Below are 57,671 nucleotides of genomic sequence, written 5' to 3' on the forward strand. Positions count from 1 at the left end.
CAGCTCGCTGGTGGCCATTGCACGCAGCAATGTCGAGCAGATGAGCCACTACGCCCTGCACCGCAACTGCGCCGGCCTGGCCGGGCACTTTGCCCTGCTGCGCGCCCGCCATGCACAGCCCCACATCGCACGCGGCCAGTGGGTCGGGCTCGGTTTTCCGGCATCACGCAATGCCCTGCGCTTTGCCGTACAGCAAGGCGCCAGCCACATTTTCACCAATCAGGCGCTGACGCTGCAGTCGCTGCTGGCGCAGGAAAACAACGCCAGCAAGGCGTGATTGACCGCATCCGGCATCAGCATGGGCAGGCCATGAGTCGCACCGGCGATCACATCAAGGCGTGCCTGAGGCAAGCCCTGCATGCTCTCTTGGATATCCTGCAGACGAAAATAATCGAACTCACCGGCCAGGATATGCACCGGACATTGAATCTCGCCCAGACGCGGACGCACATCCCAGCTGGCCAGCGCTTCAAGCATGCGCGCGTAGACCCAGGGGTCATTCTCGGCATAGCGTGGACGCATTTTTTCCATCAGCTCCGGATGCCCCGGAAACAGCCCCTCCACCACCTTGCCAGCCAGACGCTGCATACCCAGCACCCGACTGACCACATGACGCAGCCAGAACTGCCAGTGATCCTGCAGGCGCTGCGGCACGAAGCACGGCACGCTGCTGATAATCCCCAGCGTGAGCACGCGCGGCGCCTGATCGATCGCAAACTGATAGGCCACGGCTCCGCCCATGGAATACCCCACCATGTGGCAGCGCTCAATCGACAGCGTATCCAGCAAAGCCACCACATCATGCGCCATGGGGACCGGCCCCAACCTCTCGGCCGGCACCGCACGGCCATCCCCTCCGGGGCGTGAAGCGCCAAAGCCGGGCAGGTCGGGGCAGATCACGCGGTAGCCGGCGGCCAGCAGCGCCGGCCACTGGAACTCCCAGTCCAGCCCGCTGTTGCCCAGGCCGTGCAGCAGCACCACGCTTTCCCCGTTGGGCTCATCCGGTCTCAGATCACGGTAGTGCAGACTCAGGCCGAGCCGCTCGAATTGCGGCATGAGCTAGGGCACACACAGGCAATCGGCATACACACCGCGCGGATCAGACCAGCGCTGCATCACGCCGTTGACCGTCCGCATCCAGCCGCCCAGCCACTGGGACAGCGGATCCGGCATCCAGCTGCGCAGCTGCGAGAACTTCTGCAGGAACTGGAAGCGGATATCCAGCGGCGGCGTGACCGGCACCACCTCGAAGTCCTTGAGCCCGGCCAGTGCAGCCGCCTGCTCCACCGCCACATCAAAATCTCCCAGCGCATCGATCAGCCCCAGATCCAGCGCATCCTGACCGCTCCAGACCTGCCCCTGGGCAATGCTGTCGACCGTCTCCAGCGGCAACTCACGCGCCTCGGCCACGCGGCTGATGAAATTGCGGTAATCCTTCTCCACCACCATCTGCAGGCCCTGACGGGCCGCCGGCGAAAGCGGCCGCACCGGGCTCAGACCGCCGGACCAGTTGGTCGTGCCCACCCCATCGGTGGCGATGCCAAGCTTGTCGAGACTGTTCTCAAAAGTCGGCACCAGTCCGAACACCCCGATGGAACCGGTGATGGTCGTCGCGTGCGCCAGAATGCGGTCCGCGTTCATCGAGATCCAGTAGCCGCCCGAAGCCGCCACGCTGGCCATCGACACCACCACCGGGCGCCCGCTGGCCTGGTAACGCACGATGGCGCGACGCATTTGCTCGGACGCGAACACGCTGCCGCCGGGTGAGTCCACGCGCAGCACCAGAGCCTTGGAATACTCGTCATCGCGTGCCTGATCGATCAGCCGACGCAAGGTCTCGCCACCGGCAAAGCCCATGCTGCTCTCGCCCGGCACGATCTGTCCCTGAACCACGATCAGGGAGATATCACCGGCATCCTCAGGCAATGGCTGCTCCGGTTTTGTCTGCGTTGCCACATGCCGCCGCTCTCGATCGATGGCGCGCAGATAACGGGTGTGTGGAATCTGCCGGAAGCTGCCGTGCTCTTCATCCATGCCGACCAGCTCACCGGCCATGGCCCGAATCTCGTGCAAGCCCAGCACATGGTCGACCAGCCCCGCAGCCTTGGCCAGCGCCGCGGTGTCGCCCTGATGCTCGGCCAGACGCGCAGCAAACTCGTCGCTGTAGCGCTGCAAATCCTCAACGCTAAGCCCGCGCGCCCCGGCCACCTGCTCACGCCAGCCCAGCCACAGATCATCCAGCCAGCCCTGGGCGTTCTCACGCGCCTGTGGCGACATGGACTCACGCGTAAACGGCTCCACCGCCGACTTGAATTCGCCGACACGGAAAACGTTGACGGTTACACCCAGCTTGTCCAGCGCTTCCTTGAAATACAGCGGGTAGTTCTCGTAACCCTGCAGAAACACCATACCCAGCGGATCGATGAACACCTCATCGGCCGCCGCAGCGAGGAAATAGGATTGTTGACCCATGTCCGGTGCATAGGCGTAAACCGGCTTGCCGCTGGTCTTGCGAAAACGCGTGACTGCAGCAGCCAGCTCCTCCAACTGCGCCTGCCCGGCGTAAAAACCGGTATCCAGTTTGAGGAACAGCAGCTTGATGCGCTCATCCTGGGCGGCGCTGTCGATGGCGTCGAGCAGGTCACCCAGCACCGTGTACGACGGATCTTCGCCGAGGAAATCATCGGCCAGCTGGGTCCGCGGGTCGGTGTCATCCTGATCGACGATCTGCCCGAACGGGACCACAACCAGGGCAATCCCGTCGTCGACCTTGACCGGCGGCCCGCCGCTGTAGACGAAATAAATCATCGCCGCGCTGATCAGCAGAAAGACGATGAACACGGCGCGCCGGAAAAAGTCGAAGATGGCGCCCAGGGCCCCGAAAAAGCGACGAAACAAGGATTTGCGTTCGGACATGGCTTGAATTGCTGGTGTTGATCGATCAGTGTACGGCGCTCGCCGCGTCAATGCCCACGCGCGTTTTCACGCGACTGTGCAAGGCGCGACGCGCCGCCACCCTCTTGCTCAAAATACAGGAGTCTTTCATGAGTGTACTCGTCGGACGTTCCGCTCCGGATTTCACCGCCGCCGCCGTGCTTGGCGATGGCAGCATCGTCGAAGACTTCAAACTGTCCGATTACAAGGGCAAATATGTGGTCCTGTTCTTCTACCCGCTGGACTTCACCTTTGTCTGCCCGTCGGAAATCATCGCCCACGATCACCGCGTGGCGGCGTTTGAGGAACGCGGCGCTCAGGTCATCGGCGTGTCGATTGACTCGCAGTTTTCTCACTATGCCTGGCGCAACACACCGGTCGACAAGGGCGGTATTGGACCGGTGAAATTCCCCTTGGTTGCCGACATCAACCATGACATCGTGACCGCCTACGGCATTGCCCACCCGGAGGCCGGCGTGGCTCTGCGCGCCTCGTTCCTGATAGACAAGGACGGCGTGGTGCAGCATCAGGTGGTCAACAACCTGCCACTGGGACGCGAAGTCGACGAGATGCTGCGCCTGCTCGATGCGCTACAGTTCACCGAAGTGCACGGTGAGGTCTGCCCCGCAGGCTGGAACAAGGGCCAGGCCGGCATGAAGCCGACCGCCCAGGGTGTGGCCGAGTACCTGGCCGACAACGCAGCCGACCTTTAATCCCCGGGCGGCGTCCCCATATGGGTGACGCGCAGCCCGCGCCCTTCTCCAACGATACGAATGTCATGAGCGAAACCCAACACCACCGTCTGATCATTCTCGGCTCCGGACCGGCCGGCTACTCCGCTGCGGTGTATGCCGCCCGCGCCAACCTCAATCCGGTGCTGATCACCGGCCTCGAGCAAGGCGGCCAGCTGACCACCACCACGGACGTGGACAACTGGCCGGGTGATGCCGATGGCGTGCAGGGTCCCGACCTCATGATTCGCATGCAAAAGCATGCAGAACGCTTTGATACGAAAATCATTTTCGACCATATCAACACCACCGACCTGAACCAGAAACCGTATCGTTTGATCGGCGACAGTGGCGAATACACCTGCGATGCGCTGATCATCGCCACCGGTGCATCTGCGCAGTACCTGGGCCTGGAATCGGAAGAAGCCTTCAAGGGCAAGGGTGTTTCGGCCTGCGCCACCTGCGATGGCTTCTTCTATCGCAACAAACCGGTCGCGGTCATTGGCGGCGGCAACACCGCGGTCGAGGAAGCCCTGTATCTGGCCAACATCGCATCGCACGTGGATCTGGTTCACCGCCGCGATCAGTTCCGCGCCGAGAAGATCCTGGTCGACAAGCTCATGCAGCGGGTCGAGGAAGGCAAAATCACTCTGCGCGTGTTCCACGAACTCGACGAGGTTCTGGGCGACAACATGGGCGTGACCGGTGCGCGCATCCGCGACAATCGCAGCGGTGAAACCACCGATCTGGACGTGCATGGCGTGTTCATCGCCATCGGCCACAAACCGAACACCGCGATCTTCCAGGATCAGCTGGACATGCTTGGCGGCTATATCAAGGTCAAAAGCGGCCTCGAAGGCGACGCCACCGCGACCTCCAAGCCCGGCGTATTCGCCGCCGGCGACGTGATGGACCACGTCTACCGCCAGGCCATCACCTCAGCCGGCACCGGCTGCATGGCCGCGCTGGACGCAGAGCGCTACCTGGACGCGCTGGAAAGCTGAAACAGCGAACAACGAAAAAGCCGCGGACAGGCCGCGGCTTTTTTGTGCCCAGCGCTGCTCAATCGAGAATTTCGCGGGCGATGATTTCCTTCATGATCTCCGAGGATCCGGCCAGGATGCGGTGAATGCGCTCGTCCTGGTACATGCGGCAGATCGGGTACTCATCCATGTAACCGGCCCCGCCGTGCAGCTGCACCCCAAGATCCACCATGCGGCCATTCAACTCGCTGGACAGCAATTTGGCACGCGAGGCGTCCACCGGGCTGAGTTTGCCCTGGTTGTGCACCTCCACCATGCGGTCGACATAGACCTGCATCATGTCCATTTCGGCATCGATTTCTGCCAGCTTGAAGCGGGTGTTCTGGAACTTTGACAGCGGCTTGCCGAAGGCCTTGCGTTCGCGCACGAACTCACGCGTGACATCGAAAGCCGCGCGACAGCCGATCAGGTTGCCCACCGCCGCGATCAGGCGTTCTTCAGCCAGCCCCTGCATCAGATGATAGAAACCGGCATGCGGCTGACCCAGCAGGTTTTCCTTGGGCACCTTGCAATCACGGAAAAACAGCTCGGCGGTGTCCTGCGATTTCATCCCCATCTTCTTGAGATTGCGCCCGCGCTCAAAACCTTCCATCCCGCGCTCGACGATGAACAGGCTCACCGCATGCGGCTGATCCGGCTTGGTCTTGGCCGCAACGATGAACACATCCCCGTTGATGCCGTTGGAAATGTAGGTTTTGGAACCGTTCAGCACCCAGTGGTCGCCCTTGTCCTCGGCACGTGACTTCATGCCGGCCAGGTCAGAGCCGGCATCCGGTTCCGTCATGGCAATGCCGAGAATTTTCTTGCCACTGATGAAGTCAGGCAGAAAACGCTGCTTCTGTTCCTCGCTGCCGAAATGCTCGAAATATGGCCCGACCAGGCGACTGTGCAAGGTCATGAAAAACCCCGGATCGCCATACAGACCGTTTTCCTCGATCAGAATTTGTTCGTAGCGAAAATCCTTGAGCCCGAGGCCGCCGTATTGCTCATCCGCCCACATGCACAGATAACCCATCTCGCCAGCCTTGAGAAAGGCCTCCCGGTCAACCATGCCGGCCTCACGCCAGCGCTCGCTGTGGGGACGAATTTCCTTCTGAAAGAACTGGCGGGCGGAATCCCGAAACAGTTCCAGGTCCGATTCCATCGGCGCTCGTTTCACGCTGCACTCCTGTGTAATCTTTATTACCAATATAGGCCTTCGAAAGACCAAGCACTGCAATATAGCAGCGCATTATAGGTAATAGTGTTTACCCTTTCGACCAGACCAGACTGATCAGCAGGCGCAAGTGCTCATATTCCCGATTGCTGTCGGCACTGCGGTTGTGCTCGTACTGCACATCCACCCGCGACTCCCAGCTCGGACTGATCGGACTGCCGCCGCGCAGCATCACACGGACGCGCCGCTCACGCGGAAGCACGCCGTCGGGAAAGCGTGAATCACGCCATTGCAGACCGGGCGCCCAGTACCACGGACCCATTTGCGGGCTACGCCAGAGCATCTCCGCGGCAAATCGCCAGGGCGAGTTTTCATCGCGGCGACGCTGGTTGTACTGGCCCGACACACGCAGCAGGCCAACGCCGGAACCAAGCCGCCTCAGCCACGACGATGACAAATCCGCTCGCAGGCCTTCGATCGCGTTGGAACCGGCGTATTGAGAGTTCAACCACTCCACTTCAAGCTGGTGATGTAAACGCGACACGCCCACAGCGTGACTCCAGGCCAACGCCAGCGATTGACGCAGCTGATAGGCCTGCCCATCCAGCCACTCGTGGGCCGTGCCTGCGGACAGCGTGCTGCGATGACGCGCTGACCAGTCACGCTGCCAACGCAAACGCCCGCCCAACGACTGCACATTGGCCTGGTGCACGCTGTCATACCCCAGGTGATAGGCCTGCATGCGGGCCGACCACTCCCCCCAGTCACGGGTCGCGTCGTGATAATCAGCCACAACCTGCACTTCGTGCAGCAGATCGGCCTCATCAGTCGGCTGACTGGTGACCTGATCGACCAAGCCGACCACAGCCGAGTCAAAACCACCGCCAAGACGGGCTTCCAAGGTCCACGCCTGAGCCGGCTGAGTCTGCAATGCAGATGCGGCACGCCGCGCCAGATCCGCAATCCGCGGATCCCCGCCCCGCCCGGCCCGCTCATACCATGCAGCCGCTTTGAGCGCGTCACCCAAGGCCTGAGCGCAACGCCCGAGGTTGTACTGTGCAATTTGACGCGTTGCGGGGAATTCGGCTGCGCGCTCGAAGTAGATCACGGCAGCGGCCGGATCATCCAGACGATAATGCACGACGCCAAGGTTGTAATACAGACGCGGACTTTGCAGGCCCGCAGAGGCCGCCCGCTGAAACAACAATCGAGCTTGTTCCAGATTTTGTGCGCGAAAAGCCTGAATGCCAGCCCGCAAATCGGCTGCAGCATCGGCCGCGGCGGCGTGTGCCGGCCATACCCAACACGCGCTGAGCAGAGCGGCCACCAGCGCGGCGCAACTCAGTTTCGAAAACGGATAAATAAGCTGGTTTCGGCCAGCAAGGAACCGGGGCATAGCCCCAGTGTAACGTCACTCAGGCCTGATTCGGCAGAGACGCCGATGCGGCAGAGCAATTTCAGTCAGCGGGGATTGCCAATCAGGTCGCCAATCGCACTATCCACAGACGGTCTCAGGCTGTCGGCATCAATCATGCTGTCCAACTCGCCCAAAGAGCCGGTACCCGGCTCTTCATTCCCCAACGAACCACCCAGCGAATCACTCAAGCTGTCGAGCAAGCTGTCCGGGCTCTCGTTCTGCGTGGCTTGCGGATCAACGTGCGAGCCCTCGCGTTCAGCGAACGGCAGCGATATCCGGTTGACGATGACTTCGTCGAATGACTCATCGGCACCGACCACATCCATCGTGATATCAAACTCGTCAGCCCAGGCAACCATGGGGGACAACGCGATCAGCGCAACCTGCAAGATCCGATGTTTCATGAACTCCCTCCTACCCTTTGCCAACCGCAACACTCAGCGGTATACGCAAGGATTTTCTTGTATTGCCATAGGTGACGGTCGCGATCAGTTGTCCTCCCGCCGCATCAACACCCACCAATGGCAAACTCAACACATTGACACCGGCGCGCAGTTGTCCGCTCCAGGCAAACTCGCGCAACTCCGGCTGTCCTTCCAGCACCACATTGGATGGCAGTGCAACTTCAAACTCAACATGATCAAAGGCTTGCGGCGCATCTATCTTAAGCGCCACCATCTGCGTCTGGCCCAGCGGCAAGCTGACAACATCCAGCTTTGAGGCCGGCGTCAAACCCCGCCCAAGCATGAACGCAACGCTGCACACCATCACGATCGACGCCGCCAATGCCAGGGGGTGATCTAACACCCGCCGCAATGCCGGCCGGTCCGCAACACTGGCCTCACGCAACGCACGCGCTGCGAAGTCTGACCGCATCGGCGGCACCGGGATAGCCTTGAGCGACGTTTGCAGCTGCTGCTCACGCGCCAATGCGCCGGTGCAGACGCGACAGTCTTCAATATGGCCCTGCAACATCGCCTCAGCCGCGGGGTTCAAATCCCCCCGCACCAGCTCCGGCAATAAATTGCGGACATCTTGGCAACGCATGATTGATCCTGTATCGAGTTATTTCACGCTCACACGTTCAGGCTCGTCGAAAGGTTCCGCGACGGACTGATCATCAAGCAAAAGTTTTTTCAAACGGGCGCGCGCCCGGTGCACCCTGGATTTCAGGGTACCCAGTGGGACTTCCAGAACCTCTTCAAGTTCGACCAGCGTGTAGCCTTCAACATCGTGCATCAGGATCAGCGTGCGATGAGCTTCGCTCAGCTTGTCGAGCGCCATCTGCACCGCGCCAAGATCTGTCCGCAGTTGCAGATAGTCCTCGGCACTGAGCTGCGTGTCTTCCTGATCGAGTTGCTGCTCTTCCGGCAACTCTGATTCCTTCAGAGGTTCAAGCTTACGGCGGCGCCATTTGTCGATGAACATGCGATACAGGACACGACTGGCCCATGGACGAATCTGTTCAATCTTGGCCAATTCCTCGCGACGCGGATACAGCTTAACCAAGACCTCCTGGACCAGCTCTTCAGCGTCCAGAGGATCATTGGTCAGGCGGCATGCCAAACGAAACAGGGGTTCGATATGCGGCGCCAGGCGCTTCTCGAAATCCGATTTCGGCCGTGCATTCGCCCAGAAACTGAGAATTGCGGCCATGATTCAACCTACGTCATACATTCGCGACGTTAAGCAAATGACATACCAGTCGCCACGTCGTACGCCACCACTTGGCGCACGCGGCAACCGGGAGGTCAGAATGCTGGCCATCAGGTGAAAAAAAGGTATGCGCGCACTTACAGCTGATCAAGAACGGACTCAGCCGACGACACCGTAATCCCACCGGCCGGCTCAACCGCGAGATGCGTGACCACGCCATCCTCGGCAATCAAAGCGAAGCGCTGGCTGCGCGTACCCATGCCATAAGCCTGAGCATCCAGGGTTAAACCCAAGGCCCGGGTCAACTCAGCATTGCCGTCACCGACCATGGTGATCTCCTGGGCGTTTTGCGATTTTCCCCAGGCGTCCATCACAAAAGCGTCATTGACAGCCATGCAGATGATGCGATCAACACCACGCGCCTTGATGACATCCGCCTTGACCACATATCCCGGCAAATGAGTCAACGAACAGCCCGGCGTGAATGCACCGGGCACAGCGAAAAGCACCACTTTTTGCCCGGCAAACAAGGTCGCGCTGCTGATGGCTTCAGGCCCTTTGTCTCCCATGACATGCACGCTGACATCCGGAATCGCCTGCCCTACCTCGATCATACTGGTCTCCTTTATGCCGCCCACTGCTGCATCAACGATGCAACCATCGGTTCCATACGGGTCAAACCTGCGTCCCGCCCGAGCTGCAAAGCCTGCTCACCGCTCGCGCCCTGCAAGAACGCGCCAAGCGCCAGCAAAGCCCCCACCCGATTGCTGCTGGCACAATGCACCAGCACCGGCTTGCCCGCGTACTGCTCAAGCCAAGCATTGAGCTGACGGGCATTGTCCTGACTCAGATCCGCCGGACTGGACACAGGGATTTGCAGATAATCCAGGCCCAACTCCTTGATCAGCGCCGCTTCGTCCCAGTCCATTTCCTCATCGGGCCGCAAGTTCATGACCGCGACCACACCAGCCTGCGCGGCAGCCTGGAAACCCGCCGCATCCGGCTGCCCGGCGCATATCAAATTGGGACGAGGATCAAACTGGTAAGGCGTATTGAGTTGCGGCGACATACTGGCTCCAAAGATTGCGGCCTGACGACCTTTAATTTTCGTTCTCGTGTTCGGGCTCATGCTCAGCGCCCGGCATTTGGCGATACCACGCCACGCCGTTGGCGTCGAGCTCACGGGAAATCATGCGCCGGCTGATCAGACAGTTGAGATGGGCCAGCGTCTCACCCACCGCAAGCATGACATGAGCACCGCGGATACTGCGCTTGAACAGCACCGAAAAGCAATCCATGGCACGGCGCGGCTCAGCCAGATGGTCGAACAGGCGCTCCAGCGCGCGTTCATGCGAGCGCAACAGCTGAGTCAGGCGCGCATGCAGGCCGTAAAAAGGCTCCTGATGCGCCGGCAGAACCAGCACATCGTTGGGTATGCGATTGCGGATACGGTGACACGATTCCAGCCATTCACCCAATGGATCTCCGCCTGGCTCGGTGGGAAAAAGACTGACATTGGAGGAGATGCGCGGAATCACCTGATCGCCAGAAATCAGAATCTTCAAGGCCGGACAATACAGGCACGCATGCTCAGGTGAATGCCCCATACCCACCACTATTTGCCAGTAACGCCCGCCGATTTCGATGGTTTGCCCGTCGCTTAAGCGACGGAACTGATCGGGCAGCTCTCCAATGGCTTGGCCAAATTCACCGAAGCGCTCACGGTAGATTGTCAGCGCGGCCTCATCAAAGCCCGCTTCGCGATAAAACTTCACCGCAGGCTCAGGTGCTGCGCGGCCGGTATCAGCAACCAGATTGCGGCACATCAGAAACTCGGTGCGCGACATCCACAACTCGCAGTCAAAGCGCTCGGTCAACCAGCCCGCCAAACCGACATGGTCAGGATGCATGTGCGTAACGATCACACGCTTGATCGGACGCCCCTGCAAGTCGCGCTGGAAAACCTGCTCCCAGACCTCACGCGAGGCCTGATCGCCAATCCCGGTATCAACCACGGTCCAGCCGTCACCATCTTCCAGCAGCCACAGATTGATACGCGCCAGCGAAAACGGCAGCGGCATGTGCAACCACCAGACACCTTCGGCCACCGGATGTACACCACCGGGCTGTGGGGCCACATCGCAGCCCCAAGGGTAGGTCAGGGCTTTCACGGTTTGCGGCGCATGGTCGAGCGCCGCGACAGGGGGATTTTGCGTCATGCCCCGACGTTAACCCGCCGGCCACAAATTTCCAAGACTCAAACGATGCACCCCTCAAGTCGCGAGCAGGCTGGCCGATACCCCTATCGCCAGCCCTCAAATCACGAATACATCATGGATCTCGCCACGCTCGTCGGACTCATCGTTGGAACCATTGTCGTTGTCGTCGCGATCCTGATTGGCGGCTCTGGCCTGGCGCCCTTCATCAACATACCCAGCATCCTGATTGTCATCGGCGGCTCATTCAGCGCGACCTTGATGCGCTTTCCGATTCGCGAGTGCTTCACCGCCATGAAAACCGGATTCGGACGGGCATTCCGCGAGCAGATGGACGACCCGATGGCGCTGATCGAGACCGCCAAGGAGCTGGCTGACGTGGCCCGCAAGAAGGGCCTGATCGCACTGGAAAATGTCAGCGTGGCCAACCCTTTGATGGCCAAAGGCGTGCAGTACTGCAGTGACGGGCGTGACGCCGAGTTCATCCGTGAAATGATGACTAAAGAGATCAACGCCTCGATAGCCCGCAACGAAATGGGCGAGAAGATCTTTCGCGCGCTCGGCGATGCCGCGCCCGCATTCGGCATGATCGGCACCCTCGTGGGCCTGGTTCAGATGCTGCTGGAGTTGTCCGATCCGACCAAGATCGGCCCGGCCATGGCCGTTGCACTGCTGACCACGCTGTACGGCGCCCTGCTCGCCAATCTGTTGTTCCTGCCCCTGGCCGACAAACTCGACACCCGAGCCCAGCAGGACCGTAACAGCAGGCAACTGATACTCGACAGCGTGCTTGGCATCAATGCCGGGGTGTCGCCGCGTGTGCTGGAGGAAACTTTGCTGGTAGGCCTGCCGCAGAACGCCCAGAAGGCTGATAACGGCAACACCGAAGACAGCATCGCCGCCGAACCGGCATGAGCGCCCCACAAGCCAAGAAACTGCCAGGCGGACTGCCGCCATGGATGGCCACATTCGCCGATTTAATGGCCTTGATGATGACCTTCTTTGTGCTCTTGTTCGCCTACTCCAAAGTCGAAGAAGAGAAGTTCAAACAGATGGCCGGCTCAATGGCTGAAGCCTTCGGCGGGGTGCAATACATCAAGAGCAACAGCGAAGATTCGGTGCCCGGCATGGAGGCCGGGGTTATGTCGCGCACCGGCTTTACGCCGCTGCAGTTTGACCCCAAATCCGGGCGCATCATTTCACAGCCCCTGCAGGGTGCACAGCAAGGTCAGGATCGCCACGACCGGGAAGCCGAGGAGCTGCTCAAGGAACTTCAGGATGCCTTGAACGAAGACATCGAAGCCGGCGCCGTAGCCCTGGAGAAAAAAGAGCACGACATCGTCATCCGTTTCCCCGAGCATGTGTCTTTCGCATCCGGCCGCGCCGATCTGGTCGACAGAGCAATTCCGCTGATCAGCCGCATCGTCGGCCTGATCAGCAGCGACAGGATGCTGATTGTTGCCGGACACACTGACGACCGCCCGGTCGCCAGTGGCATGTTCAAATCCAATTGGGGCCTGTCGGCAGCGCGCGCAGCCTCAGTCGCCGAGCAAATCCTGAGCAAACGGCATATCGACCCAAGCCGACTGGTTGTCGCAGGCTACGCCGACACCCGCCCGATCGTCGCCAATGACACCGCCGGCCATCGCGCGCGCAATCGCCGGGTCGAGATCATCGTGCGTCAGGGCACCGAAGAAAGCACCGACAGCAATCAGAACGAAGGCTTTCTGAATTGAGCGCGCTCAGGCTTGCCGGTAGTAGTCCGGCCGCCCGTTGGTCCACAGCTCACCCCACAGGTGACCGCCACCATCCACGGTGAGCACCTCACCGGTGACAAAGCTGCCCGACGGGCCGGCAAGGTAAATGCAGGCCTCGGCAATCTCCATCGCGGTACCCGGCCGGCGCATCGCGTTGGCGTTGGGAAACTCGCGCACGGCCTCTTCCGGATAAACCTCCAGACCACGGGTCGCCGTCAGCCCTGGCGCCACACAGTTGACCCGCACATTCATCGGCGCCCACTCCACCGCCACGGTGCGTGTCGCCCCGATCACCCCGGAACGCGCCGCCACTGTGTGCGCCACGCCCGGCATGCCGCGATTGGTCACCACCACCACATTCACGATGGCACCCGGCGTTTCGTGCTCACGCCAGAAACGGGCCGCCCGCTGCATCATGAACCAGGTGCCATTGAGGTTGTTGTTGATGACCGCATTCCAGCCTTTGTCGGCGAAATCGATTGCATCCTGAGGAAACTGCCCACCGGCATTGTTGACCAGAAAATCCAGCCGACCGAAGGTTTCGCCGATGCGCGCATAGAGTGCATCCACCTGCTCCGGCTCACGCACGTTGCAAGCCACAGGCAGGATCTGCGCGCCGTGCTGCTCGGCAAACTGCGCCACCGCATCAAGCTTCTCCTGAGTCCGCCCGCACACCACAACCTGGGCGCCCAGGCGCGCGAACAGCAGAGCGGTGGCCGCGCCGATGCCGCTGCCGCCTCCGGACACCAGCGCCACCTTGCCGGCAAACAGATCGGATCGGTACACCGTCGGGGTGGACCAGTACTCGGCGAGAAAATTGGTGTCTGTCATGTTTTTTCCTGAAGCATGGCCGATCAACTGTGGCTGCGCACTTTGTGATCGGCACGATTGGGAGACCAGCCGGACAAATCCACTGCGTCTCGGGGCCATCGCCCACGGACGGGCGATGGAGGTTTGCCACGACACGATGTCGTGTCAAACCGACCCGACAAAAGCGGGGGATTTTTCCGGGAACCGCGCAGCGGCTGGTCGGCAGAGCCGGTCGCAAAGCGCGCAGCCGCAGCGTCGACTATGCGCGCCCGAGCAAATCGTCGGAAATGATCATCTTGCGCACTTCCGTGGTGCCCGCACCGATTTCCAGCAGCTTGATCGAGCGGTACAGACGGTTGATTTCTGATTCCCAGATGTAGCCGTAACCACCATGAATCTGCACCGCCTCGTTGAGCACCTTGTTGAGGGTCTCCGCCACGTACATCACCCCCGCTGCGGTGATCTTGTGGATATCGCCACGCCCGCCGTCTTCCTCACCAATCACGTTCGCGGCGCGCAGCGTCTGGTAGGTGAACAGGCGCATCGATTCCACCCACACATACATGTCGGCGATCTTGGACCGAATCATCTGGAAACTGGCGATGGGCTTGCCAAACTGCTCGCGCTGGGTCGCATATTCCACCGAAAGCTGCAGCGCACGCTCGGCAATCCCCAGACAGATCGGCGAAATCATCGCCCGCTCCAGATCCAGGCCACTCATGACCACCTTGACGCCCCGGTTCTCCTCGCCCACCAGGTTCTCCGCCGGCACACGACAGTTGTCGAACACCAGTTCGGCGGTCTGACTGCCACGGAAGCCCATTTTGATGAGCTTCTGCGCCACCTTGAAGCCGGGGAAGTCTTTCTCAATCAGGAAGGCCGAGATGCCCTGTGAACGTTTCTCCGGATCGGTCTTGGCGTAGACCAGCAGCACATCGGCCACCGGACCATTGGTAATGAAAATCTTGCGCCCGTTGAGGATGTATTCGTTGCCTTCGCGGCGCGCCGTGGTGCGCATGGAACCCAGCGCATCCGAGCCTGCCCCGGGCTCGGTCAGGCCCAGCGCACCGATCTTGGTGCCATTGACCAGACCCGGCACATATTTCTGCTTCTGCGCGTCGTTGGCGTTACGCAGGATGTTGTGCAGACACAGGTTTTCATGCGCCACCCAGGACAGCGCCAGCGCGTAGTTCCAGCGCGACATGGCTTGCAGCACCAGGCCGCTGGTCATGATGTCCATACCCGCGCCGCCGAATTCGGGCGGCGCGGTCACGCCCATGAAGCCGTTCTCACCAATCTTGGGGAACGCCTCGTCCGGCCACCACTCCTCGTCGTCCATACGCTGGGCCAGCGGATACAGCTCTTTCTCCGCAAAGCGGTTGGCCTGATGAAGAATTTCAGCTTCGTCGTTGGACAGGCCGGTGAAGGCCTGCATGACGCTTTGTCCACTCATAACTCGTACTCAGTTGTCTCTTAATTCAAAGTTGCGAAGTCGGCGCGCTGCGGATTTCATCCACCAGCCCCCACTCCAGCGCCCGTTCGGCGCGAATTTTTTTGCCCGACAGCCCCCACCAGGCCAGCCTTTGCCGCCCGATGCGACGCGCGATGCTGACACAACCGCCAGCGCCGGGAATCAGCCCCATGCCCACTTCAGGCAACTGGAACCAGGCCTTGGGATCGGCACTCAGATGCCCGGCAAAAGCCGGAAACTCAATCCCCGATCCGATGCAGCCGCCGTGCACATGCACCTCGACCCGATCAGCCACATGGGCCAGAAAGCGCCCCGGCACAGCCAGCAAGCGAATCAGATGACCGCTGGCACTGTCCGGCACGCGGCCGAATTCGCTCAGATCACCACCGGTGCTGAAACAGCTGCCGCGCGCCTGCAATGAAACACGCGCAATGCTGCTGTCCGCCTCGACCAAACGCAGCACTTCGATCAGGGCATCACGCATTGCCATCGACATGGCGTTGCGATTGCCCGGCCGGTTAAGCATCAGACGCAGCATGTCGCCATCGCGCTCGGCCTGCACCGCAGGCCCGGCCTCAGCCTCAACCGGCTTCTGCTCGGGCAAGCCCGCCAGCCAGGCCGCGTATTCGGCGCCCCCCTGCAAGGTCGCATAAACCGCCGACTCCACATTCAGCGCGGGCTCGATGGGCATGTGCTCGGTCACCCGCAGCAAATCAACGAAACTGGTGGCAGCCACCGGATTGCGCTCGATCTGGCGGAGCAGACGATCAGCCGCTTCCGGCTCGTCCACCACCACATCACAGGCCGCACTGATCAGCGCCTCCTCAGTTTGTGCGCAGTGGCTGCGCGCGCTATCGCGCACACCGATCACCGGACACACCAGGGTTTTCATCCAGCGGGTGATATGCGCCGCATCGGCCAGCCCCTGGGTGCTCGCCAGATCCAGCACAAGCGCCGCGTGATCCCCCCACGGCGAGAACGCCTGTGGTGCAGAACCTGCCCGGCACCAGGCGCTGAGCGCCGCACCGTCAAGCATGTCGGCAGGCCTCAGAATGCAAAAATGAGTCTGGCTCACGTTTCATCCAATCATTCTGACACGAATCAAAACAAATATCCCATTGATCCAATTTTTTTGATACTTTGATAGAAATGAGCCTGACTCACGAATAGAGGAAACCATGTCCGAAGACGTCCTGATCGAGCGCCGCGGTGCGGTCCAGTGGATCACCATCAACCGCGAAGCACGCCGCAACGCCATGAACGCCGAGGTTATCGGCCTGATCTCCCAGGGCATCGCCGATGCCGTGGATTCCGAAGCACGCGCCATCGTCCTGACCGGCGTGGGCGACAAGGCTTTCTGTGCCGGCGCCGACCTGACCAAAGGGGTTAAGGGCTTTGCCTTCGACGTCGACTTCTCACGCCCTCGCCATTACATCGTGCAGCTGTTCAAACAGTTGCAGGACTGCCCGCTGCCGGTGATCGCGCGGGTGAATGGCGCAGCCATGGCCGGCGGCTTCGGTCTGGTCTGCGCCTGCGACATGGCAATTGCTGCCGATGACATCAAGATCGGCACGTCGGAATCCAAGATCGGGCTGACCCCGATGATGATTCTGCCCTACATGATTCGCGTGCTGCCGCCGCGCAAGCTGCAGGAAATGTGCATCACCGGTGAGGTTTTCAGCGCCGCCGAAGGCCTGGAATGGGGGTTGTTCAATTACGTGGTACCGCGCGCTCAGCTGGATGAAAAGCTCGACTGGCTGCTGGAGCACATCGTGCCGCGCTCCCCGACAGCCATTCGCCTGGGCAAACAAGCCTACTCGGCGACCCGCGACATGGACCTGCGCAGCGCCCTGGAATACGCCCAGGCCATGGTCCCGATCATGTCCTCCACCGAAGATGCAGCCGAAGGTCTGGCGGCGTTTCAGGAGAAGCGCGCACCGCAGTGGACGGGCAACTGATTTATCCAAAACCCGCGCCAAGCGGGGCTGCACTTTGGACCTGTCTCTCAGCACCACCGTCGACAGAGAAACAAACATGAGCGAAAAAACCATACGCATCGGCTGCGGCGCCGGTTTCTGGGGTGACTCCGCCGAGGGCCCCAGACAGCTGGTGGCATCAGGCGAAATCGACTATCTGGTTCTCGATTATCTGGCCGAGATCACCATGTCACTGCTGGCCAAGGCGCGCAGCAAGAAGCCCGAACTGGGCTACGCCACCGACTTCCCCATGGTTGTCGGCAAGCTCGCCCCGCACCTCAAAAAGCAGGGCATCAAAGTGGTGACCAATGCCGGCGGGGTTAATCCGCAGGCCTGCAAAGCCGCGATCGAAGCGCAGCTGGCCGAGGCCGGCATCGACCTCACCGTGGGCATCGTCACCGGCGATGACCTCAGCCCCCATCTGGATGCGCTGCGCGACACCAAAGAAATGTTCAACGGGGCCAGCTTCCCGGTCAAACCCTGGAGCGCCAACGCCTACCTCGGCGCCTTCCCCGTGGCCGCGGCACTGGATGCCGGCGCCGACATCGTGATCACCGGTCGCTGCGTCGACAGCGCCGTGGTGCTCGGCCCGCTGATTCACGAGTTCGGCTGGCAAGCCGATGACTACGACAAGCTTGCTGCCGGCAGCCTGTGCGGACACGTGCTGGAATGTGGTGCCCAGGCCACCGGTGGCATCACCACGGACTGGCAGCTGGTCGCGGATGACTGGGACAACATGGGTTTCCCGATCGCCAGTTGCGTGGCCGATGGCAGCTTCGTGCTGAGCAAACCCGCCGGCACCGGCGGGCGCATCGTGCCACACACCACCGCCGAGCAGATCGTCTATGAAATCGGCGATCCGGGCAGCTATCTGCTGCCGGACGTAACCTGCGATTTTCGTGACATCCAGCTCGAAAGCGTGGGCGAGCAGCAGGTCCGCGTCAGCGGCGCACGCGGCCGCGCACCCAGTGATCAGTACAAAGCCTCGGTGACCTATCAGGACGGCTTTCGCGCCACGGCCATGATGATGATCGGCGGCCGCGACGCCGCCACGCGCGCGGAAAAGGTCGCCGAAGCCATACTCAAACGTTGCCGCCGACTGTTCGGCGAACGCGGCCTCAGTGATTTTGATCGCAGCAGCATCGAAGTGCTGGGCACCGAGACCAACTGGGGCGCCCAGGCACGCGCCCGCGGCACCCGCGAAGTGGTGCTGAAACTGGCCGTGCAACATCAGGACAAAGCCGCGCTGGAGCTGTTCGGCCGCGAATGCATTCCGCCTGCCACGGCCATGGCCCAGAGCATCACCGGTTTTGCCGGTGGCCGCCCCGCCCCCACCCCGCTGGTGCGCCTGTTTTCCTGCCTGGTGCCCAAAACCCTGCTCAGCGTGGGCGTTGAGGTCGGCGACAAGACCATCGACTACCGTGCCCCCGCGCTCGGCGGCACGGTTGCCGCAGCGCCACCAAGCTCAGCCGCCAAGGACAGCCTCAGCGATGGCGAGATCGAGGTCCCGCTGATCAAGCTGGCCTACGGCCGCAGCGGCGACAAAGGCAACGCTGCCAACATCGGGGTCATGGCGCGACGCCCGGAATTCATTCCGGTGCTGCGCGGCCAGCTCACGGCAGATGCGGTGAAAACCTATTTCGCCCATTTCAGCGAGGGCCCGGTCGAACGCTTCGAATGGCCTGGTCTGGACGGCTTCAACTTCCTGCTGCACGAGGTCCTTGGTGGCGGCGGCATCGCCTCCCTGCGCCACGATCCGCAAGGCAAAATGCTGGCTCAGATCCTGATGGATTTCCCGCTCAAGGTGCCGCAGCGCTGGGTCAACGAAGGCCTGCTCAGTCTGGATCCCGCATAAGCGCATGAGCCAGCCCCGCCCGGACCGAGAGCAACGTCGTCGCGCCATACTGGACGCGGCGCGCGAAGCCTTTTGCGCACACGGCTACGACCAGGCTGCGGTGTCCGAAATCGCCGCCCGCGTGGGCGTGGTGGAAGGCACGGTCTATCGCTATTTCGACAGCAAGCACGACCTGCTGATGCAGGTGCTGAGCGACTGGTATCAGACCATGTTCGGCGACTATGCCGATGCCCTGGCCGGCGTCAGCGGTGCGCGCACACGCCTACGCCTGCTGATCTGGCGACATCTGCGCACCATTCACGATGCGCCCGAGTTGTGCCGCCTGATGTTTCGCGAGGCCCGCGACGATATCGGCGATGCCAATGCCGAACTGCGCAAGCTCAACCGCCGCTACACCCGCTTTTTGGTCGATGTGCTGGAGGAAGGCGTGGCCCAGGGCGAGTTTCGTGACGGCGTCGCCCCCACGCTGTTCCGCGATCTTGTCTACGGCGGCATCGAGCACTACTGCTGGCGCTATCTCACCGGCCAGGGTGAGCTTGATATCGATCAGGCGGCGGAACAGATCAGCGACATTTTCTGCCACGGCATCGCCCTGCCCGGCGATGCACTGAGCCGCGAAACCCGACGCCTGTCAGAGCTGGTGGCGCGCCTCGAACATCTGCTGCCCGACAACCCACGGGCACCTCAATCACACGCAAAGATGCAATCGTCATGAACACACAAGACTGGCCCTTTGACACCGTACTGGTGGCCAACCGCGGTGAAATCGCGGTGCGCATACTGCGCAGCATCCACGCTGCCGGACTGCGCGGCGTCGTGGTCTACCACGCCGCCGACCGTTTAAGCCCGGCTGTTGCCGCGGCTGATGTGGCGGTGGAGATCAGCGGCGAAACGCCGGTGGCGGCTTATCTGGATGGCGCCCAGATCATCCAGGCCGCCTGCGAATCCGGCGCCGGCGCGATCCATCCGGGCTATGGCTTTCTGTCGGAAAATGCCCCGTTTGCGCGTGCCGTGGCCGAAGCCGGGCTGATTTTCGTCGGCCCGACGCCGGAGCAGATCGAGCTGATGGGCGACAAGGTGCGCGCCCGCGCCTTTGTCGAAAAAGCCGGCTTTCCGGTGGCGCCCTCAGCCATCGAGGATGACGACCCGGCCACGTTTGTAGAACGGGCCCGCGAGGTGCCGTTTCCGATCCTGATCAAACCGGCCGCCGGCGGCGGCGGCAAAGGCATGCGCGTGGTCCGCGATCCGGCTGATCTGGAGGGCGAAATCGAGCGTGCCCGCAGCGAAGGCCAGCGCTACTTTGGCGACGGGCGCCTCTACGTCGAGCGCTACATCGAAAACCCGCGTCACATCGAAGTGCAGATTCTGGGCGACAGCCACGGCAATGTGGTCCATCTGTTCGAGCGTGAATGTTCGGTTCAGCGTCGCTTCCAGAAGATCATCGAGGAAACACCCTCCCCGGCGCTGACGCCTGAAATTCGCAGCAAGATCTGCGAAACCGCGGCCGGCATCGCCCGCTCGGCCGGTTACGTCAACGCCGGCACGGTGGAGTTCATCTACGGCGAGGGTGGCGAGTTCTATTTCCTGGAAACCAACACCCGCCTGCAGGTCGAGCACCCGGTCACCGAACAGATAACCGGTGTGGATCTGGCCCTGCAGCAGCTGTGCATCGCCGCAGGCGAGCCTCTGCCCTTCAGCCAGGACGACATCACCAGCCAGGGCCACAGCATCGAATTTCGCATCTACGCCGAGGACGCTGCAGCCGGTTTCACGCCGACCACCGGCCCTGTGCTGCAGTGGACGCCCGCACAGGGCGAAGGCGTGCGCATGGACAGTGGCATCGCCCAGGGCCAGGCGGTCACCGCCGCTTTCGACCCCATGCTGGCGAAGCTGATCGTGACCGGAGCCGACCGCGAGGAGGCCCGCGCCCGGGCCGACAAGGCCTTGCGCGAACTGGTGCTGCTCGGCTGCAAAACCAACACCAGCTTCCTGCGTCAGGTGCTCAATCACCCGGCCTTCGTGCGCGGCGATGTGCACACCGGTTTTCTTGACGCTCATCCGGAACTGGCCCAGGAGCCTGAACTGGACACGTTGAGCCTGAACAAATTGCTCGCCGTTGCCGCGGCCATGACCCGCCCGATGCGTGATGTTGCCGATGCCGTGCCCACCATGCACGCCGCCATGGGCGAGTGGAGAAACTGATGAGACACGGATTCAAATTCCAGGACAGCGAATACGATGTCGGCCTGTCACGCAGCGCCGATGGCTACCGCCTGCACCGCGACGGCGAGCAATGGCCCTTCACCCTGCAGCCCAGTGAAGATGGCGGCTGGATTCTGGGCAACCGCGCGGCTGGCGCACAGGTGCTTGATCACCTGTCGGTGGCCGTGGACGGCGACGATGTGCATATCCATCTGGATGGCCAGACCTACACCCTGCGTTTCGAGCATGCGCTGGAGCGTCTGGCTCAACTCAACGAAGCCGGCGCCGCGGATGCGATCCGCGCAACCATGCCCGGCAGCCTCATCTCGCTTGCCGTCGCCAGCGGCGACAGCGTCAAGAAAGGCCAGACTCTGCTGGTCATGGAATCTATGAAGATGGAAACCACCATCGTCGCACCGCGCGACGGCATCATCGCCGAAGTCCTGGTGGACGCCGGCCAGACCTTCGACAAGGACGCAGTGCTGCTGGCGCTGGAACCTCAGGACAGCGACGCGGAGGCCTCGGCATGAAACGCATCAACAGCGCCATCAACACCAATTCAGCCGAGTTCAAGGCCAACGCCGAACACAATCGCCGGCTGGCCGCCGAGTTCCGCGAAAAACAGCGCGCCGCTCGCCACGACCGCCCCCAGCGCGACATCGATCGCCTGCGCAAGCAGAACAAACTGACCGTACGCGAGCGCATCGAGCGCCTGCTCGATCCGGGCACGCCGTTCATGGAACTGTCCTCGCTGGCAGCCAACGAGATGTATGACGGCAGCGTTCCCGGGGCCGGTTGCGTGACCGGCATCGGTATCGTGTCCGGGCGCGAAGTGGTGATCAACGCCGGCGACCCCAGCGTCAAAGGCGGGGCCTGGTATCCGATCACGATCAAGAAAACCGTGCGCGCGCTGGACATCGCCATCGAAAACCGTTTGCCGGTTGTTCATCTGTGCGACTCCGCAGGCGGCTTTCTGCCCGAACAGGCCGAGTTGTTTGCCGACAAGTACTACGCCGGACGCATCTTCCGCAATCAATGCACGCTGTCGAAAATGGGTGTGCAGCAGGTCTCGGTGGTGCTTGGCCATTGCACCGCCGGCGGGGCCTATGTGCCGGGGCTTTCGGATTACAACGTCATCGTGCGCGGCACCGGAGCCATCTTTCTGGCCGGCCCGCCGCTGGTCAAGGCAGCCACCGGCGAGGAAGTCAGTGTCGATGAACTGGGCGGCTGCGACATGCACACCTCGGTGTCCGGCACCGCCGACTATCCGGCCTCCAGCGAAGACGAGGCCATCGCCATCGCACGCGACATCGTGGCTCAGTTCAAAACCCCGGACAAAACCCGCATCGAATGGCAGGAACCGGAAGCGCCCTACTACGACCCCAACGAGCTGTACGGCATCATCCCGCGTGACATCAAACAGCAGTTCGATATCCGCGAAGTCATCGCACGCATCGTCGACGGCTCACGCTTTCATGAGTACCAGCCCAAATACGGCACCACCTTGGTGTGTGGTTACGCCCATCTGTGGGGCTACAAGGTCGGCATCATCGGCAACAACGGCGTTCTGTTCAATGACTCGGCGCTCAAGGGCGCGCACTTCATTGAGCTGTGCAATCAGAACAAGGTGCCGATCATTTTCCTGCAGAACATCACCGGTTACATGGTGGGACGCGAATACGAACGTGCCGGCATCACCAAGGATGGCGCCAAGATGATCATGGCGGTAACCGGCTGCGAAGTGCCCAAGTTCACCGTCATGTGCCATGGCTCTTTCGGTGCCGGCAACTACGGCATGTCCGGGCGGGCGTTTGACTCACGCATGTTGTACGCCTGGCCGCAGCACCAGATTTCGGTGATGGGCGCCGAGCAGGCGGCCAACACCCTGGCCGAGGTCAAGGTGCGCCAGCTGGCGCGCGCCGGCGAAACCCTGACACCCGAGCAGATCGAGGAGATTCGTCAGCCGGTGCTGGCCGAGTTCAAACGCAAGTCCTCAGCTTACTGGTCGACCTCGGAAATCTGGGATGACGGCATCCTTGATCCGGTCGATACCCGCAACGCGCTGGGCATGTCGATTTCGGCCGCACTCAACGCCCCGATCCGCGACCCCAGTTACGGCGTTTTCCGCATGTAAGCCTGCGTCAGCGTGATGCGTTATGCTCGCATCCCAAACAGAACAAGGCGCCACAACGCAAGCCGGGCACAGACCCTGCAGGATTGATGGCACCGCATCAGGAGACCTTGCATGACCTTGCCCCTGCGGTTCGCCGCCGCGCTCGCCTGCGCCACACTCGCCTTAAGCGCCTGTGATGGCGGCCGCAACAACCAGCAACTGACGCCGCGTGATGGCGCCGCTGCGCGCTACACACCAAGCGGGCAACGCGTTCCGCTGCAAGACTGGCAGCCGATTCCGCGCCGCGCGGTCAGCCCCGAAACCCAGCTGGCCCGCGACACCATCCTCGGCCCCAATGCGATCGAGGACGGCAAGGTCAAACTGTGGTGGTTCGGCGTGTCCAGCTTCGTAATCAGCGGCGGGGGCCATCTGTGGTTGATGGATGCCTGGGAGCCCATCGGCCTGCAGGCCGACTATGTCCCGGTGGGACGCGAAGAAATCGCCGCCATCCAGCCGGAAGCTATCTTCATCGGGCATGGACATTTTGACCATGCCGCTGACGCCGGCTATATCGCCGGACGCAGTGGCGCTGTGGTGGTCGGTTCGGAGGAAATCTGCACCTCGGTGCAAGCTGATGCAGCCCAAGACGACCTGCAGAACGCCTTTGATTGTCTTATCACTGGCACCGCCACCCTGCCCGCGCCAGGCACCACGCAAACGGTTGAGCTGTGGAACGACATGGCTGCTGTTTCAATACTCCAGCACATTCACAGCGCTGCCTCGCCACAGACCTATGAATTGGGCGACACCCCGTTCATCCATGTGCCCAATCTGTTGCCTTACCTGGGCTATCTGAACAGCAGCCCGGAAGAGTGGCTGCGTTTTCTGAGCACTTTGACGCTGGAACAAGGTGGCACCTGGGCATACCACTTCAAGCTTGGTGATTTCACCTTGCTGTGGCACGACTCCACCGGTCCGATTGTGGCCTCCGACCCCGATGGCGCTGCGGTGCAGGCCGCACTGGACAGCTTCCCCGGCTGTGTCGATGTTCAGCTGGGCGCCATCGTCGGTTTCGACCAACCCATCTCTGGCCTGCGCGATCCCCGACTGTACGTAGAACACGCCCACCCACGGGTGTTTCTGCCCAACCATCACGACGCTTGGGCACCGGTGGTTGGCGGCGGCGCCGCCGCCTACAAATCGGAATGGCAGCGCGAGATGGACAGCCTTGAAAACCCGCCACTGGTTGATTACCTGACCGACCCGGTGGACTACATGGCGCCAAGGGTTTATGACATCAAAGATCCGATCTGGGCTGAGCCGATGCCCGGCTCACGCTGCGCTGGCGAATAAATACGGGGCGCCCTGCTCAGGGCGTTTTACGCGCCGCTTCCAGCATCTTCAGGATGTTGCCGCGCTGCTCCGCTGGCAACCCTCCCTTGACCAGGTCATCAATCATGGTGCGGATCAGGTCGACCCATTCCTGCGAGGGTTTGGCCACCGGATCACGCGCTTCAAGCAGATCAATCAGCTGATCCGTCTTGTCGATGCCATCCTGCCAAACTGGATTGCTGGCACCATATTTAAGTAAGCGCTGGGTCAGTAGCGCGCTCCAGGCCTTTTCGAGAAAACGCTTGGCTGGCGCTGGCACATCGCGCGCAAAGGTGCTGCGTTCCATTTCATCAGCTACCACGCGACGCGCCTCGCTGATGACAAACTCCCGACGCTGGGCCGCCTGCTTGCGTTGCAGGGCGTAAAAGCGCTCGATCTGCTCATCTTTGAGCGGCTCGGCCTTGGCCATGGATTCACGCACAAAGTCTGGCGACAGGTCGAACATTTCCAGCACCCGGGCCAGGGATTCCTGCATTTCCTGCGCTTCGGCTGCGTTAACCAGACGATGCCGCGCCGCCTTGGTCATGTGTTCGTCAATCAAGTTGGCCAACGGATGCGACGCATCGGTAAACACCGAGTTGTCGGCAATCGCGGACTTGACCAGCGGCATACGCAGCGGTTCGTGATGCGCATCCATATCCCGCGACAACAAGGGGTCGGCTTTGACCTCATTGAGGAAGTGCCCCGCCAGGCTGGTGCGCTGCACCGAGATCAAGCCGCTCTCGTAAGAAATCCCCGGCAGCGGGCGCTTGTCCATCAAGGCCAGCAGATCCGCCGCAAGCAAACCATCGGTGTAGCCCTCGCCATCACTCTGCAGCGCAAGCCGTGTCAACATCGCAGTGGTCTTGCCATCCACATCCGAGATTTCGCCAGGCGGTTGCATCCAGTTTTTGGCCACCGCTTTGGCCGAACCGGCATCCTCTGATTCTTCGATCTGTGACAGATCAAAGGTCGATTCAACAACCAGCTGAGCGGCCTCAGAGCCAACTTTGCGGAACAGCTCGAGCATGCGTTCATACAAGCGATCAAGATTGCCGATCACATGCGTCTCAAAACTGCTATAGAGCACCTTGCGATTGGGCTTGGGCCAATCCAGTTGATCCGCCGACTGCTCAAGCGCTTGATGCAACCCGGTCGGCGCTACCGCTTTGTTGTCGATGGCAAGGGACATGATCAGACGCACACGATTGAAGCGGGCGTCGATCTCGGCAATCTTCTTGAAATAGCGGGTTTCGGCGATCAGCAATGCTTTGGCGACAGCGATGAGATTGGCATTGGCGCCGCCGTTCTCTTCAGACTGCTTGCGCCGACCGGCCGTATCCTCAGCCATGAACAGGCGACTCTCGACCTGGCTCAACAAGGTGTCACACCACACGCCAGCATTTTGTTTCAGCGTGCGTGCCAGATCTACGTTCTTACGGGCCTCAGCAGGGTTATGCCCTGCACTGGCCGGCTTGAGCAGAAGATCAGCCGTCTTATCGATGTAGCCGGCCAGCAACGGGCGCAGTTCGTCACGCAAAATCTGACGCAACTGTCCACGCGCACGATCAGCCAGCGCGCTGAGGTCCTCCCGACCCTGCAGGCCTGCCACGGTATGACTTGCCATGATCCCTACCCCGTTCAACCGGATACTGTTGTTATCGGTTTATCCCCTGAACGCTAAAGACTACGCCTGCGAGGGAAGAACTTGCAATGGACACAGGCGCTTACCACATTAAATCGTCCGGGACCTGGAAGTCGGCATAGGGGTCATCCTGACCGCTCGGCTCATCTTTGTTGTCCTCAGGCACCCAGGTGCGCTGCGGGATCTTCTCGTGCAACTGACGCGCAATGGAAACCGGCAAAAGATGGTACTTGCCATCGAACTGCACCAGACCCAATTTGCCCTCGGCAAGCTGAGCACGTTGTGATGCGCCCACATACAAGTGCTGAACGGCGCCAGCCAGAGTGAAGTGGAAGGCCGGATCATCATCCCCGGGCTTTCCTTTGGCGACAGCATGTGAGCCCAGCATCTGGCGCACCCAGTCGGCCTGCTCGCGCGCTTTTCGCTGCACTTCTCGCTGCGCATTGAGTTCGCGGTCACGCTCGCGTTTGTGCGCATCCAGCGCGCTCAGCTCGGCATCGCGCTGAGTTTTCTCCTGGCGCTTGGCCTGATGTGCTTGCTTACCCCGTGGCTTGCGCTTGCGCGTTTCATGCGCCTGCTTCTTAGTCACCAGACCGGCCTTGATCAACTGATCACGCAGCGAATTGGACATGACTTAGGAAGAACCTGTGAATGGCCGACAATTCTAACGCCGCACTCGTCGCGGTGGGGATCGTGCGCTTGCGGCAGCAACGCGCACACCGCAGTACCACCCAGACTCTAGCGGTAGTCCGGTGGATCCAGACGGCGGACCAAACGGGCTTTCTGCGGCGCAAGATCCGACCAGCCCGCATCGAACGTCATTTCCAGCAGAGTCCCCGGCGCAAATCCCGGTGTATTCAAAGGCCGTAAAAGTGATGCCGCGAGCCAGGAAATTCCGGGGTTGTGGGCCACCACCATGGCGCTTTCGCAATCCTGTGGCAGAGCACGCAGAAGTTGCAGGATGTCACCTGCGTCGGCGTTGTACAGCGCATCCACAGTTCGATGCGACTTAAGCCCGAAAAGCGCTGCTGTCTGCTGAGTCCGCATCGCCGACGACACCAGGGCCACCTGCACGGCAAATCCTTGCTCCGTCGCGCGCCCCGCCAACCGGCGAATATCCGATTGCCCGCGCGCTGTGAGCGGTCGTTGATGATCCGCCTTCCAATCCCGGCCTTCAGGTGAAGCCGCCTCTCCGTGGCGCAACAAATACAAGCGCGCAGCCATAGGTAATCTCCTAATTCGTGCACAATATTTGCCGATCTGGCGGCAAGGAATGTCCTCGACGGACATGTCAAAAACGAGCGATAACTTGGAGGATGCCCGCATCGTGCTGTTCAGCGGCGGCACAGCGATGAATCCCACCGCGCGCCGGCTCAAGCAGTATACGACTGGGACATTGCATTTGCTGCCACCTTTTGATTCCGGCGGCAGCAGTGCAGAACTTCGCAAACACTGGCCCATTGCGGCTGTTGGCGATCTGCGTAGCCGCCTGCTTGCACTGGCCGACGAAACCCGGCCCTGCGCGGCGGCACGTGCGGCACTGCTGGCCAGACGCCTGCCGGAGGTGCTGGCCGAAGACATAGCGGCAGACGCTGTGTTGAGCGCCTGGCTGGACGAAGCCAGCACGCTTGGCGACGACGACAACTGGAGCTGGCTGTGCGCTCAGCTTGCAAGCCTGATCGCGACGCTGCCGGGATCATTCGAGCGGGCCGGGGCAAGCTTCGGCAATCTGATGCTTGCCGCGGCCATGGTGCGTGGTGGCGAGACCCTGCCGGGTGCCAGTGACCGGCTCGCCCAGGCCCTGCAGGCCCGTGGCCAGGCTCATGCCGTGGTCGATACCAACCTGCATCTGGGCGCCCGCCTGGCCGATGGTCGCATCCTCATCGGTCAGCATCAGCTGACCGGCAAGGAACACGCGCCGGTCTCAAGCCGCATCGTCGACACCTGGCTCAATCAGGGGCTCGATCACAAGCAAGCGGGACACTGTACGATCAGCGAAAGCCTGGCCAGCGCGATTCGCGGCGCCGCGCTGATCGTCTACGGCCCGGGCAGCTTTCACAGCAGCCTGATGGCCCAACTGCTGCCGCAGGGTGTGTGTACAGCCATTGCACAAAGCCGAGCACGCAAGGTCTACGTGCCCAATCTAGGCCACGATCCGGAACTTTTCGATTGCCCGCCGGCGCAAGCGCTCGAGTCGTTGCTCACGCGCCTGCGTCACAATCAGCCTGACGCGGCCGATGTGCTCGACACGCTGCTCATCGATCCCAGCCAGCGCCCTCATTTTGCCGCGGCGGAGGGTTGCGTGAGCACGCCACTGGCCACGCCCAACGGTCGTGCCCATGACCCAGACGCCCTGGCCCGCGCGCTGCTGAACTTGCTGCCGAGCGAGCGCACTTCTCGCCTATAAGGACGAAGCCCGCAGGCGCAGCGCAGGACAGACTGCATTCATGCAATACACCGTCAAACCCGTCACCATCAGCCGCCGCAGCCGCAACGTCATCCGACTGCTGCGCTGGGGCCTCAAACCGATGCTGCGTCTGTTCTCCAGCGTCTCGGTATTCGCGCTGATCAAGAATCAGGTCCGCCTGGCTGCACGCTGGCGCATTCGCCTGCATGATCTGCCGATCAACTACGACCGCTACATCAATGGCGTACCCGGGCCCATCGTCGGCGACTTCAGCGCCACCGACAAAATCGCCATTCTCTACCTGCATGGCGGTGCGTTTCTGATACCCGCAGTGCCCGAGGTTCATCTCGAGCTGCTTGCGCGCATGTGCCGCAAACTCGACGCCGTGGCCTTCATGCCGGATTACCGGCTGGCTCCGATGCACCGTTTCCCTGCAGCCTTGACCGACTGCGAGCGCGCCTACCGCGGACTGCTGGATGCCGGTTTCAAACCGGAAAACATCGTCATTGCCGGCGAGTCAGCCGGTGGCAACCTGACGCTCGGCCTGCTGCAGCGCATCCGCGCCAACAGCTGGCCCATGCCGGCCTGTGCCATTCCGATCTCGCCGGTGACCGAGATGGCACGTGTGCATGTGCCGCTGTCACGGGTGATCAATCGGCGCAAAGACCCGCTACTACCGGTCAATGCCATGGCCAAGATGCTGCAGCTGTATGCCGGCGATCACGACGCCACCGATCCCGAACTATCCCCCATCTATGCCGACATGCGCGGTCTGCCGCCACTGTTCTTCCTGGTCGGCGAAACCGAAATCCTGCTGGACGACAGCTTGATCGTGGCCGCCCATGCGCGCGAAGCCGGGGTGAGCACGCGGGTTGATGTGTGGCCGCTGCTGCCACATGCCTTCCCCTTGTTCATCCGCCTGCTGCCGGAGGCGCTGCAAGCGCGCAACGACATCATCGAATTCATTCGCGAACACACCGCAACGAGCGCTCAGGAGAGCACATGAGCTACGCCAAGGAATATCAGCGCGCCTTCGAAAACCCCACGGCGTTCTGGGCCGAGCAAGCCCAGCACCTGGACTGGGAGCAGCCCTGGGATGCCGTCCTCGATGACCGCCGCGCGCCGTTTCACCGCTGGTTTGCCGGCGGGCGTATCAACACCTGCCACAACGCGCTCGATCGCCACGTCGAAGCGGGTCGCGGCGATCAGGACGCACTGATCTACGACTCGCCGCTCAGTGGCAGCAAACGCCGCTACAGCTATCGCGCATTGCGTGACGAGGTGGCACGCGTGGCCGGCGCCCTTAAACAGCTGGGTGTAGAAAAAGGCGACCGCGTGGTGATTTACATGCCGATGGTGCCGGAAGCCGCCATGGCCATGCTGGCCTGTGCCCGCATCGGCGCCATCCACTCGGTGGTGTTCGGCGGTTTCGCCGCGCCCGAGCTGGCCAAACGCATCGACGCCGCGCAGCCCAAATTGGTGATGTCGGCATCCTGCGGCCTTGAACCGGGGCGCCTGATTGCCTACAAACCGCTGCTCGATCAGGCCCTGGAACTGTCCAGCCACGAGGTCGAGCACTGCCTGATCCTGCAACGCGAGCAATGCCATGCCGATCTGATTGCGGGGCGTGACGTGGACTGGAGCGAGACCGTAACGCGCGCCGAACCGGCGGCCTGTGCCAGTCTGGCCGCCACCGACCCGCTGTATGTGCTGTACACCTCCGGCACCACCGGCAAGCCCAAGGGCGTGGTGCGCGACAACGGCGGCCATGCGGTGGCCATGCACTACTCGATGCGCGCGGTGTACCGCGCTGCCCCCGGCGAGGTCTACTGGGCAGCCTCTGACGTGGGCTGGGTGGTCGGCCACTCCTACATCGTCTACGCGCCACTGCTGATGGGCTGCACCACCGTACTGTACGAAGGCAAGCCTGTGGGCACACCGGATGCGGGTGCGTTCTGGCGCATGATCGATGAATACCGCATCAGCACGCTGTTCACCGCACCGACCGCATTTCGCGCCATCAAGAAAGAGGATCCCGGCGGCGAGTTGCTGTCCGGCTACGACCTCAGCTGTCTGAAAACCCTTTACCTGGCCGGCGAGCGATCTGATCCGGACACCATCGAGTGGGCCCAGAAACAACTCGACGTGCCGGTCATCGATCACTGGTGGCAAACCGAACTGGGCTGGCCCGCCGTGTCCAACTGTCTGGGTCTTCAGGCCATGCCGGTCAAGCCGGGCTCGGCTGCGGTGCCGGTTCCCGGCTACGACATGCAGGTCTTGGATGACGACGGCCAGACACTGGGCACCGATCAGATCGGCAACCTGGCCCTGCGCCTGCCGCTACCGCCTGGCACCCTGCTGACCCTGTGGGACAACGATGACGGCTACCAGGACAACTACCTCAGCCGTTACCCCGGTTACTATCTGACTGGCGATGCCGGCTACCGCGATGGCGACGGCTACATTTCGATCATGTCGCGCATCGATGACATCATCAATGTGGCCGGCCACCGCCTCTCGACCGGCGCCATGGAGCAGGTCCTCGCCGCCCATCCGGCGGTGGCCGAATGCGCGGTGATCGGCGTGACCGACACACTCAAAGGCCAGCTTCCGCTGGGGCTGGTGGTGCTCAAAGCCGGAGTGAATCAGGCCGAGCAGGACATCGTGGCCGAGCTGGTCGCCAACGTGCGTCAGGAGATCGGTGCGGTGGCCGCCTTCAAACAGGCGGCGGTGGTGCCTCGCCTGCCCAAGACCCGCTCCGGCAAGGTCCTGCGCGCGGCCATGCGCAAGATCGCTGACGGCGAGAACCCGCCCGTCCCTGCTACCATTGACGACCCCAAAATTCTGGATGAAATCCGGCAGGCCCTTGGCAGGCTCGGCTATCCACACAACAACTGAGCGGCGCAACGCCAAGCTGTTGGCGCCGCCAGGGCGATCACAGCGCATGACACACAGGTATTTCGAGGGGCCGAGCAAGATCCGCTCCGGCCCGCACTCAGGTGATTCCGCATGAGTCGCGCAGCGGCCATATTGATCACCGGCGGCGGCACCGGCTTGGGTGCGGCCAGCGCGCGCATCCTCGCCGCTGAAGGTTGGCGGGTGGGTTTGCTCGGCCGTCGCCTGGACCGCCTTGAAGCGGTCGCCGCCGATATCCGCAGCGCCGGCGGCGATGTGCAGATTTATCCGCAGTGCGTGAGCCAGGCCGCGGCGGTCGCCTCGGCAATTGGCGATTTCAAACCCAGCGCCGTGCTCAACGCCGCCGCCGTGCTCGGTCAAGGCGACATCATCGACACGCTGGGCCCAGCCGAATTTGCCGAGGTGCAGGCGATCAACGTCAACGGCACTTTCAACACCTGCTGCGCAGCCATGCGCCAGTGGCAGGCTGCCGACCACTCAGGTGACATCGTCAATGTGTCGTCGCTGGCCGGCATTCGTGGCATGCAGGCCTTCCCCGGATTTTCCGCCTACGCCGCCTCCAAGCACGCCATCGTCGGCCTGACCGAAGCCCTGGCCAAAGACGGCAAAGCTCACGACATTCGCGTCAACGCGATCGCGCCCGGCATGATGCGCACCGACATGCTCGCGCAGATGGGCATCCACCCCAAGACCCTGCCCGAGGATATCGTGCCGACCGTGCGCTATCTGCTCGACCGCAGCCTGTCCGGCCCGCTGAGCGGGACGACGATCGAGATTCACAGCAATGACGACTAGCAAGCCCATTGTCTACCTGACCCGGCGTGAGCATTTTTGCGCCGCACACCGGTTGTGGTCGGACGCACTCAGCGCCGAGGAAAATCAGGCGCTCTACGGGCCCTGCTCGCGCGAATACGGCCATGGCCACAACTACTTCATGGATGTCACCCTGCGCGGGCCAGTTGATCCGCGCACCGGCGTGATCGTGAATCTCACCGAGGTGCGTGATGCGCTCAAGGAATTGATCCTTGAAGATACCGATCAGCGTCATCTCAACCATGACTCACCGCTGTGCGCCGGGGTCAATCCCACGGCAGAGAACCTCGCGGTGCTGTTCTGGAACGTGCTGCACGCCCGTTTCGGCGCTCTGCTGTATGAGGTCAAGGTGCAGGAAACCGACAAGAACTGGGCAATCTATCGCGGCGAATAAGCCTCGACAGCCCCCTCCCCCGGCCCGCGCAAGCGGACCCCCAACCAATAAAAACACACCATGAGTACAGACAACATCGTGATCGTCGGCGGCGGCCAAGCTGGCGCCACCCTGGCCCAGGAACTGCGCAAGCTCGGCTTTGAAGGCGGCCTGACCATCATCGGCGAAGAGCCGCAGCTGCCCTACCGTCGCCCGCCGCTGTCCAAGGCCTATCTGGCCGGCGAAGCGAGCGAAGAAAGTCTGTACGTGATGAAAGCGCCGATTCTGGAGAAGAACAACGTCAGCTTCCGTGGTGGCGTGCGCGCGACCCAGATCGACCGCGACAACAAAACCCTGACCCTGGACAACGGCGAAACCCTGAACTGGGACAAGCTGGCCCTGACCACCGGCGGACGCGCCCGGCCGCTGCCGGTGCAAGGCGCCGATGCGCAGAACGTGTTCGAGCTGCGCAGCGTGGCGGACGTCGATGCGATTCGCCCGCACTGCCAGGCCGGCAAACGCGCGGTGATCATCGGTGGCGGCTTCATCGGCCTGGAAGTGGCAGCGGTGGCACGCAAGCTCGGCGTTGAGGTCAGCGTGCTGGAAGGCTTGCCACGGGTGCTTGCGCGGGTCACCGCGCCGCAGGTTTCCGAGTTTTTCGAAACCGTGCACCGTGATGCCGGTGTTGACCTGCGCACCGGCGCCGCGGTCACCGCCATCGAAGGCAACCCGGTCAGCCACGTGGTGCTGGAAAGCGGCGAGAAGCTGGCCGCGGATTTCGTCGTTGTGGGCATCGGCCTGATCCCCAACACTGAGCTGGCCTCGATGGCGGGGCTTGAGGTGGACAACGGCATCGTGGTGGACGCTCAGGCACGCACCTCAGATCCCAATGTCGTGGCCGCCGGCGACTGCACCAATCTGCCCAGTGCGTTCTACAACCGACGCATCCGTCTGGAGTCGGTGAACAACGCGATGGAACAGGCACGCACCGCGGCCGCCACCCTGCTGGGCCAAGACAAGACCTATGACGCCGTACCCTGGTTCTGGTCGGATCAGTACGATCTCAAACTGCAGATGGTGGGTCTGTCCGAAGGCTACGACAACACCGTTCTGCGCGGCGATCCGGCCACTCGCAGCTTCTCGCTGTTCTACCTCAAGGACGGTGTGGTGATCGCGGCCGATGCGGTCAGCCAGCCCAAGGATTTCATGGCTGCCAAGAAACTGGTGGCGGCGCGTGCCGCACCTGATCCCGAGGCGCTGGGCAACCCGGATCAGGCCTTGGCCGACCTGATCCCGGCCTGATCACCCCGCTGCAGCCCGCTCCAGTTCCTCCAGAGCCTCGCCGGTGTATACGGCGAGGTTCTGCAGGTGGGGGACGGCCTTGCGGCAACCAATGAAGCCCACACAGACCTTGTCGGCGTAGCCGATCACGGTCACGTTCATGGCGTAGCCATCGAACAGAATCGACATGGGGTACATCGCCTCAAGCTCGGCACCACGCAGATAAAGCGGATGCTTGGTCAGCACCACGTTGGACACCACGAAGTTGAAAAACGGCGGCAGCCGCGACAGCGTGCCGGTGATCTGACCGGCCATCAGCGGAGCCAGCCCCATCAGCGTGAACTGTTCCAGCGCAGTTGCCGACATGCTCAGCAACTCCTGTTTGGAGCGTGTCGTGGTGGCATTGATCTGGCGCACTCTGACCAGTGGATCAGGCTCGTCGGTGGCCAGAGGACAGACAAAACCCGCCACGGCATTGCCGCTCTGATCATCACCGCGCGCCAGCCCGATCGGCACCGAAGCATTGAGTGATTTTTCCGCCATGGCGTCGTTGTCCAGCATATAGCGCCGCACCGCACCGGAGACGATCGCCAGGGTCACATCATTGACGGTCACACCCAGGGTTTTGCTCAAAGCCTTGATGCGAGCGAGTTCAAGCACCTGGGTGCCAAGACGCCGATGGCGGGTCACCGGCTTGTTGAAGACCGAGCCCGGCGTGTCCATCGCCGCTCTCACAGTACTGCCCTCGCCACGACTCATCTCGACCAGCTTGCTGGCCAACTGCCCCAGACCTCTGGCCTGATCACCGGTTTCGCGAATAACCCCGGCCAGCTTACTGGCTAGGGATTTCTTCAGCCGCGTGCCGGCCTGCGGAATATCACGCTCACCCGGCCAGCGCATGTCGCTGGCATCATCGGTCAGCCACAGTTTGGTCAGACGCATCGCGCCCATGCCGTCGATCGCACAGTGGTGCGACTTGAAATAGATCGCGAAACGGTTGTTCTCAAGCCCTTCGATCAGATGGCATTCCCACAGCGGACGGGCAAAGTCCATGGCGTTGGAATGCAGGCGTTGAACCAGCTCACCCAGCTGACGCTCGCCGCCCGGCTTCGGCAGAGCCGAGTGGCGCACATGAAAATCCATGTCGATGTCACACGGCTCCCAGGCCGGCGCGATGTCCGACAATGTGCCCTGCAACAGACGATGGCCGAACGGCTCGGGCAGAAACGGCTGACTGCGCAGCTGCTCGAACATGTCATTCAGAAACTGACGCCCTTCTCCCGGCGGCAGCTTGAAGGTCATCAGACAACCCAGATGCATGGGTGCCTGCGCGGTTTCCATCCTCAAAAAGGCCGCGTCCACTTGGCCTAATCGCTTTTTCATCGTTGTCCCCCCAGCCCGTTTCAGGCTTGTCTTACCCCCATTGTAAGCATGCCGATGCACTGCAAGTGGCTGACAGCGCTCGCAACTCTCATCTCTTGTTCGGCCCGGCGGCTCATCAGTTCGGATGAATCTGTGCTCAAATACCGCTTATAACATTGATCAAATTACAACACCTTCAGACTAGGCAATGGGGAGACGTCTGATGAATAACCGTGTGCGTTTTGGAGCCCGGGCGGCAACCTTGTTTGCCTGTGCCATGGCGGTTCAAAGTCCTTTGTGGGCGGGCAGTTTCAAGCTCGGACCACTGGATGGCGAATGGCAAATGCAAGGCAGCTATGTCTATTCGATCCGGACTGAAAACCCACACCCCGGCGTGGTTGAAACCGGCGGACGCGAGGAAGTCGAGGCTCCGGAATGGCTCAAGTGGCCAGAGTCCAACAACTTCGACGATGGTGATCGCAACTTCGAAAAATGGGACGCAGTCAACAACCGTGCCACCTTGCTGGGCGAACTTCAGCTCAAGTGGGGCCCCGATTTCGGCATGCTGGTCCGCGGTGATGCGTTCTACGACATGGTTTATCGCCAGGACACCAACGCCAACAACAGCGAAGAATCGATCAGCACGTCGCAAGAGCCTTTCAATAGCTTCACTGACGAAGCCCGCCATTTCAGCGGCAAGCGTGCCCGTTTGCTGGATGCCTACGGTTACGGCAGTTGGTATCTGCCCGGCAACATGGTGCTGAACCTGCGCGCAGGTAAGCACATCGCGGCCTGGGGCGAAAGCCTGTTTTTCTCAGGGGTTGCCCTGGCCCAGGCGCCGGCTGACGCGACCAAGGCCACCGTGCCCGGCGCGGATGTGAAAAGCATATTGCTGCCGGTCAATCAGGTTTCCTTCCAGCTTGCGGTCAACAACAAGCTGACGCTGCTCGGCCAATACAAGCTGGAGTTCAAGGAAATCGAATTGAACCCGGTGGGTGAATTCTTCTCACCTGCCGATGTTGTCGGCCCTGGTGCTGAGTTCATCTACGGCATTCGTAACCCGCTGTATTCGGAAACGCTGGCCAACTACAACCTGGCCAGCACCACCGACCTGAACGAAACCATTCAGGTCATCGCCGATCTGTTCATCGGCCCCGGAGCCCCAAATGTTCAGCTCCTGCCAGACGATCTGCTGGGTGAACTCGAACTCAACCTGCCCGCGCTCGGGCAGCTCGACGAGCTCACCGGTGCGCCGCGCGGCATTGATCCCCAGCGCCTGCCTGACATCAAGCCCTCGGACCGAGGACAATGGGGATTCGGCCTACGCTACGCACTGAACTACACAACAACCCTCGGCGCCTATCATTTGCGCTATCACGCCACCACCCCGGCGCCCCGCCAGAACTACGGCTATGGGGTTCTGCTCTACAATCCGGTTACCGGCGAGCCGGCGATCACCACCCAGCAACTCGGTGACCTGCTGGTTCCGACCACCTACAACGTGGTGTATTACCCAGGCGTTCATCTGACCGCGCTGAGCCTCTCCACCGTGCTGTTTGGGGTCAACTTCGGCGCCGAACTGATCTACCGCGATGGTGTGGATGTACTGGTGGATGTCTACGCGCCGATTCTCGGCCCAGTGCCCACCCCAACCCGGGCGGAAACCTGGCAAGCTTTGCTGTCCTGGCTGTACGTACTCGGCCCGGGCCCGCTCGGACTGTGGGACTCGATGGCCATCGTCGGTGAAGCTGGTTTTGTTCACGTCGAGGACTACGACCGCCAGTACAATCCAAATGGCGAAATTGATACCGGTCTGACCAACACCCGCGACGCCGCTGGCATACAGATGCTGTTCCAGATCGGCAAACGCAACATCTTCTCAGGCTGGGATCTCAACGTCCCGGTTGGTCTTGCGGCCAACATTGTCGGCAAATCGGCACTCAATGGCGGCCTCGGCTCGCTGTTCGGCGAGGATGATTACCGGGCCAGTGTCGGCGCCGAATTCATCCGCCTCAACAAGCTGACGCTCGGTGTGGTCTACAACGCCTACTTCGGCGGCACGCCCAATTTTGACGACCGCCCCTACCAGGATCGTGACAACCTCGCGTTCACGGTGAAGTACGCGTTCTAAGCGCTCGCAAGGTTCGGGATCAGACACCACAAGTGGGTGTCTGATCCTTACGGACGAAGGTCTCAAAGCCTGCAACGGGTAGAGTAACGGCATGACTAAACAAGCCTTTGATCCGTTCGCGTTTCGCCAGGCATTAGGCAGTTTTGCCACTGGCGTCACCATCATCACGACCCGCACCGAAGAGGGTGAACCGCTCGGCCTGACCGTCAACAGTTTCAATTCGGTGTCCCTTAATCCACCGATGGTGCTGTGGAGCCTGGCCGAGACCTACAAGGGTTACGACGCATTCAAAAAGGCATCGCACTGGGCGGTGCACGTTCTGGCCGCCGACCAGGAGGATTTGTCCAACCGCTTTGCCGGGAAAATCGATGACAAGTTCGCTGGCCTGACGCTGGAAGAAGGAATCAACGGCAACCCTCTGCTGACCGGCTGCGCAGCCCGTTTCGAGTGCCGCACCGCATTTCAATACGAAGGTGGCGATCACCTGATTTTCGTTGGCGAGGTTGAGTCCTTTGAGCAGTGCGATTCAGCGCCTCTGGTTTTTCATGGCGGGCGCTACGCACACGCAACGCCACGGCAAAGCGGGCATGAGCCGCGCCATCCCTATCTGGCTGGCAGCTTCGACGAGAATTTCCTCGGCTACCTGCTGGGTCGGAGCCACTATCGCTTCTACAACCAGATTCGCCCACACCTTGAAGAAGCCCGGCTGAGCGACGAGGAGTTTTATCTGCTCTCCACGCTTACGCTCAAGCAAACCATGACCGCGGTCGAACTGGACGCCACCATGTCCGGCATCCTCAACAACAGCAGCGCCTCGGCCATACAATCACTGATTAGTCGCGGGCTGGCCCGGCCCGAGCATCTGGACACCGAAGACGGCAGTGCGCCCATCCTGGCTTATCAGCTCACCCCCGACGGCCGTCGCCTGGCGCTGCGGCTGATTTCCGCCGGCAAGGTGGTGGAATCCCAGGTCAATGAGCGTCTCGGCTACAGCGACGCCACCATCCTGAAATCACTGTTGGTACGCCTGCTTGACGCCATCGACCCACAAGCATCGACACTGTGGGAAAACCCGCCTCCGGAATAAGCAGCGGGTATACAAGGCAAAAAAAAAGCGCGGTTGATCCGCGCTTTTTTTTATCTGTGCACCTGCGCCGCGGCTTCTGCGGCGCAGGCGATAAGCTTAGTGGCCGCTACGTGCCGCCGCTTCAGGACTGAACATGGCTGGCTTGAGCGGCGTGTTGATACGCCACCAGTTGTCACGCTCGTTGACCAGATAGGTGGCCTCGTAGTTGCCCGAAGTCAGGTCATGATAAACCGATGCACCTCGGTGGAACGTGCCCGATTCCTGCGAATAGAAGAACGCCGCCAGATTGGCACGCCACAGTTCACCGCGGCCATCGTAGTTGTCTGCCCACATGGTCAGCCAGGTGTCTTCATCCACATAAAGACGGCGTTTCTGATAGATGTGGCGTACACCATCCTTGAGGTTGCCTTCGATCACCCAGACGCGATGCAGTTCGTAGCGCAGGTGATCGGCGTTAACCGTGCCTTCCTGAATCAGCTCATCGTAGGTCAGCTCTGGACTGTTGAACTTGAAGTTGTGATACGGGATCAACATTTCCTTCTTGCCGATCAGAGTCCAGGTGTAACGTTCCGGTGAACCGTTGAACAGGTAATCGTCATCCACGGTGCGCAGACCGGACGGCGGCACCGGGTAATCGAAACCAATCTCCGGCGCTTTACGAACACGTCGAATCCCAGGCAGATACTGCCACGACTGAGTCGCGTCGCTCTTGAAGTTGTTCGGCTGGTAGCCCACCGCAACAAACCCCTTCTCACGGTCCGGCAGCAGGAAACCCTGATAGAAGAACGCGTTGATGTGGTCTGTGTATTTCGGTATGCGGCCGCTGCGATCCGGATTGTTTCCCGGGTTCATGGTCATGAAGCGTGCACGCCCCCACGCCACAGTGCCATTGGAATAGACATCCGCAATGTCGAAGACCACTTTCTCGGTCCAGGCACGATGCGGCAGGATCGCGTTGTAAATGGCTTCAAGACCATTCTTCGGGAATGGGAATGGGTGCGCACCACCGGTCCCGGTCACGCCCAGCCCATCATCGATAATCTCCGACTCAGCGGCGTTCTTTTTGACCACATCGCAAACCCAGTCATCGAAGCGGAAATCGCGATGGCTGGGATAGACGTTCATCTTGAACGTATCGGGGTACTTGCTCATCAAGGCCTTCTGCCCTGGAGTCATCAGCGCATCGTACTGCCCCATGTTCGATGCCGTGATGGTGTAGAGCGGCTTCTCGTCCTTGTAAGGCCCTGGCTCGTAGCCATGCTCGCTGCTCACGCCCGGCCATGTCTTGAACCACTTGCCGGTGTATTCAGCCACCCCACCCTGTGTGCCGGCGCGTTCTGCACCCATACAGGTGTATGTATCGCCGCCGAGGCTGGCGATTTCCTCTGCACTCGATTTTGCCGCGGACACACTGCTGAATCCTATCGTCAGGGCAGCGGCGCTCCACCCCAGAACTTTGAAAAGTCTCATTTTTTGCTCCTTCGCACTTCGGTCTGTTATGCCGAACGATAATCGTCCAGGAATGAGAGTGCGGCTACGCGCTCCTGTTCCGCTTTACTGTCCATATCGCTGGCGACAAATTTCTCCAGCGCACCACCGCCGATGGGCAGTTTGGCCTTGATGTCCCAATCGTAATGAATGATGCAGGCGTCATCGCCCTGTTCTTCTACCCGCACGCTGCAACGCATATCCAGCGGCGCGCCTTTTGTCGAGACCTCTACCCGACCGGTCATTGCAGCGCTGTCCCAGTGCTCGTCGTTGACCACTTCAGTGGTCTTGGGCAGCACCTTGGCCGCGATGCCGGAGGCATTCATCGGCACCCAGCGTTTGGCCTTGAGATGGAACTGAGATCCATCCAGGGTCTGTGACAAGAACTCATGCTCGATGCCCAACTTTTCCAGCTTGCGGCGATGAAACTCGGGATCACTGAACATTTTCAGGACCACGCTCGCAGCCGCCGGATAGCGGGCTTGTTGTTGATGTTTCATTGTTATCTCTCCCCCGCGCCACTCAGACGCCAAACCATCTTACTCGTCTTCAAGCAGCACGAAAGAGTCCTTGGGCGAGCCGCATTCAGGGCATTCCCAATCGTCCGGCAAATCCTCGAATCGGGTACCAGGGGGAATATCGTCATCGGGCAGTCCTTCGGCTTCGTCATAGACGAATCCGCAGATATCGCAGACCCATTTTCTCATCGTGTTGCATCCTTGGAATCGTTATCGCCGGACCGGTAATGGTCGGCAAATGTCGGTATTTTCAAGACCGACAATGTCCCAGATGGCTGATCGGCCTGAATCGTCCAATTGGGTGACTAGACCAAGGCCCCAGTTTGGTCGCCCTGCCACACGATACGCCCGCGAGCCAACGTCAGTAGGGCCTGCGTCGACGCCGGACTGCACGCAATTTCAGCCCAGCTGCGATCAAGCACACACAGATTGGCCGCACATCCAACCGCAAACGATGGTGCCGCGCTGCCCGGCGCCTGCAACGGCCCGGTATACAAGTTCAATGCATCGTTGAAGGCCAGCGCTTCGTCGCGCCCAAGGCTGCGCCCCAAGCGCGTTTTCCGCTGTATCGCCGCCGCGATGCCCTGCCACGGATTGAGCGCGCCATAAGGCGCATCCGAACTGGCCGCCAGACTCACCCCCGCACGACGCAAACCCGCCAGACGGTACAGCCAGGGTTGGTCTTCAGCGGCCACCTCGTCGAGATAGCGATCGCCCTTGGAGTAGACGAACTCCGGCTGGGTCACCACCCACAAACCCAACCGGGCCATGCTCTGAGCCTGCTCATCCGGACAGACGCCGGCATGCTCGATGCGATCCCCTGCCATCACGCCGACACTCTCCAGCGCCGCCAATGCAAACACCAGTTCGCTACGCGTAACGCAATGAAAAGCCACCGGCCGCTGATGCGCATGGCTGCGCCCTATCGACTCACACAGCCAATCGAAATCCGGCAGTTCCGACTCCAGCAAGTGAAATTTGTGCGGCCCCACGGCAACCCGATCGCGGCCAACGGCTGCTGCAACATACAACGCATCCAGGCTGGCATTGCCCATCATCTGTATATGCTGGCGCACGGCACCACTCTTAACCGCTGTACGCAACTGGGCCAGCGTGGTCGCATTGTTGGCCGGCCCGGTGTCGGTCACCGCCACCACGCCAAAGGATGCCAGCGTGCGCGAAATGCGGCTCAGATCCGGCGGTTGGCTGCCACGCCGCTGACGCAGCCTGGCGCTCAGCCAGCTGTCCTGATCAAGCAGATGGCCATTCGCCCGATCCTGCTCGCTCTGCCACGGTCCATCTTCGCCCAGCGCCTCAAGCCCTGCACTGTTGAGCGTCCAGCGGCGCCCGCTGACGTGCTGTACGCGCACCGGCACATCAGGCCGCCAGGCATCCAGGGTAGCGCGATCAATCTCGCCGCCGTTGTTTGGGTGATAGGCCACCGCCCTGATCCAGCCATCGCTACCAGGGGGCGCCGAGGCCACGGCGGCACGCAGATCCGCAGGGCAGCGAATCTGCGGCGGCGCACAGTTCAGTGAGTCCAGCGCCGCCGCCGCGGCATACAAATGCAGATGATGATCGACCAGCGCCGGGCTCAGCGCGCGGCCCTCGGCATCCAAACCCTTCGCAGTGGCCGGCGCCAGCGCAGGCCCGAGCGCGACCACCTCGCCGGCCTGCACGCACAGGTCAACCAGGCGCCCGTCCATGAGTCCGGCGTTGCGCACCCAACCGTCGAAAAATCCACCTGTTTCAGACACTGCATTCACGCCCGAAAGTCTAAGCCAGCAACCGCTGATGCGCTTGTTTTGAGCGTGCCATAATGCCGCCATGAGCAGAGCAGCCGACACCCACGATCCGGCGCAGCTGCGCCGCCACGAGCGCCAGCTGGGTTTTCTCGGGCTGGCCATCGACCTGGCCATGGTCACACTGGCGGTGGTCAATCTGATCTGGATTCTGTTCGATTCGGCCTGGGCCGTGCCGGAACTGCGCAGCATGATGGCGTGGCTGGTCCCCGATGCCTGGCTGGACAGCTACAGCGTTGTCCACGATCACTTCTTTCGCATCGACCTGATCTTCGTCAGTGTGTTCATCAGCGAATTTCTGCTGCGCTGGGCTGAAGCTCTGTGGCATCGACGCTACTCGCACTGGATGGCCTATCCGGTCTTGCACTGGTACGACATTCTCGGCTGCATACCGGTTGCCGGCCTGCGCTGGCTTCGGGTACTGCGTGTGTTCGCCATTCTGTTGCGCCTGCAGAAGCTGGGCCTGATCGACTACACCACCTGGGTGCCCTACCAATGGGGCAAGCGCGTCTATGACGTCATCATGGAAGAGATTTCCGATCGCGTGGTGGTGCGTGTACTCAGCGGCGTGCAGGAAGAGATTGGCGCTTCGGGCGATCTGGATCAGAAAATCCTGCGTCAGGTTGTGCAGCCACGCCAGCAGATCATCGCCGATGCCCTGCGCGACAAGCTGGTATCGCTGGGACAGCGCGGCTACGCAAGCGCCCGCGACGACCTGCACCGCTTCGTGACCCAGGCGGTGACGCAGGCCGTGCGTGAGAACCGCGAAATCAAGATCATCGACCGCATCCCCATGGTTGGCGGCGTGGTCGGCGACCTGCTCAACAACGCGATAACCGACATTGTGTGCCGCGCCCTGGATGAACTGATCGGACGTCTGTCCAGCGAAGAATTCGAGCTGCTGTTCAACGACATCTGCAACGCCATCATGGAAGGCCTGATTGATGCAGGGGTGGACTCGGGCGGCTCGGATGAGCTGATGCTGGCGATCAGCGATGTCCTCGATGTGGTCAAGGAGCAGGTTTCTCAACGCCGCTGGCTGCAAGCCTAGAGCACGTTCAGGCCGGCAGTGATGGCATGCGCGGTGACATCGCGCAGCGGCACCGAAAACAGGCCACCGCAGCCCGCGCGTCGTGCCGCCAGCACAGCCAGCGCCGCGTGCATGCCGGTCAAGGGATCGGCCAGCGCATCACCGCAAAACAGAGCCTCGCCGTATCGCGCGCGCATCAGTTCACTCAGCCCTGCCGCCACGGCCGCATCATCGCCAAAGGCTACCCAGTCGGCTTCAGGTGCACCGCGCCCGTACCCCGTGATGCTCAACCAGCACAGCCCGGGATGCTGCCGGACCAGCGCCTCAGCGTCCACACCGAGCTGACGCAGGGCCCGCGGGCGCGACCCTTCGATCACCACATCAGCCTCGGTGATGAGTGTCAGCAACGTATCGCGGCCCTCCCGCGTGGCCAGATCCAGCGCACACGTCGCCTTGCCTGCGTTCAAACTGTCAAAGAATGCAGCTGGTCCAAGCCGAGCGCCGTCGGGACGCTGCGGATGTTCCACTCTCAGCACCTCGGCCCCACATCCGGCGAGCAGAAAACTGCACAAAGGCCCAGCCCACAGCGCGCTCAAATCAATCACCTTAAAGCGCGCAGAAGCCTTGGCAGGCTCCGCAGTGAGCTGCGTGGCGTGCACCCAGGGGTGTGCCGATGGGGCTACGCTCGGCGCCACCGCCAGGCCTATCCAGCGCGCCCGTTCCAGCAACTCGGCACGACGTCGTGTTACCACTCGCGACGTCACCGCCGACCAGCTGTCAACGCCCTCGCATTCAAGCCAGGCAGGCAGCAGCTGCCAGTCCTCCGGACGGGCCAGATTGAGCGCGATATCGCCATCGGCAGTGGCCAGCAGGCGACAGCTGCCATTGGCCGACACACGACCACCAGCACGCAAGGGATGCGAACAACGCCGCATACCAAGCAGGCGCCGACCCTGCCATGGCAACGTGCGGGCTTGTACCGCTTCGATCGCCAGCATCGCCCCGTCGGCGCAGCTGGCCAGCGGCGCCGGGCACTCCAGGCCGGCCTCACCCGATGGCCCGGTGACAGCGTCCAGGCCGCTGTCCCGCCAAGCCTGTGACGGGCTCAGTCCGCGGGCCTGTGCGCCCAGCTGCACCTCTGCTCCCAGCGCGCTCAGCAGCACGCGGGCATAGCGCGCCGCCACGTCATCACGCGGCAGATCAAAGCGCGCACCAGCGAGCAGTTGGCCGGGCAAGATGTGGTCAGTCGCAACATTCACGAGCGGCAACATAGGCCGACTACAATATCCCGGCAAGTTTTCCAAAGAGACGGCATGAGCGATTCCGACAAACCGCACAAACCCAGCCTGAAAACCCTGCAAACCCGGCCCATGCAGCGCAACATGACCATGACCCGGATGGGCGTAGGCGCCGGCATGCGCGCGGCCGGCCACGGCCTGGGCAACCTGTTCCGCAGCGCCGACCAGCGCGAACAAGCCAACAAGGCCTTCGTGATCCGCGAGGTGCAGCATTTCGTTGATCAGCTTGGCCAGCTCAAGGGCAGCGTGATGAAAGCGGGCCAGATGCTGTCGCTGTACGGCCAGTACTTCATGCCACCGGAAGCGGTCGAAATCCTGCAAAGCCTGCAGGATGACACCGTCCACGTCGACTGGTCGGTGGTCGAACCGGTGGTGCGCAGCACGCTGGGCGAAGCGCGCCTGAGCAAATTGCACATCGATCCGCAGCCCATCGCCGCCGCCTCATTGGGTCAGGCGCATGTTGCCCAGCTGGATGGCGACGCACGCACCCTGTGCATCAAAATCCGTTACCCCGGGGTCGATGGCGCAATCGATTCCGATATGCGCACCATTGGGCGCCTGCTCAGCCTCGGCCAGTTCATTCCCGAACATCTCTCACCGCAAGCCCTGCTCGACGAAATCCGCGAAATGCTTCACCGCGAGGTCGACTACGCTCACGAAGCGCGCATGACCCGCATCTTCAGGCAGCGCCTGGCCGATGACCCGCGTTTCATCGTGCCCGAGCTGATCGATGACTACTGCACCGATGCCCTCATCCTGATGAGTTTCGAGCACGGCGAATCGCTCAAGAGCCAAGCGGTCCGCACGCTCAGCCAAACGCAACGCAACGCGCTGGGACGCGCCTTTTTCGAGCTGTTCTGCAGCGAGTTTTTCGACTGGCACCTGGTCCAGACCGATCCGCACTACGGCAACTACCGCATCCGTCTTGAGGACGCGCAGGCGCCGCGCATCGTCCTGCTAGATTTTGGCGCCACGCGCGCATTCCCACCTGAATTCGTCCGCGCCTACGCACGCATCCTGCGCGGCGGGATCGAGCGCGACCCGCAGGCGGTGATAGACGGCGCCTGCGGTATCGGGCTGATGGAAGCGCGCTTCCCCGAGCCGGTCAAGATGGATTTCTACCGCATGATCTGTCAGATCATGGAGCCATTCTGCGCCGACCACGACGATGTGCGCCCGGAAATGTTCCTGGCCGACGGTGCCTATCGCTGGGCCCAGGGTGACGTGTTCGTGGAAGCCGGCAAGCTGCTCTCACGCGCCGCTGCGAGCGTGCATTTCAAAATGCCCCCGCGTGAAATCATCTTCCTGCACCGCCGCCTCGCCGGCGTCTACATGCTGCTCGGTCACCTCGGTTGCGAACTGGACATGCGCCCGCAGCTCAATGCAGCGCTTGCGCGCGTGCTGGAGGCATAAAAAAGGGCGCCGAAGCGCCCTTTTCTTAGCATTTGGATCAGTCCAGCTGCTCCTTGGGTATCCGCAGCAGGAACCGGGCCAGCGCCGGCAGCAGCAGAATCGCGCCAAACATGTTGGCTGTGAACATGAAGATCAGCATGATCCCCATGTCGATCTGGAACTGCAGCTCGGACATCACCCAGGTGGCAACGGACAGCCCCAGTGACACCCCGATAAAGACCACCGCCTTGCCGGTTCGATGCAGGGTGAACTTGAACGCTTCTTCCAGGGTCTTGCCCTGCTTCAACGCCCCAGCCATCTCGGAATACACGTAGATGCCGTAGTCGACCCCTATACCCACGGCCAGCGCCACCACAGGCAGCGTGGCAACCTTAAGCCCGATATCAAGCATTGCCATGACCGCATAAGCCATGGTCGAAACCAGCGACAGCGGCAGCACCACGCACAGCACCCCGGCGACCGAACGGAACGACAGCCACATGAAGATCAGGATGACCAAGTAGACGTAGAACACCACCTTGAGTTCCTGTTCTTCAACCACCTCGTTGGTCGCCGCCATGACCCCGACGTTGCCACTGGCCAGTGCAAAGTTAACCGGGCAGTTCTGATCCATGGCCTGGTATTGCGTCTCCAGCTCACCGCTGCGATCACGCGCCGCCTGCATGGCCTCTTCCGAGGCGTCCGACTGACTCAGCGTGAGCGATTCATCCTGCGCTGTACGCCACTCATTGAACAGAGCGCGCTTGTCGGTGCAGTACTGCGGCGACGTGTCAGGCGCACGAGCATAGAACTGGGCTTCATTGTCGGCGTTGAACTGCTTGATCTCGGAAACCAGATGCTTAATCGTCTCGGCCTTGTGGTCGGTGGTGAAGATGAACACCGCCATGGCATCGCAGTCGTCGTTGAGAATGCCGGTGGTGGTCGGCACCAGGGCCGTGGCCTGGGCCAGCGCAAACTTGTTACGCGGCAGCACCAGGGCATTCAGACGCCCTTCCGACAAACCCTGATAAACCAGCTTGGCATAGGTCAGCAACGACATGGTTGAATGCACACCCGGCTGGTTCTCCATATGCCAGGAGAAGCGGTCGATCTGCTCCATCAGCTCATAGTCGACACAGCCGTTGGGGCGCGTTTCCGCGATCACCTTGAGCTGGTCCACGCCGATTTCAAAGTTACCGATGATCTGCCGGAAGTCCTGGTTGAAACGTGATTCCGGACGCAGCTCAGGCACCCCTTCGATGGCATCACCGATCTTCAGCGAAGGGTATTTCCACAGCGACATGCCGAGCAGCACTGCACTAACAATCAGCGCCACCATGGCCGGCCCCTTGCGGGTGATCTTGGCCAGGAAGGTCCACAGACCATCACCCATGCGTTCGCGGCGCAACTGCTTTTCGCGGAACGCATCCATGTCCTTGATTTCGATGTAGGTCAGCCAGATCGGCATCAGGATCTTGTTGGTGATGATGATCGCCGCCACACCGAAAGCCGCGTTCAGCGACATTTCGCGAATGATCTGAATGTTGATCAGATAGATCGTGGCAAAACCAGCCACGTCGGTGATCAGCGCGGTGGTGCCCGGAATGGCCAGACGCCGGAAGGTTTCCAGCGAAGCGTTGAACTTGTCCATGCCCTGATCGACTTCGGCGACCCAGGCATTGACGTATTGCACGCCGTGCGACACCGAGACCGATAGCACCAGGAACGGCACCAGAATGGCGAACGGATCCAGCCCGAAGCCCACGGTGGTGAGCAAGCCAAACTCCCAGATCACAGCTACGATCGAACACACCAATGGCAGCATGGCGAGCTTGAACGAGCCGCAGTACAGCCACAGCAGAATGCCGGTCATGATCAGGGCGAGCAGGAAGAACAGCACCACCTCCAGCGCCGCATTGGTCATGTCATGCACGATCTTGGCAAAGCCGATGATGTGCACATTGACGCCGTCACCTTCGTACTTGGCGCGCAGCTTCTCGAGTTCTTCGCCGACTTCACGGTAATCCAGCTTCTCGCCGGTAGCCGGGTCATACTCAAGCAGTTCAGACATGACCAGCGCACCGCGCTGATCTTCAGTGACCAGTCGCCCGATGACCTGCGCCTTGCCGACGTTGGACTTGACCTTCTCCAACATCTCCGGGGTTGGGCTGTAATCCGCCGGTATCACGTTGGAACCGGCCAGCCCGCCCTCGATGTTCTCCACGTAGGTCACGTTGGGCGTGAACAGCGACATCACCCGCGCACGATCAACCCCGGGAATGAAGAAGATGTCGTTGGTGGCCTCCTCCAGCTTCCGCATGAAGGTTTCGTTGTAGATATCCCCGTCTTCCTGAATCAGCGCGAACAACACCGTATTAGCGCCGCCGAAGTCGCTGTAGTACTTCTGGAAGGTCTGCATATAGGGGTGATCCAGCGGGATCGATTTGAGCCAGCCTGCATCCGGATGAATCCGCGCGGCCTGCACCGCCAGAATCGCGGTGATCGCGATCAGAATAGCCAGTGTGGTACGCCGATACTTGAAGATCGGTGGCTCGACGACGCGCAGAATGCGATCGGTCCAGGTGGTCCCCGTGGGTGCGTTATCGCTCACTTGTTACTCCCCGTTATTCTTTTTGCGTGTCAGCGTGAAAAAGGCACGCTCTGAATGCCCACCAAGCCCACGGTAACCAATGCGTCCCCGGTGACCACGGCACTACCCAACGTGTGTTCAAGCTGAGTCTCAATGGTCTTCATGCGCTCACCGTCGGTACGCACAACCGCGCCGTTCACGCCCACCAGCAGGACATCGGTCGGCCCAAGCACGACACCGCCGAACAGGCTCTCCTTGAGATCGTTGGGATAGTAGTGCCAGCCCATTTCATGCAAAACGCTGTTATCGGTCAGGGACTCAAGTGAGAACTCGTCCCACTCCATGGTGTCCTGCACCTCAAGCGATTTGATGTCACGTGCTGCGTAAACGTTGCCACGCAAGCCATACACAAAAACGCCGTTATCGGCGTACGGCATCATGCCGAAGAAGGAACCCGCATAAGGCGTTTTGACATGCTCCCAGGTTTCACCATCATCCAGCGAGCGCGCCATCATGCCTTTCTCCCCGCCGATCACCATGGTGCCGTCGGCCAGCTTCCAGATCGAGTTGAGATGCAAACCGTGGAAGGTGAAGTCCGGCTCAAGCAACTCCCACGACTGGCCGCCATCTTGAGTGCGCTTGAAGACGCTATTGGCGCCAACCACAAAACCCACATCCGGTGAGGTGAACAGTATGTCGTAGAACGGCTTACCCCACTCAGTATCGGAGTGAATCAGCGTCCAGCTCTGGCCACCATCTGCCGTCTTCAACACGGTGCCGTCATGGCCCACGGCCCATCCCAGACGATCATCGTAAAAACGTACACGATTGAGCATGGCTTGAACGGGCGTGGCAATCTGCTGCCACTGATCGCCATCCTGCGAACGCAGAATGTGACCGCGGTCACCCACGGTCACCCACGCATTCCCAACCGGTGTCACGTCGTTGAGAATAGCTTCCGCTGCCTTCGGCATGAGCTGCGCTTCACGCGGTTCCAGCGAGGTGTCAGCCATTGCGCCGATCGATACAAGAAGGCCGACAGCAAACGCTGTCGGCCGCACAAATCTCAGGTCCATAGTCGTCCCCCCGACCTTGGATTATTGTTTACGCGCCAGACGCTTGAGGTTGGCCGGTTTGAAGAACGAATCCGAGTAGGTCGCCTCGAAATCGCTGATGGTGTCTTCGTTGGTCATCGCCGTCAGGAAGTAGCGACCGCTCTTGAGGTCGAAAATAGCTTCCGGTGAACCTGTCACAGTCGGCACGAACGGCAGAGTCACAAGATAGGCTTCCTGCATCTTCCACAGTTCGTTGCGATTGTCGTAGGCATCAACGACAGCGATTGACCAGGAATCTTCGTCAAGATAGAAGGTGCGACGGGCGAACTGATGACGCGTACCATCACGCAGGGTGGCATCGACGACCCACACGCGGTGGACTTCGTAACGCACCAGGTCCTGGTTGATGTGGCCGGCCTGAATCAGATCGCGGTACTTGTATTCCGGGCTGTTCAACTCGTAGTTGTGGTAAGGAATGATCATGTCCTTACGCCCAACCAGCTTCCAGTTGTAGCGATCCAGCGAGCCGTTGAACACGTCGACCTGGTCGTTGAACTGCTCACCGTCAGTGCCGATGTAGGGGTTGTCGTAGCCTACGTCAGGCGCGCGGTTCACACGGCCCAGCCCCGGGTTGTAGATCCAAGCCAGACGACCGCCTGAACCTTCATCCGCGGTTTCGTGCACCAGGGTCAACTGACCGGCAACACGAGCCGGCTCGATGACGTTCGACAGATAGTAAGCCAGCAAATCCGTGCCACCCGGCTCGCTGATGTTGCCGTACTTGAACTTCACGTCCTCGATCAGCTTGGAAATCTTGTAGCTGCCGTCCGGCTTGACGATGGCTTGGTTGTTGTAGCGACGAACCGCATCACCCTTGTACTTGAGCTTGTGGTTCCAGATCGCTTCGGCACCGGTGCCGGGAATCGGGAACGGGAAGCCCAATTCGGCGCCATTCACGTCATCCGTGCCCACCAGTTCTGCCGTCGTGGCATTCTTTTTGGTCGCGTCGTAGATGACCTGAGGGAAAAAACCGGTGCGGATGGTCGGATAGACGATCATCTTGTAATCGTCATAGCGCTCGAACATCGCTTTGTGACCAGTGGTCAGCAGGTCGGCGTAGTCTTTGTAATTGGCCTTGGTAATCGTGAACTTGGCTTCGATAACCTCGCCAATCTCGTCTTTGCGGGTCTCCAGCTCGTTGTACACGTAGCTGCGGACCTTGGTCGGATCACTCACGCGCCATTCTTCGAGTTGAGCTCGGGTCAGGTCGACCTGCTCCTGCGTGAACAGCTCACGCCCGCGCCACTCCGGGATAGACCCGTCGTCGTTACCTTTGGCGATTGCACCAACCGGAGTCAGTTCATTGCCCAGCTTGGCGGCCTCGCTGGCCGGCACCTTGGCGATCGCGGAGCCGCTGGCAACTGCCAGTGCGACGGCGGGAAGGATTCCCAGAATTTTCATGACGTCATCTCCGATTGCATCATTTATGTGTCGTGGTGCCCGCGTGTCGATTGCGCAGGCGGGGACCAATCATTGCAACATCGCGCAGCGTCGCGCGCAACTTGGCGCGGCAAAGTAGCCAGTGCACCGTTGCGCGTCAATCCTGCACCTCTACAGGTCACACAACGTTTCAGGTTCAGGACGGTTTACAATGCGCGAAATCACGGCTTTTCTCAACATCATTCACTGGAACAGTGAAGCGGGCAAAGCAGCAAAAGCCCGCACAGGCACAGTGCATCGCCTTTGACGATTGCACCGAGAAACATTACAAATGCGCCATTCGCAAGCGTATGTTGGCGCGGAAACACACCAAAACACAATGGAAGGGATATGGGCATTCGCAAGCTACCGCTCGTCATAGCGGGAATAGGAATATGCGGTTCCAGTTCTGCGCTGGAATTCGACTTCTACGACATTGACATCAGCTGGAACAACCGCGTCACACTCGCCGGTGCCGTGCGCGTGGAAGAGCGCGATGATGCGCTGATCGGCAAACTCAGTCTCAACCCGACACTGTGCGAAGGCGACGACTGCCTTTCGCTGTCCGGCGACCCCGGTCCCAACCAACGACTGGTGGATGCCCCCGGTGCCTTCTTCGCCGACAAGCAGGACGATGGCAACCTGAACTACGACCAGTGGGACCTGACCGCCGGTCTGGCCAAGATCACCTCGGACTTCACCGCAAGCTGGGCCGATTTCACTTTCAAAACCCGTGTAATCGGGTTCTTTGATGCGGTCAACTACGATTTCGATGAGTATCATCCGAACAACAGTGACGTGGTCAGTCCAGGGGTCGGCGGCTATCAGCCCGCCTTCACCAAGCGCGACGGTGGCGTTGAAGAGCTGTTCGGTTCTGACATCTATGTTCAGGATTTGTTCGTAAACGGCAGCTTTTTCTTCGGTGACCGTTTGCTCAGCGTGAGCGTCGGCGCGCAGAAAGCGCGCTGGGGCGAAGCCAACCTGATCGCGTTGAACTCGCTCAACGAAATCAATTCGCCTGACATCCGCGGCCTGCGCCAGCCGGGCGGCCAGATCAACGAAGTGTTCCAACCGGTACCGATGGTTCTGCTGTCGGGTGACCTGTTCCCGGATCAGGGCATCACTGGCGAAATGTTCTATCAGTTCGGCTGGAAGCGCGTACAAGCGGACGCTGGCGGCACCTTCTTTGGCGAACTTGATGCGCTTTATCGCGAAGGTCCGTACAGCAATGCGCTGATCAATCTGGGGCAATTCCCGGAAGACCCGCTGGTTGAGGACGAAGATGGGCGCATGCGTGGCTCGCATCGTCTGCAGACCCCACTTGGGGCCCTGCTCACCGACACCTCATTCACCATTCCGGTGGACCAGAACAGCGGCGAACCTTCCGACACCGGGCAGTACGGTGTACGCCTGAATTGGTTTGCCGACATGATCAACAACGGCACCGAGTTCAGCCTGTATGCGATGAACTATCACAGTCGCCTGCCCTATCTGTCGTTCTACGCTGCCGACCGCAACCCCTTGCGTGATGGCCCGACCGGCACCGCCATCGACATTCTGACCACCTGCCTGCCGGCCGACGTGGATTGCCTGCCGATCGACACCGCAACCGGTTTGGTCGATTACCCCGAAGACATCCGCATGTTCGGTATCAGCTTCAACACCAATATCGGTTCCTGGTCGATTGCGGGTGAGTACTCGTACCGCCCGAATGTGCCGGTACAGATCTCCATGCCGGACCTGATCTTCGCCGCCCTGCAACCAGCCTTCCCGGAAAATGATCTGGTCATTGGCACTGAAACCCTGCTGGGTTCAGGCTTGGGTGGCACGCTGGACGACATCCTCGGGCCTGTACTGACGCCGATTCTGGCGCCTTTGCTGGGTGATGGCCTGCCGATTACCGTGCCGGGCTCGCGTACAGCCGTACCGGACTACGTCGAAACCATCTACCGCGGCAACAACGATATCGACGCCACCATCGCTGCACGCGGCGCAAACTACTACATCCCTGGCTATGAGCGCCTCAAGGTCGGCCAGTTCGTGCTCAACGGTATCCGTATCCTGGGCAGTTCCAACCCGATTGCGGATTTCATTGGCTCCGAACAGATCATCATGATGATCGAGGGCGGCTTCACCCACATCGTGGACATGCCGTCACGCGAACTCATTCAGTTTGATGGTTCCAGCCCGCAACGCACCCACGCCAGTCCGGGCGCCGATGGCACCGGCACGCCGGAAGGTGAAGAAGTCAATACCGGCACCTTCAACCCGACCCAGCAGACCGAAGCTTTCGTTGATGATTTCGCCTGGGGCTATCGCTTCCTGACCACCTTCGAATACAACGATGTGTTCTGGGGCGTGAACCTCAAGCCGTTCATCATTGGCGCGCACGACGTCAAAGGTTATGCCCCGGCGCCGCAACAAAACTTCCTCGAAGATCGTATCGAAGTGCTGTTTGGCACCGAGTGGTTCAAGGGCCAGCAGTGGTCCGGCAAGGTGCAGTACAACCTGCATGCAGGCTCCAAACACAACATTCGCCGCGACAAAGACAATGTGGTGGTGGAGTTGACCTACACCTTCTGATCCTACCGATCAAAAAAGGCGGCCCACGGGCCGCCTTTTTTATGCCTGGGTGCCGCCACAATGCGGCACATCAAAAAGCAGAGTCAGCTCGCAGCCAAGTGCTCAGCGCGTGTTTTTAAAGCCTCACTCATGCTGCCGAAACCTCTTTGCAATGCACCGCGCATCAAACCACGCACCACCGGCATGAGCCAGCCCTGGAGGTGAAAATGTGAGCTGTAATGACAGCGTCCATCACCCAGATCAATGATCGTATGGCTGCGCAAGCTGGACAGGCCGCCCAGCGGAAATGGCTTCATGTTGTAGGAAAAGCCCTTGCCCGGCTCCACCGCATGAATGTACTCAACCTGGCGTTGTGCCGGGCCCAACAATTTGACCTTCATATCGATGGCGCCGCCAGGACGCAGGTCGCAGCGGGCCTCAACCACAAAAGGGTTCCACTCGGCATAGCGCTCGAAGTCGGTCAGCACCGCCCAGACCACCTCGGCCGGCGCTTCGATATCGAATTCCTGCTCGATTACAAAACGGCTCATGCGGCCTCCACCAAGCTGGCGAAGTCCTGCCGGATGACACGCCGCAGCACCTTGCCCAGCTCGTTATAAGGCAGCTCATCGCGGAATTCGATGCGCTGGGGCACCCGCGAGGAACGCAGACGCTCGCGTACCAGAGCCTGCAATTCCTCTACGCTGGCACTGGCGCCGGGCTGAAGCACCACGGCAGCGGCCACAGCTTCGCCCCACTGCTCATCCGCAATGGCCACGCAGGCCACGTCAGCCACAGCCGGATGACTGATCATCACATCCTCGATTTCGCCCGGCGAGATGTTCTCACCGCCGCGCACGATGACATCATCCTCGCGCCCTTCCAGGAACAGATAGCCGTCGTCGTCGAGATAGCCCAGATCCTTGGTGCAAAACCAGCCGTCTTCGGACAGGGTGCTGCCCTGCTCCTTGTACTCGCCTGACACCTGCCCACCGCGCACAAAGATCATGCCCGGCTGCTGAGCCGCGACCGTCTGACCCTGCTCGTCTCGGATCTCAATCTCCACTGCGCCGGTGGCCTTGCCGACCGATGCGATGCGCTTGCGCACGGCTTCATCATCACTGGCCATCGCCAGTCGATGATCATCCGGCGTCAACACCGCCACGGTTGAACTGGTCTCGGTGAGACCGTAGGCATTGGTGAAATCAACCTGCGGCATCAGCTGCATGGCCCGTTCTATAGTGGCGCGCGGCATCTTGCCACCGCCATAGGCCAACGCCTTGAGACGCGGCAGCTCGACCGTTTCTCGGCTGTTTTCCATGCTTTCAATAATGCGCCCCAGCATGGTCGGCACCACGAAGGCATTGGTGACCATCTCATCCTGGGCGGCTTTCAGCCAGGCGGTGGCTTCAAAGTTCTCCAGTTGGACCATGCGTCGGCAGGCGTAGGTCGAACTCAGCACCGCCGAAATACCGGCGATGTGATACGGCGGCACCGTGACCAGCACCGCATCTTCCTCCGCCGCTGCACCGAACTCGACCGTGCCGACGATATACGAGACCAGATTTTCGTGGCGCAGCAAGGCTGCCTTGGGCTTGCCGGTGGTGCCACTGGTAAACAGCTGCACCGCGACGCTTTCCGGATCGACAAATTCTTCCTCAAATGCCGCGGCCGGCGCATTGACGAACTCGTCGCTGCTGATCATCAGCAGCTCATCACGTTTGTCGACCTGGGCGCGAAACTCATCGCCAACCACCAGCAAGGCCGGCGCAATGCGCTCGAGCAAGGCGTTGATTTCCTCACGGGTCAAGCGGTAGTTGAGCGGCACGTAGGGAATGCCGGCGTAACCCGCAGCGAAAATCGCCACCGGCAGAACCGGGCCATTCACATCCAGCAAGGCCAGATACTCAACCCCAGACTCGCGCAACTTGACCGCCGCACGCTGAGCTTTCTGGCGCACTTCTGCGTAGGTCAGCGAGCGACCGCCGCAGACCACGGCCGTGCGCTCACCGAAGGCATCGGCGGCCATGTCCAGCAACATGGAGATATTCATGAGATCAGTCCGAAGACGGCAGCTGTTTGGCCTGTTTCACATCCAGCGGGGTGCCATCCAGTACCAGCGAGCCCTTGCCCGGCTTGGTGCACAACAATTCGAATTTCTCATCCGGATCGACATAGCGCTTGCCCATCTGGGTGCCGCCTGCATGCTCCGGGTTCAACTCGCCAGCCGCGTCTTCGTTGGGGGCGATCATCAGCACACCACCACATTCCAGTGTGTAATCACCGGCTGGCGCCTTGATCACCATCACCTGGGTGTCGCACACGGCGCTCTTGAAGCGCGCGCCGGCTTTGAGGGCTACAGTAGCCATGTCTATCTCCTGTCTAAGTCATCGGCCACAGGTCATGGACCCAGTGACCGATCCTGGCAAACAAATCCCGGCGCGAGGCGAACAGAAACTGGCTGTGGCCGGTTTCCGGCAACACCATCACTTCCACCGCCGGGCTGTGTGAAAAGATCTGACCTGCATTATCCGGTGCTTTGACCAAATCTTTGTCACCCAAAGCGACTAAGACGGGCACATCGATGCGTGCCGCCATGGGGTCCCAGTGATGCGGCAGCATCGACATGAATGCAGGCACCGCCAGCAGATGCGTCGAAACCGCCTTGATGCCCTCAATCCCGGCCCGCTCAGCCGTTTCACCGCCGTAGATTCCGCCACCGCCGCCACCGCCGCGGATCACCGGATAGCCTACGCGGAAGAACTTGCGCGCCAGCCCTACACTTTGCGCCTCCAGCGCAGCGCGATCATCAAGCAGCGCCTGCACCTTGGGATGCAGATATTGCGGCAGGCCCTCAAAGCCAAAGCCGAGCAGCACAATACCTTCATGACTTGCATGCTGATGCTGCTGGATCAGGGTGATCATGGCGCCCATGGAATGACCAACGCCGATGCTGCGAAGCCCGCGCAAGGCCGCCACATGGGTCTTGAGCCAGCTCAGCGCCGCCGCATGCAACTGCGCAATCAGCAGCGGCGTGAGCACGAAACCGTCCTCGGGCTGATCGCTCTCGCCCACCCCGGGATGGTCAAGCAGCACACAGGTAAAGCCCTGGGCGCACATGGCTTTGACGAAACTGAAGCTGTCGTCACCCGGCACCGGCAAATCATAGAACTGCCGGTTCATGCCGCCACCGGGCAGGCAGATCAGGGCGATACCCCGATCTGTGGCAGTCGGCTGGTGAATTTCCGCCGCCACATGCAGATTTTCAATGTTGCCCACCGCCATGGCGGTGGGCACACGCAAGACCTCAGTCATCCACGCTCAGCACGGCGCCGGCCATGCCCGAGGTGACCAGCACATTGTTCACCTCGGCGACCTGATTGACCGACTCACCACGCACCTGGCGCACGCCTTCGACAATGTTGTTCATGCCATGAATATAGGCTTCACCGATCAAGCCGCCATTGGTGTTCAGCGGGATGCTGCCATCCAGCTCGCAATGACCGTCCTTGAAGAAATCACGCGCTTCGCCTCGCCCGCAGAAACCAAAGGCTTCCAGTTGCTTGAACACCTGCGGGGTGAAAGCGTCGTACAGCATCGCGGCCTGGAAGTCAGACGGCTTGAGGCCGGACTGCTTGTACAACGCAGCGGCCGTGCCTTCGGCTTCCGGCATCACCGAAAGATCATGCTCGTGGTAGTAATTGGAGATCACTTCCACGTTGTACGGAATGCAC

General features: G+C 61.1%; 53 protein-coding genes (2 of these 53 cut by a window edge). 23 read left to right on the forward strand and 30 right to left on the reverse strand.

What is annotated here, in order from left to right:
- Positions 1 to 277: the final stretch of a glycerophosphodiester phosphodiesterase gene (locus tag ATO7_RS01345; protein WP_158522980.1), read on the forward strand. The gene continues 524 nt to the left of window position 1, outside the view; only the last 277 of its 801 coding nucleotides appear in the window; the start codon falls outside the window, past its left edge; its stop codon occupies positions 275 to 277.
- Here the strand turns inward: ATO7_RS01345 and ATO7_RS01350 are convergent.
- Both ATO7_RS01350 and sppA read right to left on the reverse strand, forming a co-directional pair.
- The gene (locus ATO7_RS01350) at positions 220 to 1,056 is read right to left on the reverse strand and encodes an alpha/beta fold hydrolase (protein ID WP_083559114.1); all 837 of its coding nucleotides are present in this window, start codon (positions 1,054 to 1,056) and stop codon (positions 220 to 222) included. The genes ATO7_RS01345 and ATO7_RS01350 overlap by 58 nt on opposite strands.
- Before the next feature lie 3 nt (positions 1,057 to 1,059).
- Positions 1,060 to 2,916, reverse strand: coding sequence for a signal peptide peptidase SppA (gene sppA / locus ATO7_RS01355; protein ID WP_083559115.1), 1,857 nt, complete (start codon positions 2,914 to 2,916; stop codon positions 1,060 to 1,062).
- 128 nt (positions 2,917 to 3,044) lie between these two features.
- Here sppA and ATO7_RS01360 point away from each other — a divergent pair, with 128 nt between their 5' ends.
- Positions 3,045 to 3,647, forward strand: a complete 603-nt coding sequence (locus tag ATO7_RS01360; RefSeq protein ID WP_083560961.1) for a peroxiredoxin — start codon at positions 3,045 to 3,047, stop codon at positions 3,645 to 3,647.
- A 65-nt stretch (positions 3,648 to 3,712) separates the two neighbouring features.
- Complete coding sequence (gene trxB, locus ATO7_RS01365; protein ID WP_083560962.1) at positions 3,713 to 4,669, forward strand: thioredoxin-disulfide reductase; 957 nt, start codon at positions 3,713 to 3,715, stop codon at positions 4,667 to 4,669.
- Between the two features lie 58 nt (positions 4,670 to 4,727).
- Here the strand turns inward: trxB and ATO7_RS01370 are convergent, their stop codons facing one another.
- From ATO7_RS01370 to ATO7_RS01405, 8 genes are all read right to left on the reverse strand, one after another.
- Entirely contained in the window at positions 4,728 to 5,867 is a 1,140-nt protein-coding gene (locus ATO7_RS01370) for an acyl-CoA dehydrogenase family protein (RefSeq protein WP_240499405.1), read from the reverse strand.
- Between the two features lie 88 nt (positions 5,868 to 5,955).
- Positions 5,956 to 7,191 carry a tetratricopeptide repeat protein gene (locus ATO7_RS01375; RefSeq protein WP_158522981.1) on the reverse strand — a complete coding sequence of 412 codons (1,236 nt, stop codon included), beginning with the start codon at positions 7,189 to 7,191 and terminating at the stop codon, positions 5,956 to 5,958.
- Between the two features lie 134 nt (positions 7,192 to 7,325).
- On the reverse strand, positions 7,326 to 7,685 hold the full coding sequence (locus tag ATO7_RS01380; protein ID WP_083559118.1) for a hypothetical protein: 360 nt from the start codon (positions 7,683 to 7,685) through the stop codon (positions 7,326 to 7,328).
- Positions 7,686 to 7,695: 10 nt separating this feature from the next.
- Positions 7,696 to 8,328: an anti-sigma factor family protein gene (locus ATO7_RS01385; protein ID WP_083559119.1), complete on the reverse strand. Its 633-nt coding sequence runs from the start codon at positions 8,326 to 8,328 to the stop codon at positions 7,696 to 7,698.
- Between the two features lie 18 nt (positions 8,329 to 8,346).
- Entirely contained in the window at positions 8,347 to 8,937 is a 591-nt protein-coding gene (locus ATO7_RS01390; RefSeq protein ID WP_083559120.1) for an RNA polymerase sigma factor, read from the reverse strand.
- Positions 8,938 to 9,074: 137 nt separating this feature from the next.
- Positions 9,075 to 9,551: a peroxiredoxin gene (locus ATO7_RS01395; RefSeq protein ID WP_083559121.1), complete on the reverse strand. Its 477-nt coding sequence runs from the start codon at positions 9,549 to 9,551 to the stop codon at positions 9,075 to 9,077.
- Positions 9,552 to 9,562: 11 nt separating this feature from the next.
- Positions 9,563 to 10,006, reverse strand: coding sequence for a beta-lactamase hydrolase domain-containing protein (locus ATO7_RS01400; RefSeq protein WP_158522982.1), 444 nt, complete (start codon positions 10,004 to 10,006; stop codon positions 9,563 to 9,565).
- 31 nt (positions 10,007 to 10,037) lie between these two features.
- Positions 10,038 to 11,156, reverse strand: a complete 1,119-nt coding sequence (locus tag ATO7_RS01405) for an MBL fold metallo-hydrolase (protein ID WP_083559123.1) — start codon at positions 11,154 to 11,156, stop codon at positions 10,038 to 10,040.
- A 114-nt stretch (positions 11,157 to 11,270) separates the two neighbouring features.
- Here ATO7_RS01405 and ATO7_RS01410 point away from each other — a divergent pair, with 114 nt between their 5' ends.
- Both ATO7_RS01410 and ATO7_RS01415 read left to right on the forward strand, forming a co-directional pair.
- Positions 11,271 to 12,068 (forward strand): MotA/TolQ/ExbB proton channel family protein, encoded by a 798-nt coding sequence (locus ATO7_RS01410; RefSeq protein WP_083559124.1) that lies wholly within the window; start codon positions 11,271 to 11,273, stop codon positions 12,066 to 12,068.
- Complete coding sequence (locus ATO7_RS01415; protein WP_083559125.1) at positions 12,065 to 12,889, forward strand: flagellar motor protein MotB; 825 nt, start codon at positions 12,065 to 12,067, stop codon at positions 12,887 to 12,889. Before ATO7_RS01410 ends, ATO7_RS01415 begins: the two co-directional genes overlap by 4 nt.
- A 6-nt stretch (positions 12,890 to 12,895) precedes the next feature.
- Here the strand turns inward: ATO7_RS01415 and ATO7_RS01420 are convergent, their stop codons facing one another.
- The 3 genes from ATO7_RS01420 to ATO7_RS01430 form a co-directional block, all read right to left on the reverse strand.
- Positions 12,896 to 13,741, reverse strand: coding sequence for an SDR family oxidoreductase (locus ATO7_RS01420; protein ID WP_083559126.1), 846 nt, complete (start codon positions 13,739 to 13,741; stop codon positions 12,896 to 12,898).
- Between the two features lie 238 nt (positions 13,742 to 13,979).
- Positions 13,980 to 15,173 carry an acyl-CoA dehydrogenase family protein gene (locus tag ATO7_RS01425; protein ID WP_083559127.1) on the reverse strand — a complete coding sequence of 398 codons (1,194 nt, stop codon included), beginning with the start codon at positions 15,171 to 15,173 and terminating at the stop codon, positions 13,980 to 13,982.
- A gap of 25 nt (positions 15,174 to 15,198) precedes the next feature.
- On the reverse strand, positions 15,199 to 16,266 hold the full coding sequence (locus tag ATO7_RS01430; RefSeq protein ID WP_146680099.1) for an enoyl-CoA hydratase/isomerase family protein: 1,068 nt from the start codon (positions 16,264 to 16,266) through the stop codon (positions 15,199 to 15,201).
- A 103-nt stretch (positions 16,267 to 16,369) separates the two neighbouring features.
- On the opposite strand from ATO7_RS01430, the gene ATO7_RS01435 reads away from it, so the two are divergent.
- The 7 genes from ATO7_RS01435 to ATO7_RS01465 all read left to right on the forward strand — a co-directional run bounded on the left by ATO7_RS01435 (position 16,370) and on the right by ATO7_RS01465 (position 24,690).
- A complete protein-coding gene (locus ATO7_RS01435; RefSeq protein WP_083559129.1) occupies positions 16,370 to 17,149 on the forward strand; it encodes an enoyl-CoA hydratase-related protein in 780 nt (259 codons plus the stop codon).
- Between the two features lie 76 nt (positions 17,150 to 17,225).
- Positions 17,226 to 19,022, forward strand: a complete 1,797-nt coding sequence (locus tag ATO7_RS01440; protein WP_083559130.1) for an acyclic terpene utilization AtuA family protein — start codon at positions 17,226 to 17,228, stop codon at positions 19,020 to 19,022.
- 4 nt (positions 19,023 to 19,026) lie between these two features.
- A complete protein-coding gene (locus ATO7_RS01445) occupies positions 19,027 to 19,737 on the forward strand; it encodes a TetR/AcrR family transcriptional regulator (protein WP_083559131.1) in 711 nt (236 codons plus the stop codon).
- The gene (locus tag ATO7_RS01450; RefSeq protein WP_083559132.1) at positions 19,734 to 21,224 is read left to right on the forward strand and encodes an acetyl-CoA carboxylase biotin carboxylase subunit; all 1,491 of its coding nucleotides are present in this window, start codon (positions 19,734 to 19,736) and stop codon (positions 21,222 to 21,224) included. Before ATO7_RS01445 ends, ATO7_RS01450 begins: the two co-directional genes overlap by 4 nt.
- Positions 21,224 to 21,754 carry an acetyl-CoA carboxylase biotin carboxyl carrier protein subunit gene (locus ATO7_RS01455; RefSeq protein WP_083559133.1) on the forward strand — a complete coding sequence of 177 codons (531 nt, stop codon included), beginning with the start codon at positions 21,224 to 21,226 and terminating at the stop codon, positions 21,752 to 21,754. The genes ATO7_RS01450 and ATO7_RS01455 overlap by 1 nt, the downstream gene beginning before the upstream one ends.
- Positions 21,751 to 23,358 (forward strand): acyl-CoA carboxylase subunit beta, encoded by a 1,608-nt coding sequence (locus ATO7_RS01460; protein ID WP_083559134.1) that lies wholly within the window; start codon positions 21,751 to 21,753, stop codon positions 23,356 to 23,358. Before ATO7_RS01455 ends, ATO7_RS01460 begins: the two co-directional genes overlap by 4 nt.
- 111 nt (positions 23,359 to 23,469) lie before the next feature.
- Complete coding sequence (locus tag ATO7_RS01465) at positions 23,470 to 24,690, forward strand: MBL fold metallo-hydrolase (RefSeq protein WP_083559135.1); 1,221 nt, start codon at positions 23,470 to 23,472, stop codon at positions 24,688 to 24,690.
- A gap of 16 nt (positions 24,691 to 24,706) precedes the next feature.
- On the opposite strand, the gene ATO7_RS01470 is transcribed toward ATO7_RS01465, so the two are convergent.
- From ATO7_RS01470 to ATO7_RS01480, 3 genes are all read right to left on the reverse strand, one after another.
- The gene (locus tag ATO7_RS01470; protein ID WP_083559136.1) at positions 24,707 to 26,335 is read right to left on the reverse strand and encodes a DUF1631 family protein; all 1,629 of its coding nucleotides are present in this window, start codon (positions 26,333 to 26,335) and stop codon (positions 24,707 to 24,709) included.
- A gap of 100 nt (positions 26,336 to 26,435) precedes the next feature.
- Entirely contained in the window at positions 26,436 to 26,984 is a 549-nt protein-coding gene (locus tag ATO7_RS01475; RefSeq protein ID WP_083559137.1) for a DUF2058 domain-containing protein, read from the reverse strand.
- 107 nt (positions 26,985 to 27,091) lie between these two features.
- Positions 27,092 to 27,577, reverse strand: a complete 486-nt coding sequence (locus tag ATO7_RS01480) for a SixA phosphatase family protein (RefSeq protein WP_158522983.1) — start codon at positions 27,575 to 27,577, stop codon at positions 27,092 to 27,094.
- 64 nt (positions 27,578 to 27,641) lie between these two features.
- On the opposite strand from ATO7_RS01480, the gene ATO7_RS01485 reads away from it, so the two are divergent.
- The 6 genes from ATO7_RS01485 to ATO7_RS01510 all read left to right on the forward strand — a co-directional run bounded on the left by ATO7_RS01485 (position 27,642) and on the right by ATO7_RS01510 (position 34,164).
- Positions 27,642 to 28,760 (forward strand): gluconeogenesis factor YvcK family protein, encoded by a 1,119-nt coding sequence (locus ATO7_RS01485; RefSeq protein WP_158522984.1) that lies wholly within the window; start codon positions 27,642 to 27,644, stop codon positions 28,758 to 28,760.
- Positions 28,761 to 28,800: 40 nt separating this feature from the next.
- Complete coding sequence (locus ATO7_RS01490) at positions 28,801 to 29,766, forward strand: alpha/beta hydrolase (RefSeq protein WP_083559139.1); 966 nt, start codon at positions 28,801 to 28,803, stop codon at positions 29,764 to 29,766.
- Complete coding sequence (locus tag ATO7_RS01495) at positions 29,763 to 31,658, forward strand: propionyl-CoA synthetase (RefSeq protein WP_240499406.1); 1,896 nt, start codon at positions 29,763 to 29,765, stop codon at positions 31,656 to 31,658. Before ATO7_RS01490 ends, ATO7_RS01495 begins: the two co-directional genes overlap by 4 nt.
- A 111-nt stretch (positions 31,659 to 31,769) precedes the next feature.
- Entirely contained in the window at positions 31,770 to 32,471 is a 702-nt protein-coding gene (locus ATO7_RS01500) for an SDR family NAD(P)-dependent oxidoreductase (protein WP_083559140.1), read from the forward strand.
- Positions 32,461 to 32,883 carry a 6-carboxytetrahydropterin synthase gene (locus ATO7_RS01505; protein WP_083559141.1) on the forward strand — a complete coding sequence of 141 codons (423 nt, stop codon included), beginning with the start codon at positions 32,461 to 32,463 and terminating at the stop codon, positions 32,881 to 32,883. The genes ATO7_RS01500 and ATO7_RS01505 overlap by 11 nt, the downstream gene beginning before the upstream one ends.
- 60 nt (positions 32,884 to 32,943) lie before the next feature.
- Entirely contained in the window at positions 32,944 to 34,164 is a 1,221-nt protein-coding gene (locus ATO7_RS01510; protein ID WP_083559142.1) for an NAD(P)/FAD-dependent oxidoreductase, read from the forward strand.
- On the opposite strand, the gene ATO7_RS01515 is transcribed toward ATO7_RS01510, so the two are convergent.
- Complete coding sequence (locus tag ATO7_RS01515) at positions 34,165 to 35,526, reverse strand: WS/DGAT/MGAT family O-acyltransferase (RefSeq protein WP_083559143.1); 1,362 nt, start codon at positions 35,524 to 35,526, stop codon at positions 34,165 to 34,167.
- Between the two features lie 202 nt (positions 35,527 to 35,728).
- Here ATO7_RS01515 and ATO7_RS01520 point away from each other — a divergent pair, with 202 nt between their 5' ends.
- Positions 35,729 to 37,636, forward strand: a complete 1,908-nt coding sequence (locus ATO7_RS01520) for a DUF1302 domain-containing protein (RefSeq protein WP_158522985.1) — start codon at positions 35,729 to 35,731, stop codon at positions 37,634 to 37,636.
- A 91-nt stretch (positions 37,637 to 37,727) separates the two neighbouring features.
- The gene (locus tag ATO7_RS01525) at positions 37,728 to 38,723 is read left to right on the forward strand and encodes a flavin reductase (RefSeq protein WP_083559145.1); all 996 of its coding nucleotides are present in this window, start codon (positions 37,728 to 37,730) and stop codon (positions 38,721 to 38,723) included.
- Positions 38,724 to 38,819: 96 nt separating this feature from the next.
- Here the strand turns inward: ATO7_RS01525 and ATO7_RS01530 are convergent, their stop codons facing one another.
- The 4 genes from ATO7_RS01530 to ATO7_RS01545 form a co-directional block, all read right to left on the reverse strand.
- On the reverse strand, positions 38,820 to 40,133 hold the full coding sequence (locus tag ATO7_RS01530; RefSeq protein ID WP_206044751.1) for a DUF1329 domain-containing protein: 1,314 nt from the start codon (positions 40,131 to 40,133) through the stop codon (positions 38,820 to 38,822).
- 86 nt (positions 40,134 to 40,219) lie between these two features.
- A complete protein-coding gene (locus ATO7_RS01535; RefSeq protein ID WP_083559147.1) occupies positions 40,220 to 40,711 on the reverse strand; it encodes a DUF2505 domain-containing protein in 492 nt (163 codons plus the stop codon).
- 39 nt (positions 40,712 to 40,750) lie between these two features.
- On the reverse strand, positions 40,751 to 40,918 hold the full coding sequence (locus ATO7_RS01540; RefSeq protein ID WP_083559148.1) for a rubredoxin: 168 nt from the start codon (positions 40,916 to 40,918) through the stop codon (positions 40,751 to 40,753).
- A gap of 116 nt (positions 40,919 to 41,034) precedes the next feature.
- Entirely contained in the window at positions 41,035 to 42,495 is a 1,461-nt protein-coding gene (locus tag ATO7_RS01545; protein ID WP_206044752.1) for an amidohydrolase family protein, read from the reverse strand.
- Positions 42,496 to 42,556: 61 nt separating this feature from the next.
- Here ATO7_RS01545 and ATO7_RS01550 point away from each other — a divergent pair, with 61 nt between their 5' ends.
- Positions 42,557 to 43,582, forward strand: coding sequence for an ion transporter (locus tag ATO7_RS01550; protein WP_158522987.1), 1,026 nt, complete (start codon positions 42,557 to 42,559; stop codon positions 43,580 to 43,582).
- Here the strand turns inward: ATO7_RS01550 and ATO7_RS01555 are convergent.
- Positions 43,579 to 44,820, reverse strand: a complete 1,242-nt coding sequence (locus tag ATO7_RS01555) for a CoA transferase (RefSeq protein WP_206044753.1) — start codon at positions 44,818 to 44,820, stop codon at positions 43,579 to 43,581. The two genes, ATO7_RS01550 and ATO7_RS01555, sit on opposite strands and share 4 nt — an antisense overlap.
- Before the next feature lie 54 nt (positions 44,821 to 44,874).
- Here ATO7_RS01555 and ATO7_RS01560 point away from each other — a divergent pair, with 54 nt between their 5' ends.
- Positions 44,875 to 46,272 (forward strand): ABC1 kinase family protein, encoded by a 1,398-nt coding sequence (locus ATO7_RS01560; RefSeq protein ID WP_083559152.1) that lies wholly within the window; start codon positions 44,875 to 44,877, stop codon positions 46,270 to 46,272.
- A 37-nt stretch (positions 46,273 to 46,309) separates the two neighbouring features.
- On the opposite strand, the gene ATO7_RS01565 is transcribed toward ATO7_RS01560, so the two are convergent.
- From ATO7_RS01565 to ATO7_RS01575, 3 genes are read right to left on the reverse strand one after another with little or no spacing between them, the layout of a single operon-like run.
- Entirely contained in the window at positions 46,310 to 48,862 is a 2,553-nt protein-coding gene (locus tag ATO7_RS01565) for an efflux RND transporter permease subunit (RefSeq protein WP_083559153.1), read from the reverse strand.
- A 29-nt stretch (positions 48,863 to 48,891) separates the two neighbouring features.
- Complete coding sequence (locus ATO7_RS01570; RefSeq protein ID WP_083559154.1) at positions 48,892 to 49,917, reverse strand: WD40/YVTN/BNR-like repeat-containing protein; 1,026 nt, start codon at positions 49,915 to 49,917, stop codon at positions 48,892 to 48,894.
- 21 nt (positions 49,918 to 49,938) lie between these two features.
- Complete coding sequence (locus tag ATO7_RS01575; protein WP_083559155.1) at positions 49,939 to 51,357, reverse strand: DUF1329 domain-containing protein; 1,419 nt, start codon at positions 51,355 to 51,357, stop codon at positions 49,939 to 49,941.
- Between the two features lie 369 nt (positions 51,358 to 51,726).
- Between ATO7_RS01575 and ATO7_RS01580 the strand changes: the two genes are divergently transcribed.
- Positions 51,727 to 53,958 (forward strand): DUF1302 domain-containing protein, encoded by a 2,232-nt coding sequence (locus tag ATO7_RS01580; RefSeq protein ID WP_083559156.1) that lies wholly within the window; start codon positions 51,727 to 51,729, stop codon positions 53,956 to 53,958.
- Positions 53,959 to 54,041: 83 nt separating this feature from the next.
- Here ATO7_RS01580 and ATO7_RS01585 read toward each other — a convergent pair whose 3' ends face one another.
- The 5 genes in view from ATO7_RS01585 to ATO7_RS01605 are tightly spaced (at most 13 nt apart) and all read right to left on the reverse strand, a layout consistent with a single transcriptional unit that may run on beyond the window.
- On the reverse strand, positions 54,042 to 54,488 hold the full coding sequence (locus tag ATO7_RS01585; protein ID WP_083559157.1) for an SRPBCC domain-containing protein: 447 nt from the start codon (positions 54,486 to 54,488) through the stop codon (positions 54,042 to 54,044).
- The gene (locus tag ATO7_RS01590; protein WP_083559158.1) at positions 54,485 to 55,990 is read right to left on the reverse strand and encodes a class I adenylate-forming enzyme family protein; all 1,506 of its coding nucleotides are present in this window, start codon (positions 55,988 to 55,990) and stop codon (positions 54,485 to 54,487) included. Before ATO7_RS01590 ends, ATO7_RS01585 begins: the two co-directional genes overlap by 4 nt.
- A 4-nt stretch (positions 55,991 to 55,994) precedes the next feature.
- Entirely contained in the window at positions 55,995 to 56,306 is a 312-nt protein-coding gene (locus tag ATO7_RS01595; protein ID WP_083559159.1) for a hypothetical protein, read from the reverse strand.
- A 13-nt stretch (positions 56,307 to 56,319) separates the two neighbouring features.
- The gene (locus ATO7_RS01600; RefSeq protein WP_083559160.1) at positions 56,320 to 57,252 is read right to left on the reverse strand and encodes an alpha/beta hydrolase; all 933 of its coding nucleotides are present in this window, start codon (positions 57,250 to 57,252) and stop codon (positions 56,320 to 56,322) included.
- Positions 57,245 to 57,671 carry the final stretch of a thiolase C-terminal domain-containing protein gene (locus ATO7_RS01605; protein WP_083559161.1) on the reverse strand. It continues 746 nt past the right edge of the window, so 427 of the gene's 1,173 nt are visible here — the last part of the coding sequence; its start codon lies off the right edge, out of view — the gene reads right to left on this strand; the stop codon is at positions 57,245 to 57,247. Before ATO7_RS01605 ends, ATO7_RS01600 begins: the two co-directional genes overlap by 8 nt.

The sequence above is a fragment of the Oceanococcus atlanticus genome (assembly GCF_002088235.1).
Taxonomy (GTDB): Bacteria; Pseudomonadota; Gammaproteobacteria; order Nevskiales; family Oceanococcaceae; genus Oceanococcus; species Oceanococcus atlanticus.

Bases quoted from the DNA above. Each gene is read 5' to 3' on its own strand.
- ATO7_RS01395 (WP_083559121.1), bottom strand. From the start codon at position 9,551: ATGATCGAGGTAGGGCAGGCGATTCCGGATGTCAGCGTGCATGTCATG.
- ATO7_RS01360 (WP_083560961.1), top strand. From the start codon at position 3,045: ATGAGTGTACTCGTCGGACGTTCCGCTCCGGATTTCACCGCCGCCGCC.
- ATO7_RS01455 (WP_083559133.1), top strand. From the start codon at position 21,224: ATGAGACACGGATTCAAATTCCAGGACAGCGAATACGATGTCGGCCTG.
- ATO7_RS01385 (WP_083559119.1), bottom strand. From the start codon at position 8,328: ATGCGTTGCCAAGATGTCCGCAATTTATTGCCGGAGCTGGTGCGGGGG.
- sppA (WP_083559115.1), bottom strand. From the start codon at position 2,916: ATGTCCGAACGCAAATCCTTGTTTCGTCGCTTTTTCGGGGCCCTGGGC.
- ATO7_RS01390 (WP_083559120.1), bottom strand. From the start codon at position 8,937: ATGGCCGCAATTCTCAGTTTCTGGGCGAATGCACGGCCGAAATCGGAT.
- ATO7_RS01485 (WP_158522984.1), top strand. From the start codon at position 27,642: ATGTCAAAAACGAGCGATAACTTGGAGGATGCCCGCATCGTGCTGTTC.
- ATO7_RS01415 (WP_083559125.1), top strand. From the start codon at position 12,065: ATGAGCGCCCCACAAGCCAAGAAACTGCCAGGCGGACTGCCGCCATGG.
- ATO7_RS01600 (WP_083559160.1), bottom strand. From the start codon at position 57,252: ATGACTGAGGTCTTGCGTGTGCCCACCGCCATGGCGGTGGGCAACATT.
- ATO7_RS01410 (WP_083559124.1), top strand. From the start codon at position 11,271: ATGGATCTCGCCACGCTCGTCGGACTCATCGTTGGAACCATTGTCGTT.
- ATO7_RS01400 (WP_158522982.1), bottom strand. From the start codon at position 10,006: ATGTCGCCGCAACTCAATACGCCTTACCAGTTTGATCCTCGTCCCAAT.
- ATO7_RS01525 (WP_083559145.1), top strand. From the start codon at position 37,728: ATGACTAAACAAGCCTTTGATCCGTTCGCGTTTCGCCAGGCATTAGGC.
- ATO7_RS01570 (WP_083559154.1), bottom strand. From the start codon at position 49,917: ATGGACCTGAGATTTGTGCGGCCGACAGCGTTTGCTGTCGGCCTTCTT.
- ATO7_RS01535 (WP_083559147.1), bottom strand. From the start codon at position 40,711: ATGAAACATCAACAACAAGCCCGCTATCCGGCGGCTGCGAGCGTGGTC.
- trxB (WP_083560962.1), top strand. From the start codon at position 3,713: ATGAGCGAAACCCAACACCACCGTCTGATCATTCTCGGCTCCGGACCG.
- ATO7_RS01580 (WP_083559156.1), top strand. From the start codon at position 51,727: ATGGGCATTCGCAAGCTACCGCTCGTCATAGCGGGAATAGGAATATGC.
- ATO7_RS01540 (WP_083559148.1), bottom strand. From the start codon at position 40,918: ATGAGAAAATGGGTCTGCGATATCTGCGGATTCGTCTATGACGAAGCC.
- ATO7_RS01480 (WP_158522983.1), bottom strand. From the start codon at position 27,577: ATGGCTGCGCGCTTGTATTTGTTGCGCCACGGAGAGGCGGCTTCACCT.
- ATO7_RS01560 (WP_083559152.1), top strand. From the start codon at position 44,875: ATGAGCGATTCCGACAAACCGCACAAACCCAGCCTGAAAACCCTGCAA.
- ATO7_RS01460 (WP_083559134.1), top strand. From the start codon at position 21,751: ATGAAACGCATCAACAGCGCCATCAACACCAATTCAGCCGAGTTCAAG.
- ATO7_RS01380 (WP_083559118.1), bottom strand. From the start codon at position 7,685: ATGAAACATCGGATCTTGCAGGTTGCGCTGATCGCGTTGTCCCCCATG.
- ATO7_RS01475 (WP_083559137.1), bottom strand. From the start codon at position 26,984: ATGTCCAATTCGCTGCGTGATCAGTTGATCAAGGCCGGTCTGGTGACT.
- ATO7_RS01350 (WP_083559114.1), bottom strand. From the start codon at position 1,056: ATGCCGCAATTCGAGCGGCTCGGCCTGAGTCTGCACTACCGTGATCTG.
- ATO7_RS01425 (WP_083559127.1), bottom strand. From the start codon at position 15,173: ATGAGTGGACAAAGCGTCATGCAGGCCTTCACCGGCCTGTCCAACGAC.
- ATO7_RS01595 (WP_083559159.1), bottom strand. From the start codon at position 56,306: ATGGCTACTGTAGCCCTCAAAGCCGGCGCGCGCTTCAAGAGCGCCGTG.
- ATO7_RS01575 (WP_083559155.1), bottom strand. From the start codon at position 51,357: ATGAAAATTCTGGGAATCCTTCCCGCCGTCGCACTGGCAGTTGCCAGC.
- ATO7_RS01590 (WP_083559158.1), bottom strand. From the start codon at position 55,990: ATGAATATCTCCATGTTGCTGGACATGGCCGCCGATGCCTTCGGTGAG.
- ATO7_RS01445 (WP_083559131.1), top strand. From the start codon at position 19,027: ATGAGCCAGCCCCGCCCGGACCGAGAGCAACGTCGTCGCGCCATACTG.
- ATO7_RS01505 (WP_083559141.1), top strand. From the start codon at position 32,461: ATGACGACTAGCAAGCCCATTGTCTACCTGACCCGGCGTGAGCATTTT.
- ATO7_RS01500 (WP_083559140.1), top strand. From the start codon at position 31,770: ATGAGTCGCGCAGCGGCCATATTGATCACCGGCGGCGGCACCGGCTTG.
- ATO7_RS01520 (WP_158522985.1), top strand. From the start codon at position 35,729: ATGAATAACCGTGTGCGTTTTGGAGCCCGGGCGGCAACCTTGTTTGCC.
- ATO7_RS01470 (WP_083559136.1), bottom strand. From the start codon at position 26,335: ATGGCAAGTCATACCGTGGCAGGCCTGCAGGGTCGGGAGGACCTCAGC.
- ATO7_RS01585 (WP_083559157.1), bottom strand. From the start codon at position 54,488: ATGAGCCGTTTTGTAATCGAGCAGGAATTCGATATCGAAGCGCCGGCC.
- ATO7_RS01420 (WP_083559126.1), bottom strand. From the start codon at position 13,741: ATGACAGACACCAATTTTCTCGCCGAGTACTGGTCCACCCCGACGGTG.
- ATO7_RS01490 (WP_083559139.1), top strand. From the start codon at position 28,801: ATGCAATACACCGTCAAACCCGTCACCATCAGCCGCCGCAGCCGCAAC.
- ATO7_RS01495 (WP_240499406.1), top strand. From the start codon at position 29,763: ATGAGCTACGCCAAGGAATATCAGCGCGCCTTCGAAAACCCCACGGCG.
- ATO7_RS01405 (WP_083559123.1), bottom strand. From the start codon at position 11,156: ATGACGCAAAATCCCCCTGTCGCGGCGCTCGACCATGCGCCGCAAACC.
- ATO7_RS01550 (WP_158522987.1), top strand. From the start codon at position 42,557: ATGAGCAGAGCAGCCGACACCCACGATCCGGCGCAGCTGCGCCGCCAC.
- ATO7_RS01465 (WP_083559135.1), top strand. From the start codon at position 23,470: ATGACCTTGCCCCTGCGGTTCGCCGCCGCGCTCGCCTGCGCCACACTC.
- ATO7_RS01450 (WP_083559132.1), top strand. From the start codon at position 19,734: ATGAACACACAAGACTGGCCCTTTGACACCGTACTGGTGGCCAACCGC.
- ATO7_RS01515 (WP_083559143.1), bottom strand. From the start codon at position 35,526: ATGAAAAAGCGATTAGGCCAAGTGGACGCGGCCTTTTTGAGGATGGAA.
- ATO7_RS01440 (WP_083559130.1), top strand. From the start codon at position 17,226: ATGAGCGAAAAAACCATACGCATCGGCTGCGGCGCCGGTTTCTGGGGT.
- ATO7_RS01510 (WP_083559142.1), top strand. From the start codon at position 32,944: ATGAGTACAGACAACATCGTGATCGTCGGCGGCGGCCAAGCTGGCGCC.
- ATO7_RS01435 (WP_083559129.1), top strand. From the start codon at position 16,370: ATGTCCGAAGACGTCCTGATCGAGCGCCGCGGTGCGGTCCAGTGGATC.